This is a genomic window from Clostridium sp. UBA7791, assembly GCF_002480755.1.
Taxonomy (GTDB): Bacteria; Bacillota; Clostridia; order Clostridiales; family Clostridiaceae; genus Clostridium_J; species Clostridium_J sulfidigenes.
The window spans coordinates 719,589-777,259 of record NZ_DLCT01000005.1; the positions used below are offsets into that span (position 1 = coordinate 719,589).

General features: G+C 30.9%; 59 protein-coding genes and 1 pseudogene (1 of these 60 only partly in view). 56 read left to right on the forward strand and 4 right to left on the reverse strand.

Annotation, left to right across the window (positions count from 1 at the left end):
• The first annotated feature begins 174 nt into the window (after positions 1–174).
• From B3Z56_RS08815 to B3Z56_RS08895, 17 genes and pseudogenes are all read left to right on the forward strand, one after another.
• Positions 175–1,053 carry a YicC/YloC family endoribonuclease gene (locus tag B3Z56_RS08815; RefSeq protein ID WP_346848333.1) on the forward strand — a complete coding sequence of 293 codons (879 nt, stop codon included), beginning with the start codon at positions 175–177 and terminating at the stop codon, positions 1,051–1,053.
• A gap of 16 nt (positions 1,054–1,069) precedes the next feature.
• The gene (remA, locus tag B3Z56_RS08820; protein ID WP_035132703.1) at positions 1,070–1,342 is read left to right on the forward strand and encodes an extracellular matrix/biofilm regulator RemA; all 273 of its coding nucleotides are present in this window, start codon (positions 1,070–1,072) and stop codon (positions 1,340–1,342) included.
• A gap of 1 nt (position 1,343) precedes the next feature.
• Positions 1,344–1,943 carry a guanylate kinase gene (gmk, locus tag B3Z56_RS08825; protein ID WP_035132704.1) on the forward strand — a complete coding sequence of 200 codons (600 nt, stop codon included), beginning with the start codon at positions 1,344–1,346 and terminating at the stop codon, positions 1,941–1,943.
• Between the two features lie 5 nt (positions 1,944–1,948).
• Positions 1,949–2,170: pseudogene (gene rpoZ / locus B3Z56_RS08830) on the forward strand (DNA-directed RNA polymerase subunit omega); the annotation flags it as partial.
• A gap of 61 nt (positions 2,171–2,231) precedes the next feature.
• A complete protein-coding gene (gene coaBC, locus B3Z56_RS08835) occupies positions 2,232–3,419 on the forward strand; it encodes a bifunctional phosphopantothenoylcysteine decarboxylase/phosphopantothenate--cysteine ligase CoaBC (protein ID WP_346878611.1) in 1,188 nt (395 codons plus the stop codon).
• A 91-nt stretch (positions 3,420–3,510) separates the two neighbouring features.
• Positions 3,511–5,733 (forward strand): primosomal protein N', encoded by a 2,223-nt coding sequence (priA, locus tag B3Z56_RS08840; RefSeq protein ID WP_346848336.1) that lies wholly within the window; start codon positions 3,511–3,513, stop codon positions 5,731–5,733.
• A gap of 12 nt (positions 5,734–5,745) precedes the next feature.
• Positions 5,746–6,186 (forward strand): peptide deformylase, encoded by a 441-nt coding sequence (gene def / locus B3Z56_RS08845; protein WP_346848337.1) that lies wholly within the window; start codon positions 5,746–5,748, stop codon positions 6,184–6,186.
• A gap of 11 nt (positions 6,187–6,197) precedes the next feature.
• Positions 6,198–7,142 (forward strand): methionyl-tRNA formyltransferase, encoded by a 945-nt coding sequence (gene fmt / locus B3Z56_RS08850; protein WP_346878612.1) that lies wholly within the window; start codon positions 6,198–6,200, stop codon positions 7,140–7,142.
• A 32-nt stretch (positions 7,143–7,174) separates the two neighbouring features.
• Positions 7,175–7,870 carry a zinc metallopeptidase gene (locus B3Z56_RS08855; RefSeq protein WP_346848339.1) on the forward strand — a complete coding sequence of 232 codons (696 nt, stop codon included), beginning with the start codon at positions 7,175–7,177 and terminating at the stop codon, positions 7,868–7,870.
• Between the two features lie 45 nt (positions 7,871–7,915).
• Entirely contained in the window at positions 7,916–9,247 is a 1,332-nt protein-coding gene (rsmB, locus tag B3Z56_RS08860; RefSeq protein WP_346848340.1) for a 16S rRNA (cytosine(967)-C(5))-methyltransferase RsmB, read from the forward strand.
• Between the two features lie 8 nt (positions 9,248–9,255).
• Positions 9,256–10,290, forward strand: a complete 1,035-nt coding sequence (rlmN, locus tag B3Z56_RS08865; protein WP_346878613.1) for a 23S rRNA (adenine(2503)-C(2))-methyltransferase RlmN — start codon at positions 9,256–9,258, stop codon at positions 10,288–10,290.
• A 6-nt stretch (positions 10,291–10,296) separates the two neighbouring features.
• Positions 10,297–11,028, forward strand: a complete 732-nt coding sequence (locus B3Z56_RS08870) for a Stp1/IreP family PP2C-type Ser/Thr phosphatase (RefSeq protein WP_207656761.1) — start codon at positions 10,297–10,299, stop codon at positions 11,026–11,028.
• Positions 11,025–12,998, forward strand: a complete 1,974-nt coding sequence (pknB, locus tag B3Z56_RS08875; protein ID WP_346878962.1) for a Stk1 family PASTA domain-containing Ser/Thr kinase — start codon at positions 11,025–11,027, stop codon at positions 12,996–12,998. Before B3Z56_RS08870 ends, pknB begins: the two co-directional genes overlap by 4 nt.
• Before the next feature lie 70 nt (positions 12,999–13,068).
• The gene (rsgA, locus tag B3Z56_RS08880) at positions 13,069–13,932 is read left to right on the forward strand and encodes a ribosome small subunit-dependent GTPase A (RefSeq protein WP_346878614.1); all 864 of its coding nucleotides are present in this window, start codon (positions 13,069–13,071) and stop codon (positions 13,930–13,932) included.
• Complete coding sequence (gene rpe / locus B3Z56_RS08885; RefSeq protein WP_346848343.1) at positions 13,929–14,579, forward strand: ribulose-phosphate 3-epimerase; 651 nt, start codon at positions 13,929–13,931, stop codon at positions 14,577–14,579. The genes rsgA and rpe overlap by 4 nt, the downstream gene beginning before the upstream one ends.
• Before the next feature lies 1 nt (position 14,580).
• A complete protein-coding gene (locus tag B3Z56_RS08890) occupies positions 14,581–15,216 on the forward strand; it encodes a thiamine diphosphokinase (RefSeq protein ID WP_346878615.1) in 636 nt (211 codons plus the stop codon).
• Between the two features lie 119 nt (positions 15,217–15,335).
• Positions 15,336–15,491: a hypothetical protein gene (locus B3Z56_RS08895; RefSeq protein ID WP_198028577.1), complete on the forward strand. Its 156-nt coding sequence runs from the start codon at positions 15,336–15,338 to the stop codon at positions 15,489–15,491.
• A gap of 156 nt (positions 15,492–15,647) precedes the next feature.
• On the opposite strand, the gene rpmB is transcribed toward B3Z56_RS08895, so the two are convergent.
• Complete coding sequence (rpmB, locus tag B3Z56_RS08900) at positions 15,648–15,839, reverse strand: 50S ribosomal protein L28 (protein ID WP_035132719.1); 192 nt, start codon at positions 15,837–15,839, stop codon at positions 15,648–15,650.
• Between the two features lie 223 nt (positions 15,840–16,062).
• On the opposite strand from rpmB, the gene B3Z56_RS08905 reads away from it, so the two are divergent.
• From B3Z56_RS08905 to B3Z56_RS08930, 6 genes are read left to right on the forward strand one after another with little or no spacing between them, the layout of a single operon-like run.
• Positions 16,063–16,413 (forward strand): Asp23/Gls24 family envelope stress response protein, encoded by a 351-nt coding sequence (locus tag B3Z56_RS08905; RefSeq protein ID WP_147519512.1) that lies wholly within the window; start codon positions 16,063–16,065, stop codon positions 16,411–16,413.
• Between the two features lie 13 nt (positions 16,414–16,426).
• Positions 16,427–18,073 carry a DAK2 domain-containing protein gene (locus tag B3Z56_RS08910; protein WP_346878616.1) on the forward strand — a complete coding sequence of 549 codons (1,647 nt, stop codon included), beginning with the start codon at positions 16,427–16,429 and terminating at the stop codon, positions 18,071–18,073.
• A gap of 46 nt (positions 18,074–18,119) precedes the next feature.
• Positions 18,120–20,153, forward strand: coding sequence for an ATP-dependent DNA helicase RecG (recG, locus tag B3Z56_RS08915; RefSeq protein WP_346848346.1), 2,034 nt, complete (start codon positions 18,120–18,122; stop codon positions 20,151–20,153).
• A 17-nt stretch (positions 20,154–20,170) separates the two neighbouring features.
• On the forward strand, positions 20,171–20,725 hold the full coding sequence (gene rsmD / locus B3Z56_RS08920) for a 16S rRNA (guanine(966)-N(2))-methyltransferase RsmD (protein ID WP_035132725.1): 555 nt from the start codon (positions 20,171–20,173) through the stop codon (positions 20,723–20,725).
• A 3-nt stretch (positions 20,726–20,728) separates the two neighbouring features.
• Positions 20,729–21,223, forward strand: a complete 495-nt coding sequence (coaD, locus tag B3Z56_RS08925) for a pantetheine-phosphate adenylyltransferase (protein WP_035132727.1) — start codon at positions 20,729–20,731, stop codon at positions 21,221–21,223.
• Positions 21,223–21,774: an ATP synthase F0 subunit B gene (locus B3Z56_RS08930; RefSeq protein WP_346878617.1), complete on the forward strand. Its 552-nt coding sequence runs from the start codon at positions 21,223–21,225 to the stop codon at positions 21,772–21,774. The genes coaD and B3Z56_RS08930 overlap by 1 nt, the downstream gene beginning before the upstream one ends.
• On the opposite strand, the gene ylbJ is transcribed toward B3Z56_RS08930, so the two are convergent.
• Positions 21,771–22,949, reverse strand: coding sequence for a sporulation integral membrane protein YlbJ (gene ylbJ / locus B3Z56_RS08935; protein WP_346878618.1), 1,179 nt, complete (start codon positions 22,947–22,949; stop codon positions 21,771–21,773). The genes B3Z56_RS08930 and ylbJ overlap by 4 nt on opposite strands.
• A gap of 167 nt (positions 22,950–23,116) precedes the next feature.
• On the reverse strand, positions 23,117–24,337 hold the full coding sequence (locus B3Z56_RS08940) for a nucleotidyltransferase (RefSeq protein WP_346848348.1): 1,221 nt from the start codon (positions 24,335–24,337) through the stop codon (positions 23,117–23,119).
• Positions 24,338–24,514: 177 nt separating this feature from the next.
• On the opposite strand from B3Z56_RS08940, the gene pta reads away from it, so the two are divergent.
• The 19 genes from pta to B3Z56_RS09035 all read left to right on the forward strand — a co-directional run bounded on the left by pta (position 24,515) and on the right by B3Z56_RS09035 (position 41,996).
• The gene (pta, locus tag B3Z56_RS08945) at positions 24,515–25,516 is read left to right on the forward strand and encodes a phosphate acetyltransferase (protein WP_346848349.1); all 1,002 of its coding nucleotides are present in this window, start codon (positions 24,515–24,517) and stop codon (positions 25,514–25,516) included.
• Between the two features lie 86 nt (positions 25,517–25,602).
• Complete coding sequence (locus tag B3Z56_RS08950) at positions 25,603–26,799, forward strand: acetate/propionate family kinase (RefSeq protein WP_150843569.1); 1,197 nt, start codon at positions 25,603–25,605, stop codon at positions 26,797–26,799.
• 243 nt (positions 26,800–27,042) lie between these two features.
• Positions 27,043–27,543 carry a DUF177 domain-containing protein gene (locus B3Z56_RS08955; RefSeq protein WP_346848350.1) on the forward strand — a complete coding sequence of 167 codons (501 nt, stop codon included), beginning with the start codon at positions 27,043–27,045 and terminating at the stop codon, positions 27,541–27,543.
• Positions 27,544–27,545: 2 nt separating this feature from the next.
• Positions 27,546–27,728 carry a 50S ribosomal protein L32 gene (gene rpmF, locus B3Z56_RS08960; protein ID WP_035132741.1) on the forward strand — a complete coding sequence of 61 codons (183 nt, stop codon included), beginning with the start codon at positions 27,546–27,548 and terminating at the stop codon, positions 27,726–27,728.
• Between the two features lie 100 nt (positions 27,729–27,828).
• Positions 27,829–28,821 (forward strand): phosphate acyltransferase PlsX, encoded by a 993-nt coding sequence (gene plsX, locus B3Z56_RS08965; RefSeq protein ID WP_346848506.1) that lies wholly within the window; start codon positions 27,829–27,831, stop codon positions 28,819–28,821.
• A 139-nt stretch (positions 28,822–28,960) separates the two neighbouring features.
• On the forward strand, positions 28,961–29,191 hold the full coding sequence (gene acpP / locus B3Z56_RS08970; RefSeq protein WP_035132743.1) for an acyl carrier protein: 231 nt from the start codon (positions 28,961–28,963) through the stop codon (positions 29,189–29,191).
• A 149-nt stretch (positions 29,192–29,340) separates the two neighbouring features.
• On the forward strand, positions 29,341–30,039 hold the full coding sequence (gene rnc, locus B3Z56_RS08975; protein WP_346848351.1) for a ribonuclease III: 699 nt from the start codon (positions 29,341–29,343) through the stop codon (positions 30,037–30,039).
• A complete protein-coding gene (locus B3Z56_RS08980) occupies positions 30,032–31,117 on the forward strand; it encodes an elongator complex protein 3 (protein ID WP_346878619.1) in 1,086 nt (361 codons plus the stop codon). The genes rnc and B3Z56_RS08980 overlap by 8 nt, the downstream gene beginning before the upstream one ends.
• 217 nt (positions 31,118–31,334) lie before the next feature.
• Positions 31,335–34,892, forward strand: a complete 3,558-nt coding sequence (gene smc / locus B3Z56_RS08985; protein WP_346878620.1) for a chromosome segregation protein SMC — start codon at positions 31,335–31,337, stop codon at positions 34,890–34,892.
• An 11-nt stretch (positions 34,893–34,903) separates the two neighbouring features.
• Positions 34,904–35,815 (forward strand): signal recognition particle-docking protein FtsY, encoded by a 912-nt coding sequence (gene ftsY, locus B3Z56_RS08990; protein WP_346848354.1) that lies wholly within the window; start codon positions 34,904–34,906, stop codon positions 35,813–35,815.
• 70 nt (positions 35,816–35,885) lie between these two features.
• Positions 35,886–36,233 (forward strand): putative DNA-binding protein, encoded by a 348-nt coding sequence (locus B3Z56_RS08995; RefSeq protein WP_346848355.1) that lies wholly within the window; start codon positions 35,886–35,888, stop codon positions 36,231–36,233.
• 11 nt (positions 36,234–36,244) lie between these two features.
• On the forward strand, positions 36,245–37,606 hold the full coding sequence (ffh, locus tag B3Z56_RS09000) for a signal recognition particle protein (RefSeq protein ID WP_346876461.1): 1,362 nt from the start codon (positions 36,245–36,247) through the stop codon (positions 37,604–37,606).
• Between the two features lie 39 nt (positions 37,607–37,645).
• Positions 37,646–37,888: a 30S ribosomal protein S16 gene (rpsP, locus tag B3Z56_RS09005; RefSeq protein ID WP_035132758.1), complete on the forward strand. Its 243-nt coding sequence runs from the start codon at positions 37,646–37,648 to the stop codon at positions 37,886–37,888.
• 29 nt (positions 37,889–37,917) lie between these two features.
• The gene (locus B3Z56_RS09010) at positions 37,918–38,145 is read left to right on the forward strand and encodes a KH domain-containing protein (protein WP_035132761.1); all 228 of its coding nucleotides are present in this window, start codon (positions 37,918–37,920) and stop codon (positions 38,143–38,145) included.
• A gap of 371 nt (positions 38,146–38,516) precedes the next feature.
• Entirely contained in the window at positions 38,517–39,014 is a 498-nt protein-coding gene (gene rimM / locus B3Z56_RS09015) for a ribosome maturation factor RimM (RefSeq protein WP_346876462.1), read from the forward strand.
• Positions 39,014–39,739 carry a tRNA (guanosine(37)-N1)-methyltransferase TrmD gene (gene trmD / locus B3Z56_RS09020; protein WP_346878621.1) on the forward strand — a complete coding sequence of 242 codons (726 nt, stop codon included), beginning with the start codon at positions 39,014–39,016 and terminating at the stop codon, positions 39,737–39,739. Before rimM ends, trmD begins: the two co-directional genes overlap by 1 nt.
• 112 nt (positions 39,740–39,851) lie before the next feature.
• Entirely contained in the window at positions 39,852–40,196 is a 345-nt protein-coding gene (gene rplS / locus B3Z56_RS09025; protein ID WP_035132767.1) for a 50S ribosomal protein L19, read from the forward strand.
• 122 nt (positions 40,197–40,318) lie between these two features.
• Positions 40,319–41,182 (forward strand): ribosome biogenesis GTPase YlqF, encoded by an 864-nt coding sequence (ylqF, locus tag B3Z56_RS09030; protein ID WP_035132769.1) that lies wholly within the window; start codon positions 40,319–40,321, stop codon positions 41,180–41,182.
• Between the two features lie 67 nt (positions 41,183–41,249).
• On the forward strand, positions 41,250–41,996 hold the full coding sequence (locus B3Z56_RS09035; RefSeq protein WP_414632764.1) for a ribonuclease HII: 747 nt from the start codon (positions 41,250–41,252) through the stop codon (positions 41,994–41,996).
• Between the two features lie 67 nt (positions 41,997–42,063).
• On the opposite strand, the gene B3Z56_RS09040 is transcribed toward B3Z56_RS09035, so the two are convergent.
• Positions 42,064–42,426 carry a YraN family protein gene (locus B3Z56_RS09040; RefSeq protein ID WP_346848358.1) on the reverse strand — a complete coding sequence of 121 codons (363 nt, stop codon included), beginning with the start codon at positions 42,424–42,426 and terminating at the stop codon, positions 42,064–42,066.
• 164 nt (positions 42,427–42,590) lie between these two features.
• On the opposite strand from B3Z56_RS09040, the gene B3Z56_RS09045 reads away from it, so the two are divergent.
• From B3Z56_RS09045 to B3Z56_RS09110, 14 genes are all read left to right on the forward strand, one after another.
• On the forward strand, positions 42,591–44,114 hold the full coding sequence (locus tag B3Z56_RS09045) for a YifB family Mg chelatase-like AAA ATPase (protein ID WP_346876463.1): 1,524 nt from the start codon (positions 42,591–42,593) through the stop codon (positions 44,112–44,114).
• Between the two features lie 18 nt (positions 44,115–44,132).
• Positions 44,133–45,212: a DNA-processing protein DprA gene (gene dprA, locus B3Z56_RS09050; protein WP_346878622.1), complete on the forward strand. Its 1,080-nt coding sequence runs from the start codon at positions 44,133–44,135 to the stop codon at positions 45,210–45,212.
• Between the two features lie 181 nt (positions 45,213–45,393).
• On the forward strand, positions 45,394–47,478 hold the full coding sequence (gene topA, locus B3Z56_RS09055) for a type I DNA topoisomerase (protein ID WP_346878623.1): 2,085 nt from the start codon (positions 45,394–45,396) through the stop codon (positions 47,476–47,478).
• A gap of 232 nt (positions 47,479–47,710) precedes the next feature.
• Positions 47,711–48,487, forward strand: coding sequence for a GTP-sensing pleiotropic transcriptional regulator CodY (gene codY / locus B3Z56_RS09060; RefSeq protein ID WP_346876516.1), 777 nt, complete (start codon positions 47,711–47,713; stop codon positions 48,485–48,487).
• 433 nt (positions 48,488–48,920) lie between these two features.
• Entirely contained in the window at positions 48,921–49,622 is a 702-nt protein-coding gene (gene rpsB / locus B3Z56_RS09065; protein WP_035132782.1) for a 30S ribosomal protein S2, read from the forward strand.
• Positions 49,623–49,750: 128 nt separating this feature from the next.
• Positions 49,751–50,671 carry a translation elongation factor Ts gene (gene tsf, locus B3Z56_RS09070; protein ID WP_035132784.1) on the forward strand — a complete coding sequence of 307 codons (921 nt, stop codon included), beginning with the start codon at positions 49,751–49,753 and terminating at the stop codon, positions 50,669–50,671.
• 192 nt (positions 50,672–50,863) lie between these two features.
• Positions 50,864–51,586, forward strand: a complete 723-nt coding sequence (pyrH, locus tag B3Z56_RS09075; RefSeq protein ID WP_035132786.1) for a UMP kinase — start codon at positions 50,864–50,866, stop codon at positions 51,584–51,586.
• Positions 51,587–51,603: 17 nt separating this feature from the next.
• Positions 51,604–52,161 (forward strand): ribosome recycling factor, encoded by a 558-nt coding sequence (gene frr, locus B3Z56_RS09080; protein ID WP_035132788.1) that lies wholly within the window; start codon positions 51,604–51,606, stop codon positions 52,159–52,161.
• A gap of 90 nt (positions 52,162–52,251) precedes the next feature.
• Positions 52,252–53,010, forward strand: a complete 759-nt coding sequence (locus B3Z56_RS09085) for an isoprenyl transferase (RefSeq protein WP_414632285.1) — start codon at positions 52,252–52,254, stop codon at positions 53,008–53,010.
• A gap of 15 nt (positions 53,011–53,025) precedes the next feature.
• A complete protein-coding gene (locus tag B3Z56_RS09090) occupies positions 53,026–53,820 on the forward strand; it encodes a phosphatidate cytidylyltransferase (protein WP_346878624.1) in 795 nt (264 codons plus the stop codon).
• Between the two features lie 236 nt (positions 53,821–54,056).
• Positions 54,057–55,211, forward strand: a complete 1,155-nt coding sequence (locus tag B3Z56_RS09095; protein WP_346878625.1) for a 1-deoxy-D-xylulose-5-phosphate reductoisomerase — start codon at positions 54,057–54,059, stop codon at positions 55,209–55,211.
• Positions 55,212–55,275: 64 nt separating this feature from the next.
• A complete protein-coding gene (gene rseP, locus B3Z56_RS09100) occupies positions 55,276–56,277 on the forward strand; it encodes an RIP metalloprotease RseP (protein ID WP_346878963.1) in 1,002 nt (333 codons plus the stop codon).
• A gap of 9 nt (positions 56,278–56,286) precedes the next feature.
• Positions 56,287–57,336, forward strand: coding sequence for a flavodoxin-dependent (E)-4-hydroxy-3-methylbut-2-enyl-diphosphate synthase (gene ispG / locus B3Z56_RS09105; protein ID WP_346848365.1), 1,050 nt, complete (start codon positions 56,287–56,289; stop codon positions 57,334–57,336).
• 15 nt (positions 57,337–57,351) lie between these two features.
• Positions 57,352–57,671 carry the start of a PolC-type DNA polymerase III gene (locus tag B3Z56_RS09110; protein ID WP_346876468.1) on the forward strand. Its footprint extends 4,012 nt past the window's final position, so only the first 320 of its 4,332 coding nucleotides appear in the window; it begins with the start codon at positions 57,352–57,354; the stop codon falls past the right edge of the window.

Below are 57,671 nucleotides of genomic sequence, written 5' to 3' on the forward strand. Positions count from 1 at the left end.
GCTTATGTCCCTTATTTATAGAGTGAATATTTTAAATTATAATGGTTTTTCTAAGGTTTTCTAAAGAATATTTCATTTTTCTTTAAAATTCTTTTGTTTATGGGTTGAAATAAGCCACATACATTATGTATAATAAATAAAGAATTTAAGAAGGTCTAGAAGGGTGCGTTGTATATGATAAAAAGCATGACTGGATTTGGAAGAGGTACATCAGAGAGCGAAGCATCTAGTTTTATTGTGGAAATAAAGACAGTAAATCACAGATACTTTGAGCTTAATGCTAGAATGCCAAGAACTTTAATATCTTTAGAAGATGGTATAAGAAAATATGTAAATGACAAGATTAAAAGGGGAAAGGTAGATATATTTATTACTCAAAATCAAGGAGCTAACGAGGATATGTCTGTAGTGGTAAATGAGAGTTTAGCTGAAAATTATGTGGAGGCATTACATAATTTAAGGGATAAGTATGATTTAAGGGATGATATTTCTGCTACAACCTTAGCACGTTTTCCAGAAGTTTTAAAATTAGAACAAAAGGAAGAAGATTTAGAAAAAACATGGAAGATATTATTACCAGCAGTAGAAGAGGCAGTACACAATCTTGTGTCCATGAGGCAACAAGAAGGTGAAAAACTTTTGATAGATATTACAAAGAGATGTGAATGTATTTCAAGTAATGTTGATATAATTAATAGAAGGGTGCCAGAAGTTACAGAAGAGTATAGAGCAAGACTTCTAAAGAAAGTAGAAGAAATTTTAGCAGAAAAAAGTATTGATGAAAATCGCATTGCTATGGAAGTAGTTCTTCAAGCTGATAAATCCTGTGTTGATGAAGAAATTGTTAGACTTAAAAGCCATGTTGCACAAGTCATCAAAACTTTTAAACTAGGAGAGCCAATAGGTAGAAAGCTAGACTTCATTGTTCAAGAAATGAACAGAGAAGCAAATACAATTGCATCTAAAGTTAACGATTTGGAATTAACTAATATAGCACTTGATATAAAAAGTGATATAGAAAAGATTAGAGAACAGGTTCAAAACATAGAATAAATTTAGGAGGTAGGGCATGGGTATAAAACTTATAAATATTGGATTTGGAAATATTGTTTCAGCAAATAGATTAGTAGCTATTGTTAGTCCAGAATCAGCGCCTATAAAAAGAATAATTCAAGAAGCTAGAGATAGGGGTATGCTAATAGATGCTACCTATGGTAGAAGAACTAGAGCAGTTATAATAACTGATAGTGACCATGTAATACTATCTGCTGTTCAGCCTGAAACAGTAGCACATAGATTGTCATCTAAAGGTGATGATGCTATAGATGAGGTAGAGGATTAATATGGGAAGTAAAGGACAATTATTAGTTATATCTGGACCATCAGGAGCAGGCAAAGGGACTGTATGTAAGGCGCTAATTGAAAAAAGTCCAATATGGATTTCTACATCTTGCACTACGCGTAAGCCAAGGGAAGGTGAAGTAGAAGGAGTAAATTATTTCTTTATAGAGAGAGATGAGTTTTTAAATAGGATTGATAAAGAAGATTTTCTGGAATATGCAGAGGTTTATGGTAACTTTTATGGGACACCTAAATCTGAGGTTTTAAAGATGTTAGAAGAAGGTAAGGATGTAATATTAGAAATAGATATACAAGGTGCATTAAAAATTAAATCTTCATATCCTAAAGGAATATTTATATTTATTATGCCTCCATCTATGGAAGAACTTAGGAATAGAATAACAAATAGAGGAAGCGAAACTCCAGAGTCATTAAAGACTAGAATGGAATGTGCTTATGATGAAATAAGCTTTGCATCTAAATATGACTATGCCGTTGTAAATGATAAGGTTGAAGATGCAGTTAAAAAAATTGAAAGTATAATAGTCGCTGAAAAATGTAGAGTATTTAAAATTAAAGATGAGCTATTAGGGAGGTTCTAAAAGATATGAGTAATTCAAAGAGCAATTCAATGATTAATCCATCTATTGTGGAATTATTAGAAAAAGTGGATAACAGATATTCATTAGTAGTATCTACTTCAAGAAGAGCAAGAAAAATAATTGACGGTGAAGAGCCAAAAGTACAAGGCGTAGGTGCAAAGCCATTAACTATTGCTATTAATGAAGTTAAACAAGGGATTATAGAAATTAGAGAGGCAGATGATAAGTTTACTAAGGTTCAAGAAGTTGAACTAGTAAATGAAGAAGCGGAAGAAGGCTCAAATTTAGATGAGTAAGAAAAATGTAGTTATTGGAGTAACAGGTGGAGTTGCAGTCTATAAGGCTCTAGATGTTATAAGCAGATTGAAAAAGAAAGATATAAATGTGGACGTTATTATGACAAAGTCAGCTTGTGAGTTTGTTACTCCATTAAGTTTTCAATCATTAAGTCAAAATGCAGTAATAAAGAATATGTTTGATGAACCTAAGGTTTTTGAAATTCAGCATATATCTTTAGCTAAAAAAGCGGATATACTAGTAGTAGTTCCAGCTACAGCAAATATTATAGGTAAAGTAGCAAATGGCATTGCTGATGATATGTTATCAACTACTATTATGGCTACTAATGCAAAGGTAATCTTTGCACCAGCTATGAATACTAATATGTATAACAATCCCATAGTTAAAGAAAATATTAAAAAATTGAAAGGTTATGGGTATGAGTTTATAAATCCTAGTAGTGGGCGATTAGCTTGCGGAGATGTAGGAAATGGAAAACTTGCTGACACAGAAGAAATTGCAGAAGTGGTTTTATCACATCTTCATGAACCAAAGGACCTAGTAGGTAAAAAAGTGCTAGTAACAGCAGGACCTACTAGAGCTAATATAGATCCAGTAAGGTTTTTAACTAACAGATCTACTGGTAAGATGGGATATGCAATTGCTGAAGAGGCTAGAGACAGGGGAGCAGAAGTGGTTCTTGTCAGTGGTCCTACCAGTATAAAAGCACCATTAGGAGTTAAAATCATAAAAGTAGAAACCAATGAAGAAATGTTAAAGGCAGTTAAAGCAGAATTTGATACTAGTGATATTGTGGTTAAATCTGCAGCAGTAAGCGATTATAAACCTAAGACTTATTCAGATAAGAAGATAAAAAAGGGACCAGGTAATTTAAATATAGAACTAGAAAGAGATAACGATATTCTAAAGGAACTAGGAACCCTGAAAAAACACCAAATCTTAGTTGGATTTGCAGCTGAGAGTAACGATGTAATAGAAAATGCTCACATAAAGCTAAAAAAGAAAAATCTTGATTATATTGTAGCTAATAATATAACTGAAAGTAATGCAGGCTTTGGAAGTGATACTAATAGGGTTACTGTTATAAATAGAGATGGGAAAGAAATATCTCTTGATAATATGAGTAAAAGATTAGTTGGACATGAGCTTTTTAATATGATTTTAAACAATAAATAAAAAGAGCGACTAAGTCGCTTTTTTTATTATTTATTTATATAATATATCTAATGGGTTTAAAAAAGAAGATATGGTTAATAGCTAATTTAGAATGGAGGTAGACACCTCTAGAAGGGGGCTAAAAGTGTATTTAGGAATTATCGTAAATAATGAAGCTGTAAAAGTAGATAAAATATTTACATATAAGGTGCCTGAAAGCTTATATGGTAAAGTAAAAAAAGGCAGAATGGTTACAGTTCCCTTTGGAAATGGAAATAAGAAAATATATGGATTTATAGTTGATATATTTTATGATATAGATGATAATACTAAATTGAAAGAAATTGTTGATATAGATGACAGTATGGAATTTCTTACGGAGGATAATATACGTCTTATAGAAATAATGAGAAGGAAGTATTTATGTACTTATTTAGAATGTATAAAAGTTATGATTCCCAGTGGAATAACTAAAGGAACAACCTTTAAAACTAAAAATAGTGTAATTATTGGTAGACCATTAACAGAAAAATATAGTAAAGAAGAATATATAAATATTGTGAGTTTTATAGGAGAACATAATGGAATTTATAATAAGACAGAACTTACTGGTGAGTTTAAATTTTCTTTGTCTAGGATTAATACATTAATTAAGAATGGATTCTTAGATGTTAAAAAAACTATAGTTAATAGGTATAATGAAAATGTATATAAAAAATATGAGGAAAAAATATTAAATTCAATTCAACAAAGATGTGTTGATACTATATTATCCCAAAGTAGTAGTAATAAATTTCTTATTCATGGTATAACTGGTAGTGGAAAAACTGAGATATATATGAACCTAGTAAAAGAGATGATTAAAAAAAATAAAGATTCTATAATATTAATTCCGGAAATTGCCTTAACTCCTCAAATGGTTGAAAGGTTTAAAGGACGGTTTGGAAGAGATATTGCTATATTTCATAGTAGGTTATCTATAGGTGAGAGATTTGATGAATGGATGAGAGTAAAAACAGGAAATGTTAAAGTAGCCATAGGTGCTAGATCTGCAATTTTTCTTCCTTTTTCTAATTTAGGTCTTATTGTTATAGATGAGGAACATGAAACTAGCTATAAATCAGATAGTGACCCCAAATATCATGCAAGAGATATAGCTAGTTTAAAAGCTGAAATTGAAGGATGTAAAGTGGTGTTAGGATCTGCTACACCCTCCATTGAGACTTATTATAAGGCTACAGAAGGTGAATATGATATAATTACTTTAAATCACAGAGCCGATGGAGCTAATCTTCCAACTATAGAGATAGTGGATATGAGAGAAGAGCTAAAAGAAGGAAATAAGTCTATGTTTAGTAGAAGACTTTATGAAGAAATGACAGCATGCTTAGAAAAAAAAGAGCAAGCCATAATGTTTTTAAATAGAAGAGGATATTCTACTTTTGTATCTTGCAGAGAGTGTGGTTACGTATTTAAGTGTGATAATTGTGATATTTCTCTTACCTATCATAATGATAACAATTTAACTTGTCACTATTGTGGAGCAAAGCAAAGAGCATTAAAAACTTGTCCAAAATGTAAAAGTAAATATGTGAAATATTTTGGAGTAGGCACAGAGCAATTAGAACATAGTGTTAGAAAGACCTTTTTAGATAGTAAACCTCTTAGAATGGATTTTGATACTACAAGGGGAAAAGATTCTTATGAAAAAATATATAAAGACTTTTCTGCAAAAAGGCATAATGTGTTAATAGGTACTCAAATGATTGCTAAGGGCTTGGATTTTAAAGAAGTAACTCTAGTAGGAATAATTGCTGCAGATTTGTCTTTAAATCTACCGGACTATAGAGCTGCAGAAAAGACTTTTCAATTAGTAACTCAAGTAGCTGGGAGAGCAGGTAGAGGGAATAAGGCTGGAAAGGTAATACTTCAGACTTATAATCCAGATAATTATAGTATAGTTTATGCTGCTGCAAATGATTATAAAAGTTTTTATGAAGAAGAAATAATTATTAGAAAGCTAAGGGAGTATCCACCTTTTTCTAAGATTCTGTGTATAAATTTAAGTAGTGAAAATGAGGAACATTTAATAAAAAGTATACAAAGTTTAGCAGATAAAGTAAGGATAAAAAACTATGGAAGTGATAAAATTGAGTTATTAGGACCATGTCCTTGTGGGGTTTCTAAAATAAAAAGTTTGTATAGATGGCAAATTATAATTAAAGGTGATTTTGATGATAATTATGCTATGGATATAAAAAATTTAGTCTATGAACAGATTAATTATAAAAATATAAGAATTGGTATTGATATAAATCCAAATAATTTACTGTAAGGGAGAATGATTATGGCATTAAGAAATATAAGAATTAATGAAGACCCAATTTTAAGGAAGATTAGTAAGGTAGTTAAAAATATTGATGAAAGAACACAAATATTAATTGATGATATGCTAGATACTATGTATGAAGCTAATGGAGTAGGTCTTGCAGCACCACAAGTAGGTATTTTAAAGCGAGTGGTGGTTATAGATATTGGTGATGGACCAATAATACTTATTAATCCAGAGATTGTTGAGGCTAATGGTGAAGTTAAAGATGTAGAAGGATGTCTAAGTGTACCAGGTAAACAAGGAAATGTTATAAGACCCAAATATGTAAAAGTTAAAGCTGAAGACAGAGATGGAAATTCTATTGAAATTCAGGGGGAGGATCTTCTAGCAAGGGCTCTTTGTCATGAAATAGATCATTTAAATGGAATATTATATACTGATAAGACAGTGAAATAGGAGGTATGAAGATGAATATAGTATTTATAGGTACACCAGATTTTGCAGTGCCATCCTTAGAAGCAATTATTGAAAAATATGGAGTTAAGGCAGTACTTACTCAGCCAGATAGACCTAAAGGAAGAGGAAAATCTGTGGCAATGTCACCAGTAAAACAGGTAGCACTTAACCATGATATAAAAGTATATCAACCAGAAAAATTAAAAAATGAAAAAAGTTTAATAGAAGAATTAAAAAATATGAATTTAGATTTCATAATAGTTGTAGCCTTTGGTCAAATTCTATCTAAGGAAGTCTTAGATATACCTAAATATGGATGTATAAACCTTCATGGTTCATTACTTCCTAAATATAGAGGTGCAGCACCAATTCATTATGCTATTATGAAGGGAGAAAAGGAAAGCGGAAATACCACCATGCTAATGGATATTGGTTTAGATACAGGAGATATGTTGTTAAAGAACAAAGTAGAGATTACAGAAAATATGACTACTGCAGAGCTCCATGATAAACTTATGAACAGTGGGGCTGAGCTTTTAATTGAAACTATAGAAGGCCTTTATAATAACAGGATAACTCCAATAAAGCAAGGAGAAAGTGAAAGTTGTTATGCCAGTATGCTGAATAAAGAGATGGCAAAGATTAATTGGAATCAAAGTTCTAAAGACATACATAATTTTGTAAGAGGACTTTACTCTTTTCCAATAGCTTATACTTATTATAAAGATGAGCCTATGAAGGTAATTGAAACTAGACTTACTAACGAGAAGTCTTCTAAAACTCCAGGGACTATTTTAAAAGTTGATAAAGAAGGAATGTTGGTTTCAACTGAAGATAATAATATATTAATAACTAAGGTTCAATTTCCTAATAAAAAGCCTTTAAGAGTAGAAGAATATATAAAAGGAAATTCTATTGAAGATAATATATTATTAAAAAGTTCAAAAGAAGAGTAAAAATTAATTAAATAAAATAAGGAGAAATATATATGGGATATTATTATGGAAGTTTTTTTGACAGAACGATGATTATTCTTATACCAGCTCTTATCATTTCAATATGGGCGCAGATGAAAATAAAAAGTAGTTATACAAAGTATTCACAAGTATATAGTAGAAATGGATATACTGGAAGTCAAGTAGCTAGAATGATATTAGATGCCTACGGACTTTTTGATATTCCAGTATTAGTTACAGGGGGTCACCTTACAGATCACTATGACCCTAGTAAAAAGGTGGTAAAATTATCAACAGATGTATACAACGGTACATCACTGGCAGCTATAGGTGTAGCTGCCCATGAGATAGGTCATGCTATTCAACATAAAGAAGGATATGCACCAATTAAAATAAGAACAGCTTTAGTACCAATTGCTAATATAGGCTCCCAAGCTTCATGGATATTATTCTTTATTGGAATTGTAATGTCTTTTACTCCATTAGTTAACTTTGGTATTATATTATTCTCAGCAGCAGTTCTTTTTCAGATAGTTACACTGCCTGTAGAGTTTAATGCATCCAGTAGAGCTGTAGCCATATTAAGTGCAAGGAATATACTTTATGAAGATGAAGTAAAGGGAGCTAAAAATGTTTTGACTGCAGCAGCATTAACCTATGTAGCAGCAGCAGTTACAGCTATTGCACAGCTTTTAAGACTCATTGCTATAAGAAATAGAAATGATTAGTAGGAAAATGGATAAACACTAGAAATCGTAGATAGGATGATATGAATGATAGGTGCTAGAGAAGTAGCAATAAATACAGTAATGCAAGTCTTTGAAAATAAGGCTTATTCCAATATTGTTTTAAACAACAACCTTAGTCAATGTAATCTTGGAGATAAAGATAAAGCATTAGCTACAGAACTTGTTTATGGTACTATAAAATATAGGTATGCAATTGATAAAATACTTAAGACTTTTTTAGAAAAAAAATTTGACAAAACAGATAAATATATTTTAAATTTATTAAGGGTTTGTATATATCAGCTTAGATATTTAGATAAAATACCTGAGTTTGCAGCAGTAAATGAGGGCGTTAATTTAGCTAAAGCTAATGTGTCTGTGGGAGCTTCCAAATTAGTAAATGGTGTATTAAGAAGTTATTTAAGAAATAAGAATAAAGATTATTATAATAAAGAAAATATTAATGAAAGATTAGCATTTTCATATTCTTTTCCTCAATGGATGGTAAAATTATTTATTGAGCAATATGGAGAGGTAGTTGGAGAAAAGATACTAGATGGGCTTAATAAAAGACCTGCTGTTACAGTTAGAGTAAACTCCACAAAGGGAGATTTTGAACAGGTTTTTCATGAGTTGGAAAAAAATGCTTACAACGTAGAAGAGGGATCTATATGTCCTGAAGCCATAAGAATCGTAAGAGGGAAGAGTGTAGAGGAAAATCCACTGTTTAAGAAAGGTGCTATCACAGTTCAAGATGAAAGTGCTATGCTAGTAGCACCTAGTATGGATTTAAAAGAGCATATGACTATATTAGATTTATGTAGTGCTCCAGGAGGAAAAACTACTCATATAGCTGAAATAATGGATAATACAGGTATAGTTAAGGCTTTTGATATTTATGATCATAAGCTAGAACTTATAAGAAGTAATAGTGAAAGATTAGGACTAACAAACATTGAATTAGATATATTAGATGCTACTAAAGAATGCAAAGAATTAATTGCGGTGGGAGATAGAGTGCTTATAGATGTACCTTGCTCTGGCCTAGGAATAATAAGAAAAAAACCAGAAATTAAATATACAAAAAAAGAGAAAGAATTAAAATCTTTAATAACAGTTCAACGTGAAATAATGAAGAATGCAGCTAAATATGTAAAACCAGATGGAATAATTTTATATTCAACTTGTACTATAAATAAAGTAGAAAATCAAGGAAATATAAATTGGTTTTTAAGTAATTTTAAAGATTTTAGTGTAGAACCTTTAAACTTTGGACAGGTGGAAAATCTGGTCTATGACGAAAAGGGTTCTGTAACAGTGTTGCCTAATGAATATATGGATGGATTTTTTATAGCAAAAATTCGTAGAAATAAATAGGAGTAGAAATGAAAAATATATTAGATTTAGATATAGAAGAACTTAAATCATGGATGAAAGAAAATGGTGAAAAAGAATTTAGAGCTAAACAAGTATTCTCTTGGATTTATAATGAAGTTTGGGACTTCAAAGATATGACTAACATATCTAAAGATACTTTGAAAAAATTAGAAAAAAATTTTTTTATAGGAATACCTAGAATAGTAGAAACATATAGTTCTAAAAATAGTGATACTCGCAAGCATTTATTTCTTTTACATGATGGTAATATAGTTGAAGGAGTGGTTATGCAGTATAATCATGGAAATTCTATATGCATATCAACTCAGGTAGGATGTAATATGGGTTGTAAGTTTTGTGCTTCAACCATTGGAGGAGCTGTTAGAAGTTTAAGTAGTGGAGAAATGTTAGGTCAGATTATGGTTTCACAAAAACAACTTGGGGAGAGAATCTCAAATATTGTACTTATGGGAAGTGGAGAACCGTTAGATAACTATGGTAATGTTGTAAAATTTATTAGGGATGTAAATTCTCAGTATGGACTTAATATAGGACAACGTCATATAACTCTTTCTACATGTGGAATTGTGCCTAAGATAAAGATCTTAGCAAATTTAGATTTACAGATAACACTAGCAATTTCATTACATGCTCCTAATGATGAGTTGCGTGTGAAAACTATGCCTATTGCTAAGGTGTATTCTATAGCTGAGCTTATTGATAGCTGTAAATATTATATTGATAAAACAGGTCGAAGAATTACCTTTGAATATGCATTAGTAAAGGGGGTAAACGACTCTAAAGAGCAAGCTGAGCAATTAGTAAAATTAATAAGAGGTATGTTATGTCATGTAAATTTAATTCCAATAAATGAAATAGATGAAAATGATTTAAAAAAATCAAATGAGGAGCAAGTTAAGTGCTTTAGAGATATTTTAATGAAACATGGGATTGAAACTACTGTTAGAAAAGAAATGGGTTTAGACATAAATGCTGCTTGTGGTCAGCTGAGAAAAAGTTATATAGAAAAAAGGGAGTTGTAGTTTTTAATGGGGAGATTGTTAGGAATAGAAACGGATGTTGGAAATAAAAGAACTTTTAATGAAGATTCCGTTGGTTACTATGAAGAAGAAGATTTCGGTATTTTTGTAATAGCCGATGGTATGGGAGGGCATAATGCTGGTGAAGTTGCTAGTAAGATTGCTATAGATACCATTATTGAATATGTAATTAATCATAAAAAGGATAGGTCAGAAGAGGAAATTTTAAATGAGGCAATCCTAAGTGCTAATAGAAAAATATATAGAGAAAGCTTGTTAAACGAAAGTTGTAATGGAATGGGAACTACTCTTGTGGGAGCTTTTGTGAGAGGAAATAACTTAACTATGGTAAACATAGGAGATAGTAGAGGATATATTTTAAAGGATGGACAGCTTGTTAAGGTTACAAAAGATCATTCATTGGTACAAGAACTATTAGATAATGGAACAATAACTAATGAGGAAGCTAAGAATCATCCTAATAAAAATGTTATAACAAGAGCTTTAGGAACTAATCCAGTAGTGACGGCAGATTACTACAGTTTAGATATAAGAGGGGTTTCTAAAATTCTTCTTTGTAGTGATGGACTTACTAATGAAGTAAGTGAGGAGGATATTTTTAGAGTTTTACAAGGTTATAATGGCAATCAATGTATGGAACTAATAAACATGAGTAAGAAAAATGGTGGAAGAGATAATATTTCTATCATCATTTTTAAAGGAGAGTGGGAGTGCAGATGATAGGAACTATGTTAGGAAATAGATATGAACTCATAGAAAAGATTGGCGAAGGGGGTATGGCAGTAGTATATAAGGCTAAATGTAGAATTTTAAATAGATTTGTAGCAATAAAAATACTAAAGCCAGAGTACTCTAATAATAGTGAATTTATGGAGAAATTTAGAAGAGAAGCTTTAGCTACAGCAACCTTTTCCCATAGTAATATAGTTAATATTTATGATGTGGGTTCAGAAGAAAATATTAATTATATTGTAATGGAATTAGTGAATGGAAAAACTTTAAAAGAATACATAAGAGAAAATGCACCTCTTTCTATGGACTCAACTTTAAAGATTTCAATACAAATTGCGAAAGCTTTAGAATGCGCTCATAAAAATAAAATTATCCATAGAGATATAAAACCTCACAATATATTAATAAATGAAGAAGGTGTAATTAAGGTTACAGATTTTGGAATAGCGAAAGCTACTTCATCTGATACAATAACTCATACTAATAAAGTTATTGGTTCTGCACATTACTTCTCTCCTGAGCAAGCCAAAGGAAAGATAGTTGATAATAGAACAGATATCTATTCTTTTGGAATTGTGATATATGAAATGCTAACAGGAAGAGTTCCATTTGATGGAGAAAGTGCTGTAGCGGTTGCACTTAAACATATACAAGATACTATTGTGCCTCCTAAGGTTTTAGTTCCTGAAGTACCAGATAGTCTAAATAATTTGGTAATTAAGGCTACCCAGAAGGAAGTTATAAAAAGATATAATAATGTAACAGATATGTTAATAGATTTAATGAGAATAGAGAATAATAATAAGTATATAGTAACACCATCAAATATGGATAATGATTATACTACAGTAATGGATGCAACCCAAATTCAAAATACTATGTATGCCAGCAACCTTGGAAAGAAATTAACCAATAAGGATATGGATGATGAGGAAGAAGAGGAAGAAGACGAGGATTATGAAGATTATGATGGCGAAAAAAGAAAAACTAGCACTTGGAAAAAGGTATTAATAGTTGGAGGGGCTCTTTTATTAACTATTCTCTTAGGTGTATTTGTAGGTACTAGTATATATAATAAAGGTAACACCAATGTTAAAAAAGACGAATTAAAGGTTCCAAAGATAATTGGACTTACAGCAGATGAAGCTAAAGATGCTGTAGAAAAGTTAGGATTAACTTATGTAGTCTTAGGAGAGGAAGCTAGTGATAAGCCAGCTGGAACTATAATTGCAGTATTTCCATCAGAAGGTACTGCAGTAAAAAAAGAAAGTGAAGTTAGAGTAAGGATTAGTACAGGACCAGGAGAGATTGAGGTACCAGATGTTGTGAAACTGGGTAAAAGTGTTGCCCAAGACCATATAGTTACTCAAGGACTTAAGGTGGGAAAGATAACAGAAGACTATTCTGAAGAAATAGAAGCAGGTGCAGTAATAAGTACCAATCCAGTAGCAAAGACTAAGGTTAAAAAAGGTGATACAGTAGATATAGTTATAAGTAAAGGTTCTAAGATTAAGAAGACACAAGTACCAGATCTCATTGGATTAACACTAAAAGAAGCAGAGCAAGTATTAGCCGTAGTAAATCTAAAACTTGGACCTACTACTGCAGTAATAACTGATGATAAAAGTAGAGATGGAAAGATATTCAACCAAAGTGAACCTGCTCTCACTTCAGTACAAGAAAATGAAAAAATAAGTGTTAATTATTATCAATATAAGGATCCAAATGAAGGCAAGGTTCAAGTACCTAATTTTATTGGAAGAACCATTGAAGATGCACAAGCAACAGCTAACTCACTTGGAGTTAGAATAACTGTTACTGGAGATAGAAAAGGTCTTATAATAAGTCAAGATGTACCTGAAGGTAATAAGTTAGATAAAGGAAGTACTATAAATCTTATAGCTCAAATAAAAGCCCCTAATATAGGCGGCGATGATGACGAAGATAAAGAACCTTAACCAATGAGTTAATAATCCTTAGGTAAGTTTTAAACTTGCCTAAGGATTAGTTAAAATTTAGGAGGAATATATGCAAGGTTTAATAGTTAAAGGAATTGGTGGATTATACTATGTAGATGTTGAAGAAAAAGTTATAGAGTGTAAGGCTAGAGGAAAATTTAGGCATAAGGGTGAAACTCCTATGATTGGTGATGAGGTAATCATAGAAGAAGAAAATGGGAAGGGTGTTATAACGGAAATATTAAAGAGAAAAAACCAACTTATAAGACCTGCCGTTGCTAATGTAACTCAAGCCTTTGTAGTAGTTACTAGTAAGAATCCAGATTTGAATTTAAGCTTATTATATAAATTTCTAGTTTTATGTGAGTATAATCATGTAGTACCTATTATTTGCTTTAATAAAATGGACATTGAAAGTGATTATAGCAAGGAAATAGGTAATATGTTAAATGAAGCTGGATATGAAATAATGTATGTACAAGGAAAACATGGTGTTGGCATAGAACAGTTAAAGGAAAAGATAAAGGGGAATATTACTGTATTTTGTGGGCCTTCTGGAGTTGGTAAATCTACTATACTGAATAAAGTTTTAGGTAGAGATGCTATGAAAATTGGTGATATTAGTGATAAACTAAAAAGAGGAAAACATACAACTAGGCATAGTGAACTTATAAGGATAGAAGATGGATTTTTAGTTGACACACCAGGATTTTCTTCCTTGGAATTAGATTTCATAGATAAAGAAGAACTACAACATCTATTTCCAGAATTTGAAGAGTTTAAAGATGGATGTAAGTTTAATAACTGTGTTCATTATAAAGAACCAGGTTGTATAGTAAAACAAAAGGTAGAATCTGGACAAATAAATAAAAGTAGATATGAATTCTACATAAAAACATTAGAAGAAATTATTAGTAGGGGGAATAGAAAATGATAAAATTATCACCATCTATATTGTCAGCAGACTTTTCAAGGTTAGGAGAACAGGTTAAAGAAATAGAAAAATATGGAGCGGATTGGGTCCATATAGATGTTATGGACGGTATGTTTGTACCTAACATATCCTTTGGAGTGCCTGTTATAAAACCCATAAGAAATCTTACAACCTTAGTTTTCGATGTACATTTAATGATTGAAGATCCAGCTAGATACGTAAAGGATTTTGTAGATGCAGGAGCTGATATGATAACAGTTCATTATGAAGCTGATAGACATATAGACAGAACTATAAAATATATTAAAAGCTTAGGAGTTAAAGCTGGAGTAGCATTAAATCCTGGTACTCCTGTTTCTATGATAGAAAACTTAATTCCAGATTTAGATATGGTACTTATCATGTCAGTTAATCCGGGATTTGGAGGTCAAAAATATATAGAGTATTCAGTAGATAAAATATCACAGGTTAAAGAGTTAAAGGATAAATATAATAAAGAATTATATATACAAGTAGATGGTGGCATAGATGCAACCAATGTTAGTAAAGTTATAAAATGTGGAGCTAATTCTATAGTAGCGGGTTCAGCAGTATTCAAAAATAATGAAATAGAAAAAAATATAAGTAATATAAAAAGTGGGTTTTAGTATGCAAGTAGTTATAGTTGGAGGAGGAGATCCTCCAAGTAAAAAGATTTTAGATAAATATATAAATGAAAAGTCTATAATTATAGCAGCTGATGGAGGCGCTAACGTTCTTTTAAATCATGAAATACATCCAAATTATTTGTTAGGGGATTTTGACTCTATTGATGAAAAAACGTATATAGAAATAAGTAATAGCTCTAAAACCATTAGATTTCCAAAGGAGAAGGATTATACAGATAGTCATATAGCTTTTAATAAGGCAGTGGAGTTAGGAGCTACAGAAATAATTTTTTTAGGATGTACGGGGAAGAGAATTGATCATTTCTATGCAAATTTATGTATTCTCAATGAAGGTTTAAAAAAATCAATAGATTGTCGTATAATAGATGAGTATAATGAAATCTATCTTATAGATAAACCTACAAATATCTTTGGGAAAAAAGGGGATATATTTTCTCTATTTAGTTATTTAGAAGATACCCATGATTTAACTATAGAGGGAGTCAAATATAAATTAAAGAATTTTGAACTAGCACAAGGAAACAATCTCACTGTATCTAATGAGTTTGAGGAGGAAAAAGTTAGCATAACTTTTTCTAAAGGATGTCTTATAGTAGTGAGAATTCATAAAATATAAATTTAAAATATAGGATTACAGTCATTATTACAATTGATGATTGTAATTTTTTTATTTATGTACCACTTTTTACGTCAATACATATAATGATACTAAAAAGGCTTATGGGGGAAGTAAGTATGAGGAGTAGGACAACTAAAAGGTTGGGACTTATTGTTAGTTCTGTAGGAGCAGGGATAGTATTAGCTATGCTAATTCCATTTTGGGGGTGGATGGTAGCCATAGGTTGTGCCATTATATGTGCTGGATGGTTTATAATGAATAAGTTTTGCTAACAATTGGTTAAGGAGGTTAAAGGGTGACTATAAGAGTAATTAAACTACCTAAGTTTTTATCTAAAATAGTTAAAATTTTTGTAAGAAAAAAACATAGTTATTAATTTTGCACATAAAAAAATGCAACTATAAAGGTAGTTGCATTTTTTTTACCAATTAAACGGCACGTTGAACCTTACCAGAACGTAAGCATCTAGTACAAACGTGTACTGTCTTAGGTGAACCGTTAACTATAGCTTTAACTTTTTTTAAGTTTGGAGCCCATTTTCTTTTTGATTGACGGTGAGAGTGAGAGAATTGTACTCCTGAAACTACACCTTTATCGCATATTTCACATCTTCTTGACATATATTACACCTCCTCAAAATTTCAACATACTGCTATAAATCAAACACAAGTTATTTTAACATAATTACTATGATTGTTGCAAGTATTAAGAAAAATAAACACATACCATTTTATTATACATATTGTTATAATAAAATTCAATGATATATATAATTATATTAGTTGAATTAAATCTTAAGTTAATATAAAATGTTTATAAGGTATAATTAAGGAGGAATTGATTATGAAAGCTAATATAACAACTGAAATAGGAAATATATACTATTCTGAAGATGTAATAGCTAATATAGCAGGTGTATCAACCATGGAATGCTATGGAGTTGTTGGCATGGCTTTAAAGAATGCTAAGGATGGTTTATGGGAATTATTAAAAGCTGAAAACCTAGCAAAAGGAGTTAAAATAACTCAAAAAGAGAATGCTATAGCTATAGAACTATATATAATTGTTGAATATGGAACTAAAATTGCAGTAATCGCTAATAATATAATACAAACAGTTAGATACAATTTAGAAAATCTTACAGGTGTTAAGGTTTCTCAAGTTACTGTTAATATTCAAGGCATTAGAGTTTAAGGGGGAACATAAAGTGGCATATACACAGATTAATGGACGTGATTTTTCAAATATGATAAAAAGTGCTTCAAATGCATTAGAGAAGCAGAAAGAATATGTAAACTCCTTGAATGTATTCCCAGTACCTGATGGAGATACAGGAACAAATATGTCTTTAACCTTTAAGGCTGCAGCTAGAGAAATAGAAGGTTTAGAGAATAAGGGTATAGGAGAAGTATCTAAGAGGTTAGCTAAGGGTGCTTTAATGGGAGCTAGAGGAAATTCTGGAGTTATTCTTTCTCAGATTCTAAGAGGTATGGCAAAGGGTCTTGAAAATGCAGAGGAGGCAACTATAGAGGAAGTTAAGAATTCTTTTGTAGAAGGCTCAAATTTTGCTTATAAAGCAGTTATGAGACCAACAGAAGGAACGATTTTAACTATAATTAGAGCGGCAGGAGAAGCTGCTATCTGCAGTGAAGCTGAAAACATAGTTGAATTATTTGAAGAAGTATGTGAAGAAAGTAAAAAGATGCTTGATAAGACTCCAGAAATGTTACCACAGTTAAAACAAGCTAAGGTAGTAGATGCTGGTGGAATGGGATTATTAATAATATTAAGAGGTATGTTAGAAGTTCTAAAAAATAAAAGTGAAGTTTCTTTAATTAATGATTTAGAAGGTGAATCAGAAAATAATTATGATATTCCAGAGCTAAACATGGCTCCTGAAGATATTAAATTTGGATACTGCACAGAGTTTATCATACTTAATGAAGTAAAAGATATACCCAAATTTAAAGATTTCCTTGAATCTCAAGGTGATTCATTAGTTCTTGTAGGATTAGAGGATATAACTAAGGTTCATGTTCATACTAATGATCCAGGAGCAGTTTTATCTAAAGCAGTAACCTTTGGAGATCTTTCAAAAATTAAAATTGAAAATATGAGAGAACAACACAGATCTTTATTAGGAATAGATGAAAGTAGCAATGATGCAGTAGTGGAAGAAGTAAAAGAGGATCCTAAAGCTTATGGTTTCGTAACTGTAGCTAGAGGTAATGGAATTTCTTCAATATTTAAAGATCTTGGCGTAGATCAGGTTATTGAAGGTGGTCAGACTATGAATCCTAGCACAGAGGATATAGTTAATAGCATCAATAAAATTAATGCTGAGGTAGTATTTGTTCTTCCAAATAATAAAAATATAATAATGGCAGCTACACAAGCTGTAGATTTAATAGAAGACAAAAAGGTTATAGTAATTCCTACAAAAACTATCCCTCAAGGAATTACAGCTATAACTATGTTTAATCCAGATGGCTCTTCAGAAGAAAATGAAGCAGCTATGAATGAAACTATAGAAACAGTTACTTCTGGTTCTGTAACCTATGCGGTTAAGGATACTGAAGACAATGGTAGACATATTAAAGAGAGAGATATTCTAGGATTATTAGAAGGAAAAATAAATGAAATAGGTCAGGATGTATATGCTGTATGTAAAAAGCTTATAGAAAACATGGTAAATGAAGATAGCGAGCTTATTACTATATTCTATGGTGAAGACTGTGAAGAGGATAAGGTTAACCAGTTGGTATCAGAATTAGAAGAAGCATATCCAGACATGGATGTTCAATGTTTTAATGGTGAGCAACCATTATACTATTTTATTACATCAGTAGAATAAAAGCCTTAGGGCTTTTTTTCTATGTTAGCCATATGGAGTTGATAAGGTGAATATTTATAGTAGTGTTACAGCAATTAAAGGTGTAGGGCCTAAAATGGCTGAGAAATTGAGTAAATGTGGAATATATAGTATTTTAGATTTGTTGTTATACTTTCCAAGGGATTATGAGAGTATCTTTATTGTTGAAGATTTAGATGAAGTGGATTCTAAGGGGAAGATAATTTTAGAGGTTGGAGTGGAGAGAATTTTACCTGACATAAGGACAAAAACAGGCAAAATACTTACAACCATTAGATTTATTCATAAGGGAAGATTAGTTAAGGGAATATGGTTTAATCAGCCCTATGTGAAAAGTAGTTTTAGAATTGGCAGTAGATATGTTATAAGTGGCATTATAGAGAAACAAGGTAGAGATTTTATAATTAAGAATGGAACCATAATGAGGAATACTACTACAGAGAGTACAGATATTATGGCAAGATATCCCTTAAGGGACGATATTTCTAATACTTTTTTAAATAAAATTGTTACAGAAACTTTAAACACAGTAAAAATAAAAGAAAATTTACCAAAGTCAATTTTGGATGAACATGATTTTATGTCTTTGGATAGTGCTATAAGAAATATACATAATCCTAAAAGTTTAAAGTTATTAGAAGAGGCAAGAAAAAGATTAAAGTTTCAAGAGTTATTTACATACTCTTTAAAGCTTATGGCCTTAAAAAATAGAAGTATTAATTCTAAGGGAATCTCCTTTTCCATATCGAAGGATCTGAAAGCTTTAAAGGATAAGTTGCCTTTTCAGTTAACAGATGCACAAACTAGAACTGTTAGAGAAATATTAAGAGATCAAAAGAAACCTAGTCCTATGAATAGATTAGTTCAAGGAGATGTAGGTAGTGGTAAGACTATAGTTGCTTTTATTGCCCTTTTTAATGTTATTATGAATGGATATCAAGGTGCCATGATGGCGCCTACAGAAATATTGGCAAAACAGCATTACTACGAGGCAGAAAAAGTCTTTAAGGATTTTAATATTACCATAGAGTTACTAACAGGTAGTACCACAGAAAAAAATAAAAACCTTATAAAAGAAAAGTTATTAAAGGGTGAGATAGACTTAATAATAGGTACTCATGCTTTGATAGAAGATAATGTCCAGTTTAAAAACTTAGGACTTATAATAACTGATGAACAGCATAGATTTGGTGTTGGTCAAAGAACTAGATTTGGAAATAAGCGTGAAGATATTGATGTACTTGTAATGAGTGCTACACCTATTCCAAGGACTTTATGTTTATATCTTTATGGAGATTTAGAAGTATCGATAATAGATACTTTACCACCAGGGCGAAAACCCATTGATACCTATTATTTATCTACTCAGGAAAAGGGGAGAATATATAACTTTGCTTTAGAGGAGATAAAAAAAGGAAGACAGATTTATGTAGTTTGTCCATTGGTTGAAGAAAATGAAGATATGAAATTAAGTTCTGTAACAGCATTATATGAAGAACTAAAAAAAACTTACTTTAAAAGTATGGAAATCGCCATTCTCCATGGTAAAATGAGTAATAAAGACAAAAATTTAATTATGAGTGAATTTAAAGAAGGAAACATTAAGGTGTTAATATCCACTACAGTTATTGAAGTAGGTGTAAATGTACCTAATGCAACGGTTATGATTATAGAAAATGCAGAGAGGTTTGGATTATCTCAATTGCATCAGTTAAGGGGAAGAGTTGGAAGAGGATCTCATAAATCTTATTGTGTTCTTGTAGCTAATATAAAAAGTGAAACAACTAAAAAGAGAATGGACATAATGAAAAATAGTAATGATGGTTTTTATATAGCGGAACAAGATTTAAAATTAAGAGGAAGTGGAGAAATGTTTGGACTTAGACAATCTGGTGAAAATGGATTAATTCTTAGTGATTTATCAGAGGATTTTCAACTATTTAAAATAGCAAATCAGGAAGCTAAGAAATTTATTAATAACAAGGATGAAGAAAACAAAAGAATACTTAAAGAAATAATGATTAACTTAGAGAAAAGCACTAGTTATATTTGCTTTAACTAAGGTCAAAGGAGATAAAAATGAGAGTAATTGCAGGAAAAGCTAAAGGAAGAAAGTTACTATCACCAGAGGGGATGGGCACTAGACCTACTCTAGATAGAGTTAAAGAATCAATTTTCAGCATAATACAAAATAAAGTAAGAGGCAGTATAGTTTTAGATCAATTTTCTGGTACAGGAAGCCTAGGTCTAGAGGCTGCAAGTAGAGGAGCTAAAGAGTGTCATTTAATAGACATGGGAGACGTAACTTATAAATATTTAAAAGAAAATATTAAAAATTTAAAATTTGAAGATTTCTGTACATCTTATAAAGGTGATTCATACAAATACTTAGAGGAGTTTGGGAGAATAGGAAAGGTATTTGATTTAATATTTATAGACCCACCTTATGCAAAAGATATGATTCCACCAGCTCTAGAACTTATTAAAAAACATAATTTACTACAAAGAGATGGCTTGATTGTAACGAAAATAGATTCAGGTGAAGAAATTTGTGAAGGTTATGAAGACATTGTTTTAATAGACCAAAGAAAATACGGAAACACCACTGTATGTTTCTATGAATTTAAGGAGTAAAAAATGATTAAAGCAGTTTATCCAGGCAGTTTTGACCCAATAACAAATGGTCACTTAGATATTATAAAAAGATGTTCATACGTATTTGATCAGGTTACAGTAGCTGTATTACTAAATCCTAACAAAAGTGGATGGTTTAGCATTGAAGAAAGAATTGATCAAATTGAGAGAGTGGTTAAAGCTTTACCAAATGTAAAAGTAAAAAGTTTTACAGGTCTTTTAGTGGATTTTATGGAAGCAGAAGACAGTGATGTAATGGTTAAGGGACTTAGATCTATGTCAGACTTTGATTATGAGTTTCAAATGGCACTAATGAATAAAAAGCTTGATAAAACAAAAGAAACTATGTTTATGATGACCAACTCTAAGTACTCTTATCTTAGCTCATCAGCTATAAAGCAAGTGGCTTTATTTAAGGGACACTTGGATGGATTAATTCCAAAAGAGTTAGAAAATGAAATTAGAGAGAGAGCTAAAAGTTTTGAGGGGGAATTATAGTGAAGGTATTAGAACTATTAGATTATCTACAACAAACTATTGACATGTCACCAAAGAATTTAGTAGGTAAAGTATCTATTAATAAAAAAGAAGTCTTAAGAACTCTTAATGAAATGAGAAAATTGCTACCAGATGAATTTGAAGAAGCTAAAAATTTAATGAATCGTAAAGAAATAATTTTAGACGAAGCAAGAAGTGAAGGAGAACGTATTATTCAGGATAGTAGAAAAAGAGCACAACAAGAATATGAAAACTGTGATGTGTTAGTAGCTGCTAAAAAAGAAGCAGAAGAAATATTAGAAAGTGCTAATGAGGAAGCTAAAAAAATTAAAGGTGAAGCTAATAAGCAAGCTAAGGATTTAAAATTTGGAGTTATGAATTATGCAGACAGCACTTTAAGCAATTTACAAAAGGATATAGACATTATAGGAGAGGAGTCTTTAAAAGTTATACAAAATGAAATGGAAGAAATGCTTGTAAAATTATATAAAGAAATTTCTTCCACTACATCTAAGGTAAGAGAAAATATTAAAGAATTAGGAAATGACTAAAAACAATCTCGTAACTTTTTAAATATTACAGGGATAGAAAATATAAATATTAGTAGGACCAAAAACCCTGGTTTAGATGATAGCATAGTGTTGTTTATGAAAAAAGTTTCCTGATTAACTAGAGAAAATGGTAGCTTTAAAAATAACATTGTTATCAAGGTGCATATTATTCCCTGAACAACTTTTAGAAATATATATTTTTTCATTGATACCTTATATTTGTAAACAAATGAGTATACTTGGAAGGTTATAGATAACCCACTAAAACCTATTAAAAAGCTACATATAAGAATTTTAATATTTAGGGTTAAGGGGCTTGTAGCTACAATGTTACATCCATTTGTAATTTCTATAAATCCAAGGAAGACTCCATCAAGTAGATTGTAATTAATAATACCAGAACTACATAAAGAAATAAGGGCAGTGTGATATATTCCACTGCTTTTTATTATGTTTATAATTACAGAAAAAATAACTACAAAACTACCTATTGATAAGCAGGTTTTGGTAGCATCTTCAAGGGCATTTTTCATGGCTACCCCGAAGTTAGGATTTTCTTTTATCTGTGTAGCAGCAACAGAAGAATTGCTATATATAGTATATTTATTAGTCTTTTTAGTAGGTAATATTAACCCCATAACAATACAAGATAAAGCATTAGAAATAAGAATGATATAACCTAAAAATGCACTATGGAGCATTGCAGTACCAACAGTACCTATAATAAACAGAGGGCTTCCATTGGTGGCTATATTTAAAAGTCTTTCAAAAGTTGATTTATCAATAACCTTCCTTTCATATAGTTCACAAGCATATCTGGACCCAAGAGGATATCCACAAAACAAACTAGCTAAAATAACTACACTACACTCCTTTGGTAGTCTTAAAGGGGTACATAGTATCTTACCTAAAAACTTTGAATAAATTTCTATACCCCCAAAAGAAAAAATTAAGTTAACTATGACCAAGAAGGGGAATAGTGATGGAAATACTGAGTAAAAAAACAGTTTAGCTCCATTTATAGTAAAGGCTATGCAATCTTTAGGATTTAGTATGATATAAATAATTAAGAGAGAAAATATTGTTGTAAGCAGAAGGTTTTTTGATGAAGTTCTAAATAATAAATATATTAAAAATATAATAAACGCAATTACAATAAAAAATAATGCCTTCATTTAAATAATCCTTTTAAATTGATATACTTAAATATATTTTTTATCTTGGGAATATATGATAACAAAATATAGGTAAAATAAAATCTTCAAGGTACTTCCAAAACAATTCACTAAAAATTAATCTAATGATTTAGGTTATTTTGGTATGGTTCCTTGAAGAATTATGTTTATAATATAATCGGGCTTTGTAGATAATCTTCCATAGCACTTATGGAAGGATTTAGAATGCTATAGCCACTAGTGCATTGTAAATCTAATTTTAAGGTAGGGTTTATATACTTTGGTAGTTTTGAATATATTGGTATAGAAGAATTGTTCTTCATTGATTTTAATGCCATAGCTCCATGTTTAGTGAAGCCCAAAATACGAGCATATGGACAAGGCTCTTTACGCATTTCTAAGGTATTGTATTCATAAAAGCCTAGAAAATACTGACATAGTATTCTACTGATTCTAGTATAGGTATATCGTTTACTTTTTATCATTTCAATACAATGTTCATAATCTTTAGCGTCTTTTATGGTAGCTAATATCTTATTATGGAGACCTTCAGAAGCATCCGGAATTGATTCGAAAAAGTTATTTTTGCTAGTTATAGCCTTATACTTTATATATGGATACATCATGTAATCAAAGGGAAAATTATAATTTTTATTTTTAAGTTCTATCATATCCTCGTAAACACTAGGAGGAACATGAGATATTAATTCTTCCATTGAAGTATTTGATTTCAAGGATTTTCTAATAGCAGTAGCACTTGAGAAGATATTATTTAAATTGGTACTATTGTAATTTCCACCTTCCCTTTTTATGGTATAGGGTACAATATTACTATGAAGTTTTTTTATGCTCTTAAGGTATTCAACACCTAAAATATTATTAGAAGAATTTAGATAATCAGCTAAGTCTTTTTCATTATAGTAATTTTTCTTATTTAAATAATGAATTAAAGCTGAAGAACGAGCCTTTGGAAAAGGTAATCCTCTATCTAAATCTTCTTTCAATAAGGACTTGAATAAAGGAGGTTCTTCTACTAGTAGATCAGATACTTCTTTAAGAAAGTCTATATCACCTGCTTCACTTCCAAAGCAAATTGAATCTACTATCCCTAGACTATTAAGAAGACTTACGGAACCATAAGAAAAGAATTCCGCAGAAGATAGGCTGTATATTGCAGGGAGTTCTAAAACAATATCTACCCCATTATTTAAAGCCATTGATGTTTTTTTCCATTTATCTACTATAGAAGGAATACCTCTTTGATTAAAGTTTCCACTCATTACTGCAATAATTAAATCACTATTAGTCAATTCTTTAGTTTTATTTATATGAAAAAGGTGTCCATTGTGAAGAGGATTATATTCCACAATAATTCCTGATATTTTCATTAAAATTACCTCCTGTACTCATATAACCATAGATTATATCAAAAAAATGTTAATTATCATAGCCTAATTATTAAATTAAGTCAAAAAAATTCAATATAGAGGTTGAAAAATATATATGAAAAGGGGTATAGTAATAAGGGATATTTAGAATATTTTTACTGAAAGGGGTAAGAAAAAATGAGTTTTACACAAAAGGTATGGAAATTAGCACAACAAGAGATGAAGACAATAGTACTTCCAGAAGGTGAAGAAGAAAGAAATTTAAAGGCTTCAGAAATTATCCATAAAAATAAAATAGCTAAAGTTATATTAGTAGGTAGCCAGGATAAGATTAAGGAAAATGCTAAGAATTTCGGGGTAAATATTGAGGGAATTGAAATTGTAGATCCTGAAGTATCACCTAAGACTGCAGAGTATGCAAAAGCATTTTATGAACTTAGAAAAAATAAGGGTGTTACAGAGGAAAAAGCATTACAAACAGTTAAAGACCCAGTTTATTATGGAACAATGATGGTTAAACTAGAAGATGCCCATGGATTAGTTTCAGGAGCAGTACATAGCACAGGAGATTTATTACGTCCAGGACTTCAAATTATAAAAACAGCTCCAGGAATAAAAGTTGTTTCAAGTTTCTTCGTTATGGAACTTGAAAATTCTTCATATGGAGATAATGGTACTCTATTATTTGGAGATTGTGCAGTTAATCCTAATCCAACATCAGAAGAGCTTGCATCAATAGCTATAAGTACAGCAGAAAATGCAAAGACTCTATGTGGAATAGATCCAAAGGTTGCAATGTTATCTTTCTCAACTATGGGAAGTGCTAAACATGAAAATGTAAATAAGGTTGTTGAAGCTACAAGAATGGCAAAAGAAGCTAGACCAGATCTTGCAATAGATGGAGAATTACAATTAGATGCAGCTATAGTTGATAAAGTAGCAAGTCTTAAAGCACCAAATAGTACAGTAGCAGGAAATTCTAATGTTTTAATATTCCCAGATTTACAAGCAGGAAATATTGGATATAAATTAGTTCAAAGATTTGCAGGAGCTGAAGCTATAGGTCCAGTATGTCAAGGGTTTGCAAAACCAATAAACGACCTTTCAAGAGGATGTAGTGTAGATGATATAGTAAATGTTGTAGCAATTACAGCAGTGCAAGCGCAAAATAGCAAATAAATATTATATTGATTTAATTAAAAATATATTGTAATCTAATATAATGATATATTAATATATTACAAATGCGTCAGGAGGAAATGAGAATGAAAGTATTAGTAATAAACTGTGGAAGTTCTTCATTAAAGTACCAATTAATAAACATGGAAACAGAAGAGAGCTTAGCACAAGGATTAGTTGAAAGAATAGGAATTGAAGGTTCAATTTTAACTCAAAAGGTTCCAGGAAGAGATAAATATATAATAGAGCAACCAATGGCTGACCATAAAGATGCAATAAAATTAGTTTTAGATGCATTAGTAGATGGTAACCATGGAGTTATTTCTTCAATGGATGAAATATCAGCAGTAGGACACAGAGTTGTTCATGGTGGAGAAAAATATTCAGAATCTGTAGTAATTGATGATGCAGTTATGGAAAGTTTAGAAGAGTGTGTAAAACTTGCACCACTTCATAATCCAGCAAACATAATTGGAATTAATGCTTGCAAGAGCTTAATGCCAAACACTCCAATGGTTGCAGTATTCGATACAGCATTCCATCAAACAATGCCAAAAACTGCTTATATGTACCCACTACCATATGAGCTATACACTAAGTATGGAATAAGAAAATATGGTTTCCACGGAACATCACATAAATATGTATCAGCAGAATGTGCTAAATTAATGGGCAAAGACATAAAAGATGTTAAAATCATCACTTGTCATCTTGGAAACGGAGCTAGCTTAGCTGCTATAAAAGATGGCCATTGTGTAGATACAAGTATGGGATTCACTCCACTTGAAGGAATAGCAATGGGAACTAGATGTGGAAACATTGACCCTGCTATAGTTACATTCTTAATGAATGAAGGAAAAATGACAGCTAAAGAAGTTGATAATTTAATGAACAAACAATCAGGAGTTCTTGGATTATCAGGAGTAAGTAGTGACTTTAGAGACATAGAAGATGCTGCTAAAGAAGGAAATGAAAGAGCTATTCTTGCTTTAAATGTATATAACTACAGAGTAAGAGAAATGATTGGTGCTTATGCTGCAGCAATGGGCGGAGTAGATGCAGTTGTATTTACAGCAGGACTTGGAGAAAATGCTATAGAAACTAGAGCAGAAATTTGCAAAGGCTTAGAATTCTTAGGTATTGAAATAGATGATGCTAAGAATAATGTTAGAGGAAAATCTACAGAAGTAAGCAAAGATGGAGCTAAAGTAAAAGTATTTGTTATTCCTACAAATGAAGAGTTAGTAATAGCAAGAGATACTAAAGAACTTACTTCAAAATAGTAAAAATATTTATGTGCTTGAGTAAAAAATTAGCTTTTTATCTTAAGGAAAAAATATACATATGTAAATTACCTTGACTTTTATCGGTATAATTTATATAATAACTTGTGTTTGAATGATATATTTAATTAACTTAAGGAGGGAAGTTGGAGCTTTACTCAAGCTATGCATTTTGCATTATATATAACTAGTCTTAGTTATATGAGGAAAAACAGGTATATTATGTTTTTTCAGAGTGTTGTTATGATTATAAACTTTAAAGATTTAAATGATAAGAACTATGAGAGAAAGAATATAGATATCGAAATTGAGAAAGATAAGTTTTACGATGGTAGTGAAATGGTAAAATACTCCAAGCCTATTAAGTTTAATGGGTTTTTGCGTCGCAAAAAGGAAGTTATAGAACTTATTGGTGACGTAGATACTGAAGTATTATTAAATTGTTCTAGATGTGCAAAAGCTTTTTCTTATGAAGTTAAGGTGCACATAGAAGAAGAAATATCAAACACTGATGATTGTGAGATTATCTCAACCAATACTGAGAATATAGATATTTATGAAATTATTGAAAACAGTATTCTCCTTGAATTACCTGTTAAAAGGTTATGTAAAGAGGATTGCAAAGGCTTATGCCAGACTTGTGGGAAAGATTTAAATTTAGGACAATGTTCTTGTACTGATTTTTATGTAGACCCTAGACTTGAAAAGCTATCACAAATGTTTTCTAACCATAAGGAGGTGTAATAATGGGAAATCCAGCTAGAAAATTTTCAAAAGCAAGAAGAGATTCAAGAAGAGCTCAAACTTTTAAACTTGGTTTACCAGGAATAGTAGAGTGTCCTCAATGCCACGAAATGAAGCTTGCTCACAGAGTTTGTAAGAACTGTGGTTACTACAAGAATAGAGAAGTTGTTTCAACTGAGGAATAAGAAGAAAGTCGATAGACTTTCTTTTTATTTTTATGTGGAAATTTAAATGAAAAAAATATATAATGTATTTAAATATTTTAAAATCATGAAAGGAGTTACTATGAAGGTTGTAGTTGATGGAATGGGTGGAGATAATTCACCTGAAGCTATAGTAGAAGGTTGTGTTCTTGCACAAAAAGAATATGATATAGATATAATAATTACAGGTCAAGAAGATCTTATAAAAAAAGAATTAGAAAAATATGAATATACCAAAGGAAGAATAACTATTTTAAATACTACTGAAATTATTTCAACTAATGAAGCACCAGTAAAAGCTCTAAAGACTAAGAAGGATTCATCTCTTGTTAAAGCTTTAGAATTAGTTAAGAATAAGGAAGCAGATGCCATTGTATCTGCTGGAAGTACAGGAGCCTTCTTAGCGGGCTGTACTCTTATTGTAAAGAGGATTAAAGGGATAAGCAGACCAGCACTAGCACCAGTTATGCCAGGTAAAAATGGTCCATTTATGATAATAGATGTAGGAGCTAATGCAGATTGTAAACCCCATTATTTAACTCAGTTTGCTCAAATGGGTAAGGTATACTTTGAAAGTGTATTATCTGTTGAAAATCCTACTGTAGGTCTTATAAATATAGGATCAGAGGAAGAAAAGGGAAATGAATTAACCAAGGAAGCTTATCAACTTTTAAAACAAGAGAATTTAAATTTTATAGGAAATGTAGAGCCGAGAGAAATTCCTAAAGGAGAGGTAAATGTCCTTGTATGTGATGGTTTTGTAGGGAATACCGTATTAAAGATGTATGAAGGTGTTGCAGAAACCATTCTAAGTGAGCTTAAAAATGAAATAATGAGTTCCGCAACAACAAAAATAGGTGGACTATTATTAAAGCCTGTATTTAAGAGATTTAAAAAGCACTATGACTATAAAGAATACGGTGGAGCTGCATTTTTAGGGGTTGATGGTATTTGCATAAAAGCTCATGGAAGCTCCGATGCCAAGGCTTTAAAAAATGCAATTAAACTTTCTAAAACCTATTATGATACAAAAGTATTAGATAAAGTTAAAGATGCTTTTAAAGAAGAAAAATAAAAAAATTAAAATAAGTGAATAAAATTTTGTAGGTTTAGTATATTATAATATAGTATTTGAAAATAAACAGTTGATTATTATCCAATATGCTATTATATTAAATAGTGATATTATATTGAATTTTTAGGAGGTATATAAAATGTTTGAAAAGATAAGAGCAAAAATCGCGGAGCAACTAAGCATAGATGAAAATGATATAACTATGGACTCTGGATTTGTTGATGATTTAGGAGCAGACTCATTGGACTTAGTTGAGTTAATTATGGCCCTTGAAGAGGAATTTGACATGGAAATCCCTGATGAAGATGCAGAAAAAATAACTAGTGTTGGAGATGTAGTTGACTACATAAAAGCACGAGTAGAAGAATAATATCAGCAGGTTCCGTAGAAATGCGGAACCTTATTTTTAGATTTATTCTTGAATTTATCCACTTGAGTTTATTTACTTGAATAATAATATTAAGTTAGTAGGTTATTTAGATAAATTGAAGAATAAACCTTGGCGAAAGAGGTAAAAAGATGAAAATATTAAAAAGTACATTAGAATTAAAAAATAAATTAGGTATTGACTTTAAAGATTTAACTTTATTACAAACAGCAATAACTCATAGTTCTTACGCTAATGAAAGAAACGCTGCATTCAATGAACGATTAGAGTTTTTAGGAGATACAGTTTTAGAATTAATTATATCTGAATATTTATTTACTAATCACATAAATGAAACAGAAGGATACCTTACTAAGGTAAGAGCTTTAATTGTATGTGAAAATTCTTTATTTGAAATAGCTAAGAAGTGGGAACTAGGAAAATACATTTATATGAGTAAAGGTGAAGAATTAACCGGTGGTAGAACTAGAGTATCAATTTTAGCTGATGCTGTAGAAGCTATTATTGCTGCAGTATACTTAGATGAAGGACTTTTAGTAACTAAGGAATTTGTCCTTAAAAACTTTAACTCAATTATTATTAAAGCAGTTAAAAATGAGATAATTTTAGACTATAAGACAAAGCTTCAAGAAATATTACAAAAGAATGGAGATGTAGATATTTCTTATTCTCTTATTAATTTTGAAGGACCACCTCATAGAAGAGAATTTTTTGTGAAGGTTTTGATTAATGGAGAAGCTAAAGGAAGTGGCTCAGGGTATAGTAAGAAAGAAGCTGAACAAATGGCCGCTAGGGAAGTTTTAATTAAGAGGGGTGATATTAGTGAGTAAGAATCATTATATTATACCTATATTTGTGCCTCATATAGGATGTCCTCATACTTGTGTGTTTTGTAATCAGGATAGTATTACAGGAGATGTAGGGTCAGCAGGTAGCGCAGGAAATGTAGATGGTGCTTATGTAAAAAAAACCATAGAGGACTATTTAGAAACTATAGATAGTAGTGATGCTATAATTGAGGTATCATTTTTCGGTGGTACTTTTACAGGAATTAATATGTGCATCCAAAGAGACCTATTATCAGTAGCTCAAAACTATAAAAAAATAGGAAAGATTAAATTTATAAGATTGTCCACAAGACCAGATTATATAGACCAAGAGATTTTAGACCACCTAAAAAGTTTTGATGTAGATATTATAGAATTAGGAGTTCAATCCTTAGATGAAGAAGTTTTACATAAATCAGGAAGAGGGCATAGTTCAGAAGATGTGGAGAAGGCGTCGAAATTAATAAAAGAATATGGATTTACCTTAGGGCATCAAATTATGCTAGGACTCCCAGGAGATACAAGAGAGAAGGATATTGAAACTACAAGAAAAAGTATTTCTATGAATCCAGATATCTGTAGGATATACCCATCCCTAGTTATTAAGGAAACTCCTATGGAAAAGCTCTTAAGGGAAGGCTTATATAAACCATATACTTTAGAGGAAGCTGTAGATATAAGTAAGATAGTCTATGGAATGATGGAGGGTAATGATATAAAGGTTATCCGAATTGGACTTCAACCTACAGAGGAGATTAGTGCTGATGGAGATGTGGTAGATGGACCTTTTCATCCTGCTTTTAGAGAGCTGGTGGAGAGTAGTGTCTACTGTGATATGATTTATGATTACTATAAAGATAAAGAAATGGATAAGTTCAAAATATATATAAACCCTAAAGATATATCTAAGCTTTATTCTAATAAAAAGCAATATTTTAATCTGCTTCTAAAAAAATTAAAGAGTAAAGAAATTTTTGTAACTCAAGAAAGAAATATAGGAAAGTCTTCCATAGGGTTTTATAATGGTACAAAGTTAGATATAATTAATCAGAAGGATTATTTAAAACTTAAATATCAATAAAACTTTTGATTATATAGGCTAAAGTAAATATATATTTTAAAGTATCCTAGTAAGATTATAGGATATCTTCTTTAAATTAAAGTTAGGAGTGGATTTTATGAGGATGACTAAGAAGAAAAGAGAAAAGTATATAAAAATAATAACTACTTGTATATGCATTGCTATGGCTGCAGTACTTATTTTACCTATAATCTTAGGAGCTTAGGAGTGTGAATAGATGTTCTTAAAATCTATCGAAATAAGAGGATTCAAATCCTTTGCAGATAAGACAGAGCTTACATTTAAAAAAGGTGTAACTGTAGTTGTAGGTCCTAATGGAAGTGGAAAAAGTAATATCTCAGATGCTGTAAGGTGGGTGCTGGGTGAACAAAGTATTAGGAATCTTAGAGGAGATAAAATGGAAGATGTAATCTTTGCAGGTACTCAATATAGAAAACCTGTAGGGCTTGCTCAAGTTTCTCTTACTTTAGATAATAGCGATTCTGACTTAGATATAGCCTATTCTCAGGTAACCGTTGCAAGAAGATTATATAGATCAGGTGAAAGTGAGTATTTAATAAATAATACTGTGTGTAGATTAAAAGATGTACAAGCTTTATTTATGGATACAGGTATAGGTAAGGAAGGATATTCATTAATAGGACAAGGTAAAATTGATGCAATCTTAAGTGCTAAGTCAGAGGATAGAAGAAAGTTATTAGAAGAGGCCGCAGGTATAGTAAAATATAAAACAAGAAAAGAAGAGGCTGAGAAGAAACTAGATAACACGGAGCAAAATCTTATTAGAATAAATGATATTATTTCTACCTATGAAGAAAGGCTTCCATCCTTAGAAGAAGATTGTGAAAAAGCCAAAATATTTTTAGAAGCTTCTAAAGAGATAAAAGTAAAGGAAGTTAATATAATCATAGATTTTTTGGAAAAAACTAAAATTAACATAGATAGATACAACAACACAATAAATGCTGTAACTACAGATATAGAAACCTTGAAGAAAGAAAAATATGAATTAAAACTAGCTTATGAAAATAATGATGAAGAGCTAGAAGCTTTAAATAATATTTTAGAAGAAAAGAAAAAGATTTATTATGAAAGTCAAAATAAACATCAAGGAGTAATTGGAGAAGTTAAACTCTTTGAAGAAAAAATATTACATTTAGAAGACAGTATAAATAGATTAAACAGTGAAATACTGCAAAAAAATCAATATCTTGAAGAGTCGTATTTGAAAATAGAAAACCAAAGAAAGAGTATTGCTGCCTTAAAAGAAGAAGAATTAGACATAAATAATAAAATAGAAAAAAAACAATTAGAATTAACAAATGTATTAAATAGTGTGACTAGTGATAATAATAAATTGAAGGAATTAGAAGAGATAAAATTCAAGTATTATAATAATATTAATTCTAAAACTAGCGAAATAGATATTTTAAAAAATAATATCGAAATTAGTAGTGGAAATGTAGAAAATTTAATATTAGATGTTCAAACTTTTAAAAATTCTATATTAATAAATAACAAGACTAAGAATCATTTAATAGAAGAAGAGAATAAGGCTAGTATTAGTATTGAGAAATATGAAGAGGAAGTTAAGGAAAATAGAAAAAAACTATCTAAGTGTAAGCATGACTTAGAGATCTTAGAAAAAAAATTAAAAGAAATATTGAGAGAGCAAGGAAATAAAGAAGCTAGGCTAAATGCTTTGGTAACTTTAGAGAATTCCTATGAAGGATACAATAGATCTGTAAAACTTCTAATGCAACACATAGAGAATAGTAAAGATTATAGAGCAAATGAGGATTGCTATGTACTTGGAGATATAATAAAGGTTCCAGAGAGATTTGAAAGAGCTATAGAGATTGCTATGGGAGCTAGCATATCTAATATTGTCACCAAGGATGAACACATAGCAAAAAATCTTATTAATTACTTGAAAAGTAGTAAAATAGGAAGAGCAACCTTTATGCCTATAAATATAGTAAAGGGTAAGAACCTATTGGTAGATAAAACTGTAAGGGATACTAAGGGATATATAGGCATAGCTAGTGAACTTATAGAATTTGAAGATAAATTTAAGGGTGTAATCGATCAAGTTTTGGGCAAAACTCTTGTATGTGATACTATGGATAATGGACTGCATATATCTAAAGTTTGTGGCTATAAATATAGAATTGTTACTTTAGATGGAGAAGTCTTTAATCCGGGGGGATCACTAACGGGAGGAAGTTATTCTAAAAATGCTAACGTAATTGGTAGAAAGAGAGAAATTGAAAAATTAACTGAGGAAGTAGAAGAAAGTCACGGAGTAGTTGCTCTTAAAAATGAAGAAATAACATCAGTTAATGTTAAGATTAAAGAACTAGATGATAGAGGTCTTAACTTAAGAGATGAAATACATTACGAGAGTATTAATATAACAAAGATTAAGGGTGAAATATCAAGGGTTACAGAAGAGGAACTAAGAAACAAAAGAGAACTTCAAAAAGCTAGCGAAAATCTGGGTAAGGAAGAGGAGAAAATTAAAGCCTTAAAAGCTAAATTAACTTTTTCACAGCAGGAATTAACTGAGCTTAAAGATAAGGTAATTGAATTAGAAGGTCAATATGATGAGCATAACAATAAAACTAAAGGCAAAAATTTATATATAGATGCCATTAAAGATGAATTAACCTCTATAAAAATAAATAAAGCAAAGCTTTTAGAAGTTATAAGTAATAATATTCAAGAATTAGATAGGATGACCCAGGCAGTAGATATTGAGAAAAGGCTAATTGAAAGCAATTTAAAAAATATAGAAACATCCACTTTAGCTAAGGAAGAATATAGAATAAACATATCTAAAAGTACTGAAAATACTAAGGAAATTATTAAGTTACTTAAGGAGTTAGAGCAGTTTTTTGAAGAAACCCAAGTAGAAAAGTTAAAGATAAAAGATAAAATTCCAGTTATAACTTCAAAAATTGAAGATATTGATTTACAATTAGATAAACTAGAAAAAGAAATTCATAAAAATCAGATTTCTTTGGCTAAAATTGAATCAGAAGAAGAAGTTCTATTGAAGAAGCTTAATGAAGAGTATAATCTTACCTTTGCAGAAGGATTAAGTTTTAAACTAGAGGGTTATGATATAGCTATATTAAAGAATGAAGTTGCAGAATTGAAAAAGAGAATAACTGCTCTTGGAGTAGTTAACCTAGGAGCCATAGAAGAATTTAAAGAAGTAAATGAAAAGTATACTTTTATGAGCACACAGAGGGAAGATTTAGTTAAGTCTAAGGAAGAAATAATTGAATTCATAGGCAAGATAACTGAAAAGATGAGAGATGTGTTTATGGAGAATTTTAAGCAGCTCAGGATTTACTTCAATGACACTTTTAAGGAGTTATTTAAGGGTGGAAGTGCTGATTTAAGTCTTCAAGGTGATGATGAGCTAACCTGTAAGATTGAAATAGATGTAGAGCCACCAGGAAAAAAACTTCAAAATATAAATCTACTTTCAGGAGGAGAGAAGGTTTTATCAGCCATTGCACTACTATTTGCAATACTAAAGATGAAGCCAACTCCATTTTGTATACTAGATGAGATTGAGGCTGCGTTAGATGATGCTAATGTACTTAGATATGGAGAATTTTTAAAAAAATTCTCTGAAAACATACAATTCATAGTAATAACTCACAGAAAAGGAACCATGGAAACCAGTGATATGATTTATGGAGTTACTATGGAAGAAAAGGGTGTATCTAAGGTAGTATCCATGGAATTTAATAAGGAATAAGGAGGATTAATATGTTTGGAGGATTTTTTGATAAGTTAAAACAAGGGCTTAGCAAAACTAGAAATACTATAAATGATGCAGTGACTCAAGTATTAAAACTTGCAGTTACAATAGATGATGATTTATATGAAGAACTAGAAGAAGTATTAATAACTAGCGATATAGGGGTAGAAACCTCAGTAGAAATTATTGAAAGGCTTAGAAAAAAGGTTGTTTCTGAAAGAATCAATGATACTGAAGAAATACTTCCAGCTATGAAATCTATAATTATGGATATGCTAGGAGACTATGAAACCTCAATAATACCTGAATCAACACCAGAAGTAAGATTAGTCATTGGTGTTAATGGAGTAGGAAAAACTACATCAATTGGAAAAATGGCTGCTAGAATAAAAAATAATAATTATAAGGTTTTATTAGCAGCAGCAGATACTTTTAGAGCGGCAGCTATAGATCAATTAGAAGTTTGGAGTAATAGAGCTAATGTGGATCTGATAAAACATCAAGAGGGTTCAGATCCAGCAGCTGTTATATACGATGCAGTACAGGCTGCAAAGGCTAGAAAAGTTGATGTGTTAATTTGTGATACTGCAGGTAGACTTCATAATAAGAAAAATCTTATGGATGAACTTGGAAAGATTAATAGAGTTATCGATAGAGAGTATGGAGAAGCTAAAAAGGAAACTTTACTAGTTTTAGATGCTACTACTGGACAAAATGCAGTTATTCAAGCAAAACAATTTATGGAGGTATGTCCTATAGATGGTATAATTCTAACAAAGCTAGATGGTACAGCTAAGGGTGGTATAGTTATCTCTATAAAACATACTTTAAATATTCCAGTTAGATATATAGGAGTAGGGGAAGGTATAGATGATCTTCAAGAATTTAATTCTAGAGATTTTGTAGAAGCTTTATTTTAACTGTTAAGTAAAAATACTTGACAGCTTAAAATTAATTTGTTAATATAAGTTTTGTGAGTTGGGTGATTATATGGAAAAAAGAGTTGAAATATCAATTTTACTAGATTTTTATAACTCATTACTTACTGATAAACAAAGAGATATTATGGATTTATATTATAATAATGACTTATCTCTATCAGAAATAGCAGAAGTTAATAATACTAGTAGGCAAGCAATTCATGACTTAATTAAAAGATGTGGTAATCTTTTAGAAGAGTATGAAAGTAAACTTCACTTAATGAAAAAAACCTTAGCTATAGAAAACTCTAAGACTGAAATTATTAACAAATTAAAAGGGTTAAAAGGTACTACTTCTGAAGAAAATATAAAAAAAGAAATAGACCATATAATTAAAGATATAGAAGAGAATGTATAGGAGGTTTTCATATGGCTTTTGAAGGACTATCTTCCAAATTACAAGAGACCATAAAAAAGCTAAAGGGTAAAGGTAAGCTTTCAGAGAAAGATATTAAAGAAGCTATGAGAGAAGTAAAACTTGCTCTTTTAGAAGCGGATGTAAATTATAAAGTTGTTAAAAACTTTGTAAAGTCTGTCAGTGAAAAATGTCTTGGTGATCAAGTTATGGAAAGTTTAACACCAGGTCAGCAAGTAGTTAAAATAGTTAATGAAGAATTAACTGAGTTAATGGGAACCACTGAAAAGAAAATAGAATTTGTCAACAATGGAATAACAATGATAATGTTAGTTGGTCTCCAAGGTGCAGGTAAAACAACCATGGCAGGAAAGCTGGCTCTAAATCTTAGAAAAAGCAATAAAAAGCCATTACTAGTAGCCTGTGACGTTTATAGACCAGCAGCTATAAAACAACTACAAGTTGTAGGAAAGTCAATAGATGTACCTGTATTCACTATGGGAGATAAAAATAGCCCAGTAGATATTTCAAAAGCTTCCATTGAACATGCTAAGAGCATTGGAGCTAATGTAGTTATCGTGGATACGGCAGGAAGACTTCACATAGATGAAGCGCTAATGGGAGAACTTGAAGATATAAAAGCTTCAATAAATCCATCAGAAATTTTATTAGTTGTAGATGCTATGACAGGTCAAGATGCAGTAAATGTAGCTGAAACCTTTAATAATACACTAGATATTACAGGAGTTATCGTTACCAAGTTGGATGGTGATACCAGAGGTGGTGCTGCACTATCAATTAAGGCAATCACTGAAAAACCTATAAAATATGTAGGTATGGGAGAGAAGATGACAGATTTGGAAATCTTCCACCCAGAGAGAATGGCATCAAGAATACTTGGTATGGGAGATGTACTTTCTTTAATTGAGAAAGCTCAATCAGCTATCGATGAGAAGAAAGCTACAGAACTCGGTAACAGAATGATGAATCAAGAATTCAATCTTGAGGACTTTTTAGAGACTATGAATCAAATGAAAAATTTAGGACCTATGGGCAAGTTGGTTGAAATGATTCCAGGCTTTAATGCAAAGGAATTAAAGGGTGTGGATTTTTCACAAAGTGAGAAAAATATGGGCAGCATGGAAGCAATAATACATTCCATGACTACAAAGGAAAGAAAAAATCCAAGCATAGTGTCTTCTTCTCCATCTAGAAAGAAGAGAATTGCAGATGGTTCAGGTTCAACTATTCAAGCAGTAAATAAACTTTTAAAAGACTTCGAGATGATGAAAAAAATGATGAAACAGATGAAGGGCATGGGAGGCAAGGCTGGTAAATTTGGTAAAAAAGGCTTGTTTGGAAAATTACCTTTCTAAGTTCAAATACACATAACCTTTGAAGGAGGTGAAAATATAATGGCAGTAAAAATAAGATTAAGAAGAATGGGTGCTAAAAAAGCTCCTTTCTACAGAATAGTTGTTGCTGATTCAAGATCTCCAAGAGATGGAAGATTTGTTGAAGAGATTGGATACTACAATCCAACTACAGAGCCAGTAACTGTTAAAATCGATGAAGAGAAAGCAGTTAAATGGGTAAAAAATGGAGCTCAACCAACAGACACAGTTAAAAGACTTTTCAACAATGCGGGAATAAAATAGGAAAGTTTAATTGATTGGAGGCGCAATCCATGAAAGAATTACTTACAATTATTGCAAGGTCATTAGTTGATAACCCTGATTCAGTGCAAGTAAATGAAATTGCTGGAGAGCATTCTATAATTTTAGAATTAAAGGTTGCTGAAGAAGATATGGGGAAAGTAATTGGAAAACAGGGAAGAATAGCTAAGTCTATTAGAACTGTTGTTAAAGCAGCAGCGATTAAAGAAAATAAAAGAGTTGTTGTAGAAATAATATAAGAGTTAGGAATACCTAGCTCTTATTTTTTTATATATTGTAGTTGACAAGAATTACAAAGAATTATTATAATAAACAGAGTTCTAAGTATCAGTATTTTCGATACTTAGAACTCGTTATCCAGGAATGTAGTAGCTCTCTTAACTCCCAACTTGAGAAGAAGGTGGAAGTATTAGAGCTAATAGTTATCGGGTAAACAGAGTTCTTAGCTTCTTTGAAGGTTAGAAATCGTTATCCAGGGACGTAGTAGCTCTTAACTGCCGACTTAAGAATAAGGAGGGAGTATTAGAGCTAATAGTCATCGGGTAAACAGAGTTTATGAAAAAATTTTGTGTTAATAATATTAAGTAATTAAATAGTGAGGAGATATATGATGAGGGAATTGATGAGCGTTGGGCAGATAACTAAGCCCCATGGAGTAAGAGGAGAAGTTAAGGTACTTTCTCTAACAGATAGCTTAGAAAGATTTAGAGACTTAGATAAGGTATACATAGATGATAAAGAAATAAAAATTACATCAGTTAAGCTTCAAAAGGATAGAGCTATATTAAAAATAGAAGGAATTGATTCTATTGAAGAAGCCGAAATTTATAGAAATAAATATCTTCAAGTAAAAAGAGAAGATGCTATAAAATTACCAGAGGGTAGCTACTATGTTGCAGATTTAATGGATTGTTATGTTTATGATACAGATGGAGAAGAATTAGGGAAAGTATATGATGTTATTGCAACGGGAAGTAATGATGTATATTGGATTAAATCAGAAGGAAAAGAAGACGTGCTAGTTCCTGCTTTAAAGACAATTGTAGAAGAAGTAGATATAGAAAATAATAAAATTGTAATAAAACCAGTGAAGGTATGGTCTGAATAATGAAGATAGATATATTAACTTTATTTCCAGAGATGTTTCAGGTATTTAATCATAGTATCATAGGAAATGCTATGGAAAAAGGAATATTATCTATAAATACTACTAATATAAGAGACTTCTCTACTAATAAACATAAAAAGGTTGATGATTACCCTTATGGGGGTGGAGCAGGCATGGTGATGACCCCAGAACCCATTGTGAACTCCATAAAACATCTAAGAGAAAATAATAAAGGAAAAGTTATATTTTTAGGTCCTAGAGGTAAGACTTTAAATCAAGAGGTATGTAAAGAACTTGCCAAAGAGGAGGAATTAATATTTTTATGTGGTCATTACGAAGGTATAGATGAGCGAGTATATAAATATATAGATATGGAAATTTCTCTAGGGGATTTTGTTTTAACAGGGGGAGAAATGGCTTGCATACCTGTAGTTGATAGTATTGCTAGAATGATCCCAGGAGTTCTATCCTGTAATGAGAGTTATGAAGAAGAATCCTTTTATGAAGGATTATTAGAATATCCTCAATATACAAGACCTTTTTCCTTTGAAGGAGATGAAGTTCCAGAGGTATTAATATCTGGGCATCACGAAAATGTAAGAAAGTGGCGAAGACTTAAATCATTACTGATTACAAAGGAGAGAAGAAGGGACTTATATAAAAATGTAGAACTGACTAAAGAAGATAAAAAGCTGCTGGAGAATCATCATAAAAAGGATAAATAATATTGCACATTGAAATATTATGTGATAAAATGAGGATTGTGCTAGTACGGGCGGTCCTCTGTCACCCAATGTGAGTAAGAACGTCATAATAAATTTTAGGAGGGAATGCACAATGTTAGATATAATAAAAGCTATAGAAGCAGAACAATTAAGAACTGACTTACCTGAGTTCAATGTAGGAGATACAGTTAAAGTTCACATCAGAATTAAAGAAGGTAACAAAGAAAGAGTTCAAATATTTGAAGGTACCGTTCTTAAAAGACAAAATGGTGGAGCTAGAGAAACTTTTACAGTAAGAAGATTTGCATCAGGAGTTGGAGTTGAAAAAACTTTCCCAATAAATACGCCTGTTATAGAAAAAATCGACGTAGTTAGAAGAGGAAAAGTAAGAAGAGCTAAATTATTCTACTTAAGAGATAGAGTAGGTAAGGCTGCTAAAGTAAAAGAGAGAATGTAAGAAAATGGGGCTAGATAGTCCCTTTTTTTATTACATATATAGAAGTATTTATTATAAATGTGGTGAATACTAAAATAGTTAATTTAATATATCTAATTATAAAATTCTTAGGAGTGAGATAAATGAGTATAAACTGGTTTCCTGGACATATGGCAAAGACCAGAAGAGAAATAAAAGAAAATTTAAAGTTAGTAGATGCAATAATAGAAATTCGTGATGCAAGAATAGCTTATTCAAGTTCTAATCCAGACATTGAAGATATCTGTAGCGAGAAACCTAGAATAATATTATTTAATAAAAGCGATCTTAGTGAAGAATATGTAACAAAGAAGTGGGTAAATAAATTATCAGATGATAAAACTAGAGTATTGTCTGTTAATTGCCTTACAGGATCAGGGCTTAACAAAATTAAACCCACTCTAGAAGAGCTTTTGAAAGAGAAGCATGATAGACTTAAAAGTAAAGGCGTAGTAAATATTATTACCAGAGTAATGGTTGTTGGAATCCCTAATGTAGGAAAATCTACATTTATAAATAGGATGGCAAAAAACAGTGCTGCTAAAACGGGAGATAGACCTGGTGTTACAAAGAGTAAACAATGGATAAAAACAAAGATGGGTATAGAACTTATGGATACTCCAGGGGTTTTATGGCCTAAATTTGAAGACGATACAGTAGGGCTTAATTTAGCCTTTACTGGAGCTATAAAGGATGAAATAATGGATGTTGAGGAATTGGCATTAAAGCTTATAGAAAGACTTCAAAGTACACATGGATCAAGGCTAGTGGAGAGATATAAGCTTAAAGAATTAGACGAAAATCCTCTTACTAATATGGATAACATAGGTAAAAAAAGAGGTGCTATAATTTCAGGGGGCAACATAGATTATAATAGAGTAGCTGTAATGCTATTAGATGAATTTAGGGGGGGAAAGTTAGGTCCTATTTCACTAGAGGTACCTGATACAGAAAATAAATATGAGTAGTATAAATTTTTTAAAAGAAATTAAAACTATGAGATTTAACGATATAAAATCTTCTGTCCGTGGGTTTATGTCATTAAAAGATGTAAGTAGCCATGAGGCAGATTATGAAGCTATATATCAAGTATTAAACAATGATCATAGGAAAAATGTAAGAGCTTTAGGAGAAACCCTAAGAAAATATGTGGAGCATTATAAAAATGAATATGCTAGAGTAGAAAAATTATATGATTTTGATAAAAGCTATGGATATGATATTGTAGCTGGTGTAGATGAGGTTGGAAGAGGTCCCTTAGCAGGGCCTATAGTTGCTGCTGCAGTAGTTCTTGACAATAATTCAAGAAATTTAATATTACGAATAAATGATTCCAAGAAGTTAACTAAAGAAGTAAGAGAAGAGTTAAGTGATATAATAAAAAAAGAAGCAATAAGTTATTCTATAGCCCTAAAAACCAACAGAGAAATAGATAAAGAAGGCATAGGATTTTGTAACAATGAAATTTTCAAGATGGCTGTGAGAGAACTAAAAGTTACTCCTGATATAGTATTATCAGATGGATATACTATAAGAGAATTTAACATTAGAAATGAAGCTGTAATTAAAGGAGACACTAAAAGTGCTGCCATTGCGTGTGCCTCTATAATAGCTAAAGTATATAGAGATAATTTAATGGAAGAGTATAGTAAGAAGTATACACAATATCACTTTGATAAAAATGTAGGATATGGTACTAAAGAACATATAGATGTAATAATTTGTCATGGTAGCTGTCCAATTCATAGAGAAAGTTTTCTGAAAAATATACTTAACAAATAATTAATAAAATAAAAAATACCTGAATAAAAAAGTTATCTAATTACTTTTTTATTCAGGTATTTACTTTTTAGAAAGCATTTTTAATCAGTGTAATATTAGGGGATTCACCAGAAGAAATCAGTGTTACCTCTATGGCATCAAATCTAAAATAAGATTTATGTATATTTTTTAAACAAATATAATATTGTGCAGTTTTATACAATTTTCTTTTTTTAGCATTAGTGATACTTTCTAATGGGGTACCGTATCTTTTGCTATATCGAGTTTTTACCTCTATAAAGCAAATATAATTATTATCCTTAGCTATAATATCAATTTCCCCTAACTTACATAAAAAGTTTTCTTCTAATATTATATATCCCTTTTTTTCAATATATTCTCTAGCTAGATTTTCTCCATAATTACCTATAGTTTTATTTAAAATCTTCATTTAAAACTCCCTTTAATGCAAAGAACTCTGTCTACATCTTAGACAATACAATCCAAAGCTAAACTTTGATTTAATTAAAATTTTTACAAAGTTGATTTATTCTAAATTCAATGGTCAATACTTACACTATTAAAGTTGGAAATTTATATTTAGAGGGTGAAATTATGTCAATTCAAATAAAGACTGCAGCCTTTTCTGGAGTGGAAGGTATATTAATTAATGTAGAGGTAGATATCACCTATGGGTTACCTAATTTTAATATTGTAGGTTTAGGGGATACTGCTGTAAAAGAATCTAAGGATAGAGTTAGATCAGCTATAACCAATTCTTCTTTAGATTTTCCAATTAGTAGAATAACTATAAATTTAGCTCCAGCTCATATACGAAAGGAAGGCTCACACTATGATTTACCTATAGCTGTAGGAATTCTTTTAGCAACTAATCAACTTTTCTTAGAAGAGCCAGATAATTTTATATTTATGGGTGAGTTGTCCTTAAATGGAAATGTAAATAAAATTAAAGGGGCTCTTCCCATTGTAATTGAAGGTATAAAACATGGAGTAAAGAACTATATAGTACCTATTGGAAATAAAGATGAATGTGCTTGTATTGAAGAAGCCAATATATATCCTATTAGGAATTTGAGTGAGGTAATTCATCTTTTTACTTATAAGGATGTAAAACCCTATACATTTACCAGTAGAGAAAAGTATAAAAATAATAATTGTCCATTAGATTTTGAAGATGTCATAGGACAGCAAGCAGCTAAAAGAGCATTGGAGGTTGCTGTAGCAGGAAATCATAATGTACTTATGTATGGAACTCCAGGATCGGGAAAAACTATGCTGGCAGAGAGGGTTATTTCTATTATGCCGCCTCTTACCGATGACGAAGCTCTAGAGGTTACGAAGATATATAGTATTAGTGGAGAGCTTAAGGATGAGGGATTAATGGGAAATAGACCCTTTAGGAATCCTCATCATACAATTACTAGTACTGCTTTAATTGGTGGTGGCAGAAACCCCTCAGCAGGAGAAGTATCTTTAGCTCACAATGGAGTGTTATTCCTAGATGAAATATTAGAATTTGATAAAAGGGCTCTTCAAGTTCTAAGACAGCCTTTAGAGAATAAGAGGGTAAGAATTTCAAGAGTAAATGGAACAATAACTTATCCAGCGGATTTTATGCTTGTGGCAGCTATGAATCCGTGCAACTGTGGGATGTATGGAAGTGAAACAAGGTTATGTAAATGTAGTGATAGCGAAGTGAAAAGATATTTATCTAGATTATCTGGACCTTTATTAGAGAGAATAGATATTTTCACTCCAGTAAACTCCATATCCTATGAGACTATAAATAGTGATAAAAAAGAAGAAAAATCAGAGGTTATGGCCCTTAGGATAGAAAGAGCAAGGGAGATACAAAGTGAAAGATTTAGGAATGAACATATAAAATATAATAACGATATGTCTTCTAGTCATATAAAAAAGTACTGTAAGCTTAATGGGGATTCTAATAGGATTCTTGAGTATACCTACAAAAAATACGGACTTAGTACTAGAGTTTATAATAGGATTTTAAAAGTAGCTAGAACTATTGCGGATTTAGATGGTAATAAATCCATAGAAGAAAATCATATTATTGAAGCACTTCAATATAGGAAGTACATAAGGGAAGATATAATATAAGGAATTAGGAGAGTATAGATGGTCGATTTATTTAAATTATGGATTATTACTACGGAAGTATCTAATAATATGAAAAAATACATTTATGATGAATATCATGATTTTGATACCTTGAGAAAAATGGTGATTAATGATAATATGACACTATTGCCTAAAAAAATTGTAGAAAAGTTTCAAAAGTCATATATAAAAATTGAAGAGTTGGCTGTTGAAGAATGCAAATCCATTAAGGATATACATATTTGTACTATTTATGATATAGATTATCCTATAAGTTTACTGCAGTATGAGGATGTACCTTTTGGTATATTTTACAAGGGTAATATTTCGATGGTTAATGAAAAAAAGAATATTTCTATTGTGGGTTCTAGAAAGTGTACTAGATATGGGATAGACGTAACTAATAGTATGGTGGAACAGTTAAGTCCTTATGAAATAAATATTGTAAGTGGTATGGCTAAAGGTATTGATTCTGTAGCTCATAGGGCCGCAATAAAGAACAACATTAATACAATTGCAGTTTTAGGTAGTGGCATTGATGTTATATATCCTAAAGAAAACTATAGACTTTACCATGAAATTTTAGAAAACAGTGGTTGTATAATTAGTGAGTTCCCATTGGGAACACCACCTTTAAGTAGAAATTTTCCAATGAGAAATAGAATTATTAGTGGTATGTGTGAATTGTTAGTTGTCACTGAAGGCGGAGAAAAAAGTGGGACGCTAATTACTGTAGGAGCAGCTTTAGAGCAAGGGAAAAATATAATTGTTGTGCCAGGGAGTATATTCTCCAGTGAAAGTAAAGGGACTAATAAATTAATAAAAGATGGTGCCTATGTTTATACAGACATAGAAGATGTGTTGAATTTATTGAATATTTCTAGAGTTTCCATAGATAATAAAAATATAACTACTGTAAAAAGCAAATTAGAGGAAAGAATATATCAAGTTATAGATGATAATCCTATACACATTGATAAAATAATTAAATTAGTTGATGTTGACATTAATCGATTATATAAGTTATTATTTGAGTTGCAAGTAAAAGAGGAGATTTTATGTTTAAGTGGAAACTTTTATGTTAGAATTAATAAATAGTTAAAAATTTATGAAATATTTAATAAGGTTTGTATATTATGACTTGCAATGAGATAATAATATTTTAAAATATAGTAGGATGTAGAATTTTATATATAATAAAAAGATTATGAGAAATCTGCATGGTGCTTATAAATATGTAATAAAATAAAAAATTATAAGCTATAATGGAGGGGTTAGAATGGGGCAAAAATTAGTCATAGTTGAGTCGCCAGCAAAAGCGAAAACCATAAAGAAGTATTTAGGAAAAAATTATGTAGTAGAAGCATCTATGGGTCATGTAAGAGATTTACCTAAAAGTCAGTTAGGGGTAGATATAGAAAAAAATTATGAACCCAAATACATAACTATTAGAGGTAAAGGGGAACTTTTAGATAAGATTAAGAAGCAAGCTAAAAAAAGTGAAAAAATATATCTTGCTACTGACCCTGATAGAGAAGGGGAAGCTATATCTTGGCATTTAGCTAACATATTAAAAATAGACACTGAAGAGTCATGTAGAATAGAGTTCAATGAGGTCACAAAAAGTGCTGTAAAAAATGCCATAAAATCTCCAAGAAAGATAAATGAAAATGTATTTGATGCTCAACAGGCTAGAAGAGTATTAGATAGATTAGTAGGATATGAGATAAGTCCTATACTTTGGAGAAAAATAAAGTGGGGATTAAGTGCCGGAAGAGTACAATCTGTAGCTCTTAGAATAATATGCGATAGAGAAAAGGAAATTCAAGCTTTTGTACCAGAAGAATATTGGACTGTGGAAGCAAAAGTATCTAAATTAGCAGAAACAAAAACCTTTACAGTGAAATTGCATAGTAAAAAAGGGAAAAAAATTATTATAAATAAAGAAGAAGAAGCTAATAATATTATAAAAGTTGTACAGCAAGGTGAATTTGTGGTTAAAGATATAAAAGATACAGCTAAATCTAAAAATCCACTACCACCATTTACTACTAGTACTCTTCAACAAGATGCCTATAGAAAAATAAACTTTTCAACTAAAAAAACCATGGCAACAGCACAACAGTTGTATGAGGGTATAGAAATTAAAGGACATGGAACTATCGGTCTTATTACTTATATGAGAACAGACTCAGTAAGAGTATCAGAGGAGGCTCAGGGAGCTACTCTTGAATTTATAAAAAATATCTATGGAGATAAATATGCACCAAAGGTTAAAAGAGCTTACAAAGGTAAGAAGGGAGCACAAGATGCTCACGAAGCTATAAGACCCACTAATGTAGAGATTACTCCAAAAATTGCTAAGGAAACCTTAAGCAATGATCAATTAAAGCTCTACACTTTAATTTGGAATAGATTCGTAGCTAGCCAAATGGAGTCTGCAATAATTGATACTACATCAATTTCAATAAGCAATGGGGATTATTTATTTAAAGCTTCAGGATTTAAGGTGAGATTTGATGGGTTTACTAAAATCTATGCCACTGATAATGAAGATGAGGATGGAAATGCAAAATTACCAACTTTAAATACAGATGAAAAGTTAATAGAAAAATCTGTAGATGGAAAACAACATTTTACTCAACCTCCAGCAAGATTTTCAGAGGCATCCTTAGTTAAAACTTTAGAGGAAAATGGAATAGGTAGACCGAGTACTTATGCACCTACAATTACCACCTTATTAAGCAGGAAATATGTAGATAGAGAAAAGAAGGTATTATTTCCTACGGAATTAGGATTCATAGTTAATAATATAGTTAGTGAATATTTTAAACAAATAGTTGATGTAGAATTTACTGCTGAAATGGAAAGTAAACTAGACAGCATAGAAGAAGGAAATGCTAATTGGAAATCTGTAGTAGAAGAATTCTTCGTACCACTAAAGGAAGCTATAGAAATAGCCGAAAAAGAAATAGCTAAGATAACTATAGAAGATAAGGTATCTGACATACCATGTGATAAATGTGGAAGACTTATGGTGATAAAACAAGGAAGATTTGGTGAGTTTCTTGCATGTCCAGGATATCCAGAGTGTAAAAATACAAAGACCATGGCTAGAGAATTAGACGTAAAGTGTCCTAAGTGTGGAGGAAATGTTTTAGAAAAGAGAAGCAAAAAAGGTAAGATATTTTATGGATGTGGAAATTATCCACAATGCGATTTTGTAAGTTGGCATGAACCTACAGAAAAGAAGTGCCCTCAGTGTGGAAGTGTAATGGCTAAAAGGTATAGCAAAGCAAAAGGTGATTATTTAGAATGTATTAACTCAGAATGTAAACATAAGGAGTTAACAGATAATAAATAAAATGGGTTATATTAGTTAAAAATTACCTTGAAGTAAAATTTAATTTAAAAATAGGTTAAATATGTCGAAAATTAATAAAAAACATGTTGATAGAATAAATTCTATATGTTATGATGGTATATGGCAACGAAACAATTCTAAAATTTGTGAAAGAAAAGAATATTTTGAATTATTTAAAAGGTTGCAGTGATAAATAGCATTATGAAAAATGAAAAAAGAAGAAGGAGGAATAGTGATGTCATTATTAGAAAAAACAAGAAAATTAAACAAGATTTTACAAAAGTCAGGTTCAGAACCAGTAGTTTTTGATGATATATGTGGACTTCTAAGTGAAGTGTTAGATTGTAATGTATATGTTATTAGTAGAAAGGGGAAAGTTTTAGGATATAATCTTTCCTATGGATTTGAATGCGATAAAGTTAAAGAACAAGTAGTTGAAAATAAAAGATTTCCAGAGCAATATAATGCTAAACTGCTAAATATAGATGAGACAAAGGCAAATATGCCAAGCAGTGGTATTTGTGTATTTAATGGAGAAGTTCAATGTGACTTTAAAGATATGCTATCAACTATAGTTCCTATTAATGGGAATAGAGAAAGATTGGGAACTTTATTGTTATCAAGATTTTCTAACCAGTTTACTGAAGATGATTTAGTTATTGCAGAATATAGTGGTACTATTGTGGGAATGGAAATGTTAAGAGCTAAGACTGATGAAATAGAAGAAGAAGCAAGAAAAAAAGCTATAGTTCAATTAGCAATAGGAACATTATCTTATTCAGAGTTAGAAGCTGTAGAACATATATTTAACGAACTTGATGGTAGTGAGGGACTTTTAGTTGCATCTAAAATAGCAGATAAGGTTGGAATAACTAGATCTGTTATAGTAAATGCTCTTAGAAAGTTTGAAAGTGCTGGAGTTATAGAATCTAGGTCTTTAGGAATGAAGGGTACTCACATAAAGATTCTAAATGAGAAATTAATAGATGAATTAAATAAGCTTAAATAATTTAATACAATATGTAGAAAAATATTAAAAATAAAAATCCTGATAAAGGATTTTTATTTTTAATAAAGATGATTCTTTCAATACTCACATGTATTTTAAAAGTTTTCTAGGATACTATATGAATAGTTGTCTAGTTAAATAGTTAACTATTTGTTCTATCCATGCGGATTTCAGGGATTTATCTTTTAAAATTCTAGAATTAATATATATTAATTATGAAAAATTATAATTATTGTATTAACAGAATTTTAAATAATAAAAATTTAAAATTAACCTTGTTATTTAGAAAAAAATTTGTTGAACATTGATTTTCTATGTGATATAATACACAAGGTAAGAAAATACACACACTACTGAATTTATTAAAAGGTGCTTTAAGGAGTATTTAATAAAAATGATGGTAGTGGAGGAAAAAACCAGGAGGTATATTAAAATGGCAGTTATTTCAATGAAACAATTATTAGAAGCAGGTGTTCATTTTGGACATCAAACAAGAAGATGGAACCCTAAAATGGCTCCATACATCTTCACTGAGAGAAATGGTATCTATATCATTGACTTACAAAAAACAGTTAAGAAAATTGATGAAGCATATGATTTCATAAAATCAGTATCAGAAGAAGGAAAAGATATATTATTTGTTGGAACTAAAAAGCAAGCTCAAGAAGCTATCCAAGAAGAAGCTATCAGATCAAGCATGCATTTTGTAAACAACAGATGGTTAGGTGGAATGTTAACTAACTTCAGAACTATTAAAACAAGAATAGGTAGACTTGAAGCTTTAGATAAAATGGAAGAAGATGGAACATTTGATGTTCTTCCTAAAAAAGAAGTTATTCAACTTAAAAATGAAAGAGAAAAATTAGAAAAGAACCTTGGCGGAATTAGAAACATGGATGCTAAGAATATTGGAGCTTTATTTATAGTTGATCCAAGAAAAGAAAAAAATGCTATACTTGAAGCTAAGACATTAGGAATTCCTGTAATAGCAATAGTTGATACAAACTGTGATCCAGATGATGTTGACTATGTAATCCCAGGAAATGATGATGCTATAAGAGCAGTTAAATTAATAACTGAAAGATTAGCTGATGCTATAATTGAAGCAAGACAAGGTGAAGAAGTAGCTGAATAATATAGCAACTTTCTAAGTAAATTTCAAACAGCCTCATCTATGGTTGTAAAACATATGAAATTTTAAAGGTAGATGAGAGAGAAATCTTTCATTTACCTTTTTGTTAGGAAATTAAAGGAGGAATAAAGATGATAACAGCAGCAATGGTAAAAGAGTTAAGAGAAAGAACTGGATCAGGAATGATGGATTGTAAAAAAGCTCTTAGCGAAACAAATGGAGATATGGAAAAAGCAGTAGAAGTTTTAAGAGAAAAAGGATTAGCAGCAGCAACTAAAAAAGCTGGAAGAATAGCAGCTGAAGGTATAGTTACTACTTATATATCAGAAGATATGAAAATAGGTTCTGTAGTAGAAGTTAACTGTGAAACTGACTTCGTTGCAGCAAACGATGACTTTAAAGCATTAGCAGCAAATGTAGCTAAAATGGCAGCAACTACTAATGTAACTACTGTAGAAGGATTATTAGCAGAAAAATATGTTGGAGATGAAAGCATAACTCTTCAAGACGCTGTTACAGCTCTAATTGCAAAATTAGGTGAAAACATGTCTGTTAGAAGATTTGAAAAGTTTGTAGTTGACAATGGAATAATTCAAAGCTATATCCATGGAAATGGGAAAATAGGTGTTTTAGTTCAATTAGCTTGTGAAAAACAAGATGAAGTATTAAAAACAGTTGCTAAAGATGTAGCAATGCAAGTAGCAGCAGCTAACCCATTATTCTTAAACAAAGATCAAGTAGATAATGAATCTTTAGAAAAAGAAAAAGAAATTTACAGAGTTCAAGCTCTTAACGAAGGAAAACCAGAAAACATAGTTGAAAAAATGGTTATGGGAAGAATAAGCAAATACTACAAAGAAGTTTGCTTAGTAGATCAAGTATGGGTTAAAAATGGAGATTACACTATAAGCAAGTATCTTCAAGAAGAAGGAAAGAAACTTGGAGCAACTATGGAAGTTGTTAAATTTGCAAGATTTGAAAGAGGCGAAGGAATCGAAAAGAAAGAAGAAAACTTTGCTGAAGAAGTTCAAAGACAAATGCAAGGAAAATAATACAAGATAATATTAAAGAGAACCTAGGTTCTCTTTTTTTAAAATCTACATGTATTATAATAACTATATAACTAGAGAAAGTCATATTTATATTGAAGTATCTAATGTAATTTCTATGGTTAATTTTGGTTATTGGTTGGTAAAATACAAAAATATGGTGTAAATATATTGAGTTGGAGGTATAATATATATATGGAAACTGCGAAATATAAAAGAGTCATGCTTAAACTTTCAGGAGAGGCATTAGCGTCAGAGAAGGGGTATGGCATTGATTTTGATACAGCGAACACTATTGCTTTACAAATTAAGAAGTTAGTTGAAATGGGTGTTGAAGTAGGTGCAGTTGTTGGTGGCGGCAACATATGGAGAGGTAGAAGTGGTGAAGGCATGGATAGAACTACCGCGGACTATATGGGTATGCTTGCTACATGTATAAATGCTTTAGCATTACAAGACTCCTTGGAAGCTATAGGTGTTAATACAAGGGTTCAAACAGCTATTGAAATGAGAGAAATAGCAGAGCCTTACATTAGAAGAAGAGCAATGAGACATCTTGAAAAGGGAAGAGTTGTAATATTTGCAGCAGGAACAGGAAATCCATATTTCTCCACAGACACTACAGCAGCTTTAAGAGCAGCAGAAATAGAAGCTGAAGTTATTTTGCTTGCTAAAAAAGTTGATGGGGTATATGATAAAGATCCTCATAAACATGAGGGTGCAGTTAAGTTTAATAATTTATCTTATATTGAGGTATTAGAAAAAGGATTGCAGGTTATGGATTCTACTGCTACATCCCTATGTATGGATAATCAAATACCTATTCTAGTATTTGGTTTAGATGAGCCTCATAATATTATAAGAGCGGTAAAAGGTGAAAATATTGGTACTTTAGTATCATCTAATATATGTAAATAATTGATGGAGGTAATTTTATGGTAAAAGATATCATTAAAAATGCTGATGAGAAAATGAACAAAACTATTTTAAGCTTACAAAATGAGCTTGGAACATTAAAAGCTGGAAGAGCAAACCCTACAATGCTTGATAGAATATTAGTAGAAAGTTATGGAACAATGGTACCTCTTAACCAAGTAGGGAACATATCTGCTCCAGAGCCAAGAGTTCTTCTTATTCAACCATGGGACAAAAGTTGCATGAAAGATATAGAAAAAGCAATTTTAAAATCAGATCTAGGTATTAATCCTAGTAATGATGGTCAGGTTATTAGACTAATTGTTCCAGAATTAACTGAAGAGACTAGAAAAAATTTAGTTAAATCAGTTAAAAAATGTGGTGAAGATGCTAAGGTTGCTATCAGATCCATAAGACGTGATGCAAATGATAAGATTAAAAACTTAAAGAAAAATAGTGAAATCAGTGAAGATGAATCTAAAAAAGCTGAAGATCAGATTCAAAAAGAAACTGATAAGTTTATCAAATTAATTGATAAGGCTATAGAAGAAAAAGAAAAGTCAATAATGTCAGTATAATATGTAAGATAAAACCTGCAAATATTGCAGGTTTTATTATTATGTATTTGTGATATAATAGCATCATGATTACTTGAAATGGAGAGATATATTTTGGATATATTTAAGTTTAAAAAAGACGCAATTAAAGAAAAAATACAATTAGATATGGAGCGAATCCCTGCCCATATAGCTATAATTATGGATGGGAATGGTCGTTGGGCTAAACAAAGAAAACTTCCAAGAACTATGGGGCATAGAGCTGGTATGAAAAATATTAAAATGATGGTGGAGGAGTCTAGTAATCTGGGAGTTAACTATTTAACCTTATATGCTTTTTCAACAGAAAATTGGAAGAGAACAAAAGAAGAAGTGGGAGCTTTGATGGACTTAGTAGTAGAGTTTATAAATAAGGAATTTGAGGAGCTACATAGAAATAATGTGAAACTTAATTCTATAGGAGATATAAGTAAACTTCCTGAGAAATCAAAGGCTGCCGTAGAGGATGCAATGTATAAAACTAGAAATAATACAGGTTTAACTCTTAACATAGCCTTAAATTATGGAGGAAGAGATGAGATTGTAAAAGGGGTTAAAGAAATAGCTAAGGAAGTATTAGAAGGAAAGTTACAAATAGATAACATAGATGATAAAATCATATCAGACCATTTGTATACTAGTGGTATGCCAGATCCTGATATTATTATAAGGCCCAGTGGAGAATTAAGACTTAGTAATTATTTATTATGGCAAAGTGCTTATTCTGAATTTTGGTTTTCCAATATAAATTGGCCTGACTTTACAAAAGAAGATTTGAGAAGAGCAATTAGTGATTTTCAAAAGAGAGATAGAAGATTTGGTGGAGTATAGTAAGAGGTGAGGCAAATGAATAAAAGATATATAGGGGCAATGATATTAGCTCCTCTATTACTATTTATATTTTTAGGGGGGTATTTTTTAAAGATTTCTGTAGTTTTATTATCCCTTGGTGGAATGTATGAATTTTATAAGGTAAGCAAAGTGGATGGATATAAACCTATATCTATAGTAGGATATTTATTATGTTTACTTTATTATATCTATTTAGGACATGGATTTAATTTAAACGTTGCTGTGGGTGTATTTATCCTTGTAGTATTCCTTTTAATGATAGTTCCGGTATTTGATACTGATAGAAACTTCATTGATGTAGCATTGACCATATTACCTTGTTTTTATGTAGGCATATTTTTTAGTTTTATATTATTACTTAATAATATGGAAAATGGAAACTTCTTCATATGGCTTATATTTATATCCTCATGGGGATGTGATACTTTAGCTTATTATTTTGGTAGATATCTAGGAAAACACAAATTAAATCCAAGGGTTAGCCCTAAAAAAACCATAGAGGGAGCCATAGGCGGACTTATAGGAAGTATTTTAGGATGTACAATTTATGGATATATTATAACTAAATTTGGAGTAGTAGTCCCACTATATAACTATATGATAATTGGTCTATTAGGTGGAATTTTTGGACAGTGTGGAGACTTGGTGGCATCTTCAATAAAAAGACATGCGGGTGTTAAGGATTACTCAAATTTGATTCCTGGACATGGTGGTATATTAGATAGGTTCGATAGTATATTGCTAGTATCTGTGGTGGTATATTATTATATTAATATTTTGGTAGCGTAATTATAAGAAATTATTAAGGTATTATTAATTTAAGGGATTTCTCAAAAAAATTACAAGTCTTTAAGTACTGAGCAGGAAAAAGATAAGTGATCCTCGACATTTGCTTAAGATTAGTTTGTTTTGGGAAATCCCTTTTTAATTTTTGCTTCTTTAAAATTAATTTAATTATTAGTATTTTGTATTATTACATATTATAGGGTATAATGTTTTTAGATAAAATTAAAGGAGCGTTAACAGTGAAAAACATAAGCATACTTGGAGTTACTGGTTCCATTGGAACACAGGCGTTAGATATAATAAGAAATAAAGAAAATAAAGTAAACCTAATAGGGGTTACAGCTCATAGAAACTTTAAAGGATTAGTGGATATTATAGAAGAGTTTAGTCCAAAATATATAGGTATAACAGATGAGAAATGTTATGAAGCTATAAAGGAGTATTGTGAAAGAGAAAATAAACAAGTAAACCTATTTGGTGGAGAAGAAGCGCTAGAAAAAGTTGCTACTTTAAAAGAAATAGATACGGTTTTGACTTCTGTAGTAGGAATTGCAGGATTGAAACCAACTATTAAGGCTATTGAAGCTAAGAAAAATATAGCATTAGCTAATAAAGAAACCTTAGTAGTTGCTGGAGATATAGTTATGGCAAAGGCAAAGGAAAATGGTGTTAAAATTCTTCCAGTGGATTCAGAGCATGGAGCTATATTTCAATGTATTCAGGGTAATGAAAAAAAAGATATAAATAAGATAATACTTACTGCTTCAGGTGGGCCATTTAGAGGTAAAACTAGAGATGATTTGAAGGAAATTAACCCTAAAGAGGCTTTAAAACATCCTAAATGGAACATGGGAAGAAAGATTTCTATAGATTCATCAACCTTGGTAAACAAGGGATTAGAAGTTATAGAAGCACACTTTTTATTTGGAGTTGGATATGATGACATTGAAGTTATAGTTCATCCACAAAGTATTGTACATTCCATGGTAGAGTATAAAGATGGTTCAATTATTGCTCAATTAGGAAGCACAGATATGAGGTTACCTATCCAATATGCCTTAAGCTATCCTGATAGAAGGACAGCTATAGCAGATAAGTTAGATTTTAAAACCGTTTCAAGCTTAACCTTTGAACAGCCCGATATAAACACTTTTAGATGCTTAGAATTAGCATTTAAAGCAGGAAAACTTGGTGGTAATATGCCAGCAATTTATAATGGAGCTAATGAAATTGCAGTAGAATTATTCCTGGATGCAAGGATTAAGTATCTACAGATTGAAGAAATAATAGAAGCTGCCATGAATAAGTTTCCGCATGTGAAAAATCCAGATTTACAGCAAGTTTTAGACATAGATAAGCAGGTTAGGGAATATGTTTTAAAGAGATATGTATAAGTGAATAGAGTGGAAGGGGAGAAAAATATTGCAAAGTATTATAGGTAATATACCGTATTTTTTAATGGCTTTACTTGCATTTAGTGTATTAATTATAGGTCATGAGTTTGGACATTTTATAATGGCTAGAGTTAATGGTGTAAAGGTCCTCGAATTTTCCTTAGGTATGGGACCAAAGTTATTTTCTATTAAGGGGAAGGAGACAGAGTATCTTATTAAAGCACTTCCAATTGGTGGTTATGTAAAAATGTATGGAGAAGAAGATGATGTAACTGTAGTGGATGACAAGGCTTTTTCTAATAAGACTTCCTTTCAGAAGTTAACTATTGTAGCAGCAGGTCCTATAATGAATTTTATAATAGCTATACTATTCTTTAGTTTAGTAGGAGGTATTCAAGGACATTCTACTAACGTTGTAGATAAAGTAATAGAAAATTCACCAGCCATGGAAGTGGGAATAAAAGCTGGAGATAAGATTACAGAAGTCAATGGTAAGATGGTTACTACCTGGGAAGAATTTCTTACTGAGATTTTTACAGGAGAAGGAAAGCCCGTTAATATGGAAATAGAGAGAGAGGGACAAAAAATAAAATTTGATTTAGTACCATCCTATAATGAAGGAGAAGAAAGATTTCAAGTTGGGATATATTCTAAGGTTGTAAAGCCTAACTTTATTGAATCTATAAAATATGGACTTAATCAAACGGGAAGCACCATAAGACAGACCTTTGGTTTTTTTGGTCAACTGTTTAAAGGAAATGTTTCTGCTGATGATGTAGGAGGTCCTATAAGCATTATGAAAATTTCAGGAAGAGCTGCTCAGCAAGGAATTCTTACCTTATTAAATATTATGGCCTTATTCAGTGTTCAACTAGCAATATTTAATGTAATTCCCTTCCCTGCCTTAGACGGTGGATGGATATTTCTATTACTATTCCAGATCATAACTGGTAAGGAAGTAAATAAAGAAAAGGTTGCAACAATTAATTACTATGGATTTTTAGCATTGATGTCTCTTATGGTTTTGGTATTGCTAAAAGATATTATAAATCCTATTCAGTTTTAGGAGGAAATTATGAAGAGAAAAGAAACAAGAAAAGTTAAAGTTGGAGATATATACATTGGAGGAGATTCTAGAATTACAGTACAATCCATGACTAATACAGATACAAGAGATGTATCCTCCACAGTAGAGCAAATTTTAAGACTTGAAGAAAGTGGTTGTGATATAGTAAGATGTGCAGTTCCCGATATGGAGGCTGCAGAAGCTATAAAGGAAATCGCAAAACAAATTCACATTCCTTTAGTTGCAGATATACACTTTGATTATAGATTAGCATTAAAGTCTATAGAAAATGGAGTTTCTAAACTTAGAATTAATCCAGGAAATATTGGTGACATAAGTAGAGTTGAGATGGTGGCGAAAGCTGCAAAAGAAAGAAATATACCAATAAGGATTGGGGTTAACTCTGGATCTCTAGAAAAAGAAGTTTTAAATAAATACGGTAGAGTGTGTAGTGAGGCTTTAGCAGAAAGTGCTCTTAATCATGTGAAAATTCTAGAAGCAGTAAATTTTGAAGATATAATCATATCTATAAAATCTTCTGACGTAGTTCAAATGATAGAGGCCTATAATATAGTTTCTAGTAAGGTTAATTATCCGTTGCATATTGGAGTTACAGAGGCAGGTACCACATGGAGAGGTACTGTTAAATCTAGCGTAGGTGTAGGAGCACTTTTAGCACAGGGCATAGGAGATACATTAAGAATTTCCCTTACAGGAGATGTGGTTGAAGAAGTTAAGGTGGGAAGAGAAATATTAAAATCCCTTGGCATGTTAGAGGATGGAATAAAATTTGTATCTTGCCCAACCTGTGGAAGAACTCAAATAGATCTTATTAGTATAGCAGAAGAAGCCGAAAAAAGATTAAGTCACATAAATAAAAATATAAAAGTAGCTATTATGGGATGCGTAGTTAATGGGCCAGGAGAAGCTAGAGAAGCAGATGTAGGAATAGCTGGTGGTAATGGAGAAGGTCTTATCTTTAGAAAAGGTGAGATTGTAAGAAAAGTAAAAGAAGAAGATTTACTGGATGAATTGATTAAGGAGATTGAAAGTTTATAGATAGGAGGAATCTAAATGACATTGTCAGAACTACTAGGATATGATAGTAGATTGCCTATTTATGAAGATATCATCATAAATAAAGTTCAATATCTAAAACAAAGCGAGATGGTTAAGGTAGTATTAAAACATAAGAGTCCCTTAGATGATCCTATGAAGGAGAATATATGTAATCTTATTAAGGATAAACTTTGTGATTTAGGGACTATAGATATCTTGTGGTATAGAGATGTAGAACATGTTGCTTTAGAAGATGTGGTGGGGGAGTATTGGATAGATGTCATTAACTCTCTTGCCTCATCTTTTCCTTCTGCTAAGACTAGTTTACTAAAAGC

Excerpts from the sequence above, each read along its gene's own strand:
- plsX (WP_346848506.1), top strand. The coding sequence starts at position 27,829 with ATGAAGGTTGTAGTTGATGGAATGGGTGGAGATAATTCACCTGAAGCT.
- rpsP (WP_035132758.1), top strand. The coding sequence starts at position 37,646 with ATGGCAGTAAAAATAAGATTAAGAAGAATGGGTGCTAAAAAAGCTCCT.
- B3Z56_RS08815 (WP_346848333.1), top strand. The coding sequence starts at position 175 with ATGATAAAAAGCATGACTGGATTTGGAAGAGGTACATCAGAGAGCGAA.
- def (WP_346848337.1), top strand. The coding sequence starts at position 5,746 with ATGGCATTAAGAAATATAAGAATTAATGAAGACCCAATTTTAAGGAAG.
- pta (WP_346848349.1), top strand. The coding sequence starts at position 24,515 with ATGAGTTTTACACAAAAGGTATGGAAATTAGCACAACAAGAGATGAAG.
- frr (WP_035132788.1), top strand. The coding sequence starts at position 51,604 with ATGGTAAAAGATATCATTAAAAATGCTGATGAGAAAATGAACAAAACT.
- pyrH (WP_035132786.1), top strand. The coding sequence starts at position 50,864 with ATGGAAACTGCGAAATATAAAAGAGTCATGCTTAAACTTTCAGGAGAG.
- smc (WP_346878620.1), top strand. The coding sequence starts at position 31,335 with ATGTTCTTAAAATCTATCGAAATAAGAGGATTCAAATCCTTTGCAGAT.
- coaD (WP_035132727.1), top strand. The coding sequence starts at position 20,729 with ATGATTAAAGCAGTTTATCCAGGCAGTTTTGACCCAATAACAAATGGT.
- B3Z56_RS09010 (WP_035132761.1), top strand. The coding sequence starts at position 37,918 with ATGAAAGAATTACTTACAATTATTGCAAGGTCATTAGTTGATAACCCT.
- B3Z56_RS08855 (WP_346848339.1), top strand. The coding sequence starts at position 7,175 with ATGGGATATTATTATGGAAGTTTTTTTGACAGAACGATGATTATTCTT.
- B3Z56_RS09045 (WP_346876463.1), top strand. The coding sequence starts at position 42,591 with ATGTCAATTCAAATAAAGACTGCAGCCTTTTCTGGAGTGGAAGGTATA.
- coaBC (WP_346878611.1), top strand. The coding sequence starts at position 2,232 with ATGAGTAAGAAAAATGTAGTTATTGGAGTAACAGGTGGAGTTGCAGTC.
- ylqF (WP_035132769.1), top strand. The coding sequence starts at position 40,319 with ATGAGTATAAACTGGTTTCCTGGACATATGGCAAAGACCAGAAGAGAA.
- pknB (WP_346878962.1), top strand. The coding sequence starts at position 11,025 with ATGATAGGAACTATGTTAGGAAATAGATATGAACTCATAGAAAAGATT.
- rplS (WP_035132767.1), top strand. The coding sequence starts at position 39,852 with ATGTTAGATATAATAAAAGCTATAGAAGCAGAACAATTAAGAACTGAC.
- B3Z56_RS08870 (WP_207656761.1), top strand. The coding sequence starts at position 10,297 with ATGGGGAGATTGTTAGGAATAGAAACGGATGTTGGAAATAAAAGAACT.
- B3Z56_RS08995 (WP_346848355.1), top strand. The coding sequence starts at position 35,886 with ATGGAAAAAAGAGTTGAAATATCAATTTTACTAGATTTTTATAACTCA.
- topA (WP_346878623.1), top strand. The coding sequence starts at position 45,394 with ATGGGGCAAAAATTAGTCATAGTTGAGTCGCCAGCAAAAGCGAAAACC.
- B3Z56_RS09090 (WP_346878624.1), top strand. The coding sequence starts at position 53,026 with ATGAATAAAAGATATATAGGGGCAATGATATTAGCTCCTCTATTACTA.
- rnc (WP_346848351.1), top strand. The coding sequence starts at position 29,341 with ATGAAAATATTAAAAAGTACATTAGAATTAAAAAATAAATTAGGTATT.
- rpsB (WP_035132782.1), top strand. The coding sequence starts at position 48,921 with ATGGCAGTTATTTCAATGAAACAATTATTAGAAGCAGGTGTTCATTTT.
- rpmF (WP_035132741.1), top strand. The coding sequence starts at position 27,546 with ATGGGAAATCCAGCTAGAAAATTTTCAAAAGCAAGAAGAGATTCAAGA.
- B3Z56_RS08905 (WP_147519512.1), top strand. The coding sequence starts at position 16,063 with ATGAAAGCTAATATAACAACTGAAATAGGAAATATATACTATTCTGAA.
- B3Z56_RS09035 (WP_414632764.1), top strand. The coding sequence starts at position 41,250 with ATGTCATTAAAAGATGTAAGTAGCCATGAGGCAGATTATGAAGCTATA.
- fmt (WP_346878612.1), top strand. The coding sequence starts at position 6,198 with ATGAATATAGTATTTATAGGTACACCAGATTTTGCAGTGCCATCCTTA.
- trmD (WP_346878621.1), top strand. The coding sequence starts at position 39,014 with ATGAAGATAGATATATTAACTTTATTTCCAGAGATGTTTCAGGTATTT.
- dprA (WP_346878622.1), top strand. The coding sequence starts at position 44,133 with ATGGTCGATTTATTTAAATTATGGATTATTACTACGGAAGTATCTAAT.
- ftsY (WP_346848354.1), top strand. The coding sequence starts at position 34,904 with ATGTTTGGAGGATTTTTTGATAAGTTAAAACAAGGGCTTAGCAAAACT.
- B3Z56_RS08950 (WP_150843569.1), top strand. The coding sequence starts at position 25,603 with ATGAAAGTATTAGTAATAAACTGTGGAAGTTCTTCATTAAAGTACCAA.
- gmk (WP_035132704.1), top strand. The coding sequence starts at position 1,344 with ATGGGAAGTAAAGGACAATTATTAGTTATATCTGGACCATCAGGAGCA.
- ffh (WP_346876461.1), top strand. The coding sequence starts at position 36,245 with ATGGCTTTTGAAGGACTATCTTCCAAATTACAAGAGACCATAAAAAAG.
- rsmD (WP_035132725.1), top strand. The coding sequence starts at position 20,171 with ATGAGAGTAATTGCAGGAAAAGCTAAAGGAAGAAAGTTACTATCACCA.
- ylbJ (WP_346878618.1), bottom strand. The coding sequence starts at position 22,949 with ATGAAGGCATTATTTTTTATTGTAATTGCGTTTATTATATTTTTAATA.
- B3Z56_RS08955 (WP_346848350.1), top strand. The coding sequence starts at position 27,043 with ATGATTATAAACTTTAAAGATTTAAATGATAAGAACTATGAGAGAAAG.
- tsf (WP_035132784.1), top strand. The coding sequence starts at position 49,751 with ATGATAACAGCAGCAATGGTAAAAGAGTTAAGAGAAAGAACTGGATCA.
- B3Z56_RS09040 (WP_346848358.1), bottom strand. The coding sequence starts at position 42,426 with ATGAAGATTTTAAATAAAACTATAGGTAATTATGGAGAAAATCTAGCT.
- rsmB (WP_346848340.1), top strand. The coding sequence starts at position 7,916 with ATGATAGGTGCTAGAGAAGTAGCAATAAATACAGTAATGCAAGTCTTT.
- remA (WP_035132703.1), top strand. The coding sequence starts at position 1,070 with ATGGGTATAAAACTTATAAATATTGGATTTGGAAATATTGTTTCAGCA.
- B3Z56_RS08940 (WP_346848348.1), bottom strand. The coding sequence starts at position 24,337 with ATGAAAATATCAGGAATTATTGTGGAATATAATCCTCTTCACAATGGA.
- rlmN (WP_346878613.1), top strand. The coding sequence starts at position 9,256 with ATGAAAAATATATTAGATTTAGATATAGAAGAACTTAAATCATGGATG.
- rpe (WP_346848343.1), top strand. The coding sequence starts at position 13,929 with ATGATAAAATTATCACCATCTATATTGTCAGCAGACTTTTCAAGGTTA.
- rsgA (WP_346878614.1), top strand. The coding sequence starts at position 13,069 with ATGCAAGGTTTAATAGTTAAAGGAATTGGTGGATTATACTATGTAGAT.
- priA (WP_346848336.1), top strand. The coding sequence starts at position 3,511 with ATGGAGGTAGACACCTCTAGAAGGGGGCTAAAAGTGTATTTAGGAATT.
- rpmB (WP_035132719.1), bottom strand. The coding sequence starts at position 15,839 with ATGTCAAGAAGATGTGAAATATGCGATAAAGGTGTAGTTTCAGGAGTA.
- rseP (WP_346878963.1), top strand. The coding sequence starts at position 55,276 with ATGGCTTTACTTGCATTTAGTGTATTAATTATAGGTCATGAGTTTGGA.
- B3Z56_RS08895 (WP_198028577.1), top strand. The coding sequence starts at position 15,336 with ATGAGGAGTAGGACAACTAAAAGGTTGGGACTTATTGTTAGTTCTGTA.
- B3Z56_RS08890 (WP_346878615.1), top strand. The coding sequence starts at position 14,581 with ATGCAAGTAGTTATAGTTGGAGGAGGAGATCCTCCAAGTAAAAAGATT.
- ispG (WP_346848365.1), top strand. The coding sequence starts at position 56,287 with ATGAAGAGAAAAGAAACAAGAAAAGTTAAAGTTGGAGATATATACATT.
- rimM (WP_346876462.1), top strand. The coding sequence starts at position 38,517 with ATGAGGGAATTGATGAGCGTTGGGCAGATAACTAAGCCCCATGGAGTA.
- acpP (WP_035132743.1), top strand. The coding sequence starts at position 28,961 with ATGTTTGAAAAGATAAGAGCAAAAATCGCGGAGCAACTAAGCATAGAT.